Source organism: Rhizobium sp. FG113 (assembly GCF_057809895.1).
In genome coordinates, this window is the sequence record NZ_JBMDKV010000023.1 from 1 (window position 1) to 56137 (window position 56137).

Consider the following 56137-nt stretch of genomic DNA (forward strand, 5'->3'; position numbering starts at 1 on the left):
AAGTGGCACGCTTAGCAGATACTCGGGACGAGCCCGAGTATGACGCCGAGAGTGGAGTGACGGTGCACCCAGACATCGGGTGCCAGCCACCAACCGCTTGTTCCCGCAGCGAAAACCCCATTCGCGACGTCATCCTCGGGCTCGTCCGGAGGATCTAAGCACGTCGCCGAGAGTGCAACGGTGCGGCTTTGACTCGGTGCCCGCGAACACCCGCAGCGCCGTCTTTCCTCGTGTCCATTCCCGTCGAGCAAGTGGCACGCTTAGCAGATACTCGGGACGAGCCCGAGTATGACGCCGAGAGTGGGGCAGCGACGGTGCCCAGACATCTGGTGACGGCCACCAACCACTTGTTCCCGCAGCGAAAACCCCACGCGCGGCGTCATCCTCGGCCAAGGTGCCGAGGATCTAAGCACGTCACCGAGAGTGCAACGGTGCGGCTGTGGGTGGACGGCTGCGAGCATCCGCAGCCCCGCCTTTCCTCGTGTCCATCCCCGTCGGCATCACGCCGGGCCTCAATCCCCATGCGTCTCGTGGAAGTCGGCCTGGCCGCGCTTCCAGTAGCCGGCGGCCTTGATCCAGGGTTTGGGGTGCCCGCGCTCCTCGACCATGACGACACGCAGGCGCTTGGCGAGCACGGTTTCGCAGGCGATCCAGACGTAGCCGTCGCCTTCGGGCAACATGATATCGCGCAGCACCTGTTCGAGATCGTCCGTGGTGCCCGCCGGCTGCGCGCCGCGGTGCAGCCAGGTGACCGAGAGCTCAGCCTTGCTGGCAAAGGCCTGCTCCTCCTCGGGGCCGGCGACTTCGGCGATGACGATCGCCTTCCCGCCTTCGGGCAGTTCCTCGAGGCGGCGGCCGATGGCGGGGAGCGCTGTTTCGTCGCCGACCAGCAGGTACCAGTCGAAATCGGTGGAGACGACGAAGGAGCCGCGTGGGCCGCCGAGGCCGAGCCTGTCGCCGGGCTTGGCGTTGAGCGCCCATTCGGTGGCGGGGCCGGCCTCGTGCAGGGCGAAGTCGATGTCGAGTTCTCCGGCCACGGGATCATAGCGGCGGGGCGTGTAGTCGCGCAGCGACGGGCGGTTTTCCGGGTCGATCAAAAGCTTGCCCTCGGGGCCCATCTCCGGAAAGGCCGGCTCCTCGCCGGGGCGGGGCACGAGGATCTTGACGTGGTCGTCATGGCCGAGGCTGACGAAGCCTTCGAGATCGGCACCCTCAAGCGTGACGCGCAGCATTTGAGGGGTGACGTGTTCGACGCGGCGGACGGTGAGCACGCGGCGCTTGAGCTCGTGGCGGACGCGTTCGATCAGGTGGCGCTTTTCGGTGGGGGATGGCGTGGTGTTGGCCGTCATCTTTGGTTCCTTATAGAGAACCGGGACGCTCATGACGCAGGCACGCCGCGCCGCTCGCACCCCGGCTTCGGGTTCGATCAGCGCGTTGGTTGACGTTAACGCTTACGTGCGGCGCCGCTCTCAAGGAGCGGATGCGGCAGATGTGTTTCTTACCTAGCCGGGGCCGAGAGGACTGGCAAGATTAAAACATGATTTTTTAGTGAAGCTTTTGTAATCTTCGGCCGCTCTTGCTGTTTCGCGCGATTTCTGCCTTGCTTCGATCAGCCGTTCAACCGAAAGTCAGAGCCATGCCCGAGCCGGATCCGGAAGAGAAGATCGACGCCACCTTCCGCAACGGCTCGCTGACCGCCGCCGGCATCATCCTCGGCTTCTGTCTCACCTTCATCAGCCGCTGGGTCTCCAATCCGAACGACTGGAGCCCCATCGACATCCTGCCGATGCTGCTGCTCATCGTCGGCATCGCACTTCAGGTGAAGGTCTTCGCCGATCTCCTCGCGCGGGATTCACTGATCGCAGCCAAATACGACCGCTCGCGGCGGCTGTTTCTGATCGGGCTCACGATCGTGGCTGTTGGGATTGGGCTGGCGCTGCTCAACGATATATTGGGGCTGGGGTCGATGCCGATCTTGGGGTGAGGGCTACCCAGTGTATCGGCTCGTCAATTTTAACTTTAAATTGTATTGGTGTTTTTCTGATCAGTCATTTTTTGATATTGCTGCCCGTAGTCTCAGTATTGGTCTGGAGTAATACCTTGAGGGCAGAGCCGAGCGGTCGACGACTTGACGAATTTGATGCAGCCTTGGTCAAAGGCATGGGCGCGCGGTACGATCGCCATCACGATATAGCTGCTTGGTTTGGTGTAAACCAGGGCCGGGTTGCAGATATTCTCTCCGGGAAGAAATTCGACTGGGTTCCTGCCGCATCCATGGAGACACTACCGCCTCCGGGGCCGTATTCCTCGGGCCGAGCGGCCCATCATTCGTTGAAGGCTTTGCAAGACGCGAAAGCTGCGCTTGAGATGGCTCTTGAAAACATCGATCTCGCTCTCGCGGAAGTAAGCAAGCTTCGATAGACGAATAGAGGTGATGAGCGGGCTCGCACCCGCTCACCCTATTCATTCAGCTGATCACGTCCCGACGATCTTGTTGCAAGCGAGCGCGATCGCCGGGTTGCCGACGATGGCCAGTGCAAGGGACATTGCGATCAGGGATAGCGAGTAGCGTTTCATGGCATCCTCCTATTTAGGCCCGTGACTATGGTGCGGGCGCGGGGAGTATGCGGTAGGTGGGGCTATATGCGAAGTCACGAAAGGGTGACGGCGGCTTTGGGCCGCCGTGTCTTCTCTAGCCAACGGCCTCGACAAACCCGTCCAGCACCCGCTTCTCGCCGGCCTTGTCGAAGTCGATCGTCAGCTTGTTGCCCTCGATCATCTTGATGTTGCCGTTGCCGAACTTCATGTGGAAGACGCGGTCGCCGACGGTGAATTTCGAGGGCTGGGTCGCTGTCGATTTGGCGACGAGTTCGCCGTCGATGGTGCGGGTCTTCGGGCCGCTTTCGCCGTAGCCGATGCGCTCGACCGAGTGGCCGGAGCGGGAGCCCCAGTTGTCGCGGGTGGCGTCGTTGCGGTTTTGCTGGGCGCGTTTCCAGCCGGGCGTGGAATAGCTGTTGGCGAAGGGCTCGGCCTTGTCGAAGCGCGACTGGCCGTAGCCGCCGCGGCCGTAACCGCCGTAGCTCTGCTCGACCTCGGCGACCTCGACATGGGTGTCGGGCAGTTCGTCGAGGAAGCGCGAAGGGATGGTCGATTGCCACAGGCCGTGGATGCGGCGGTTGGAGACGAACCAGATGTGGCAGCGGCGCTTGGCGCGGGTCAGCCCCACATAGGCCAGGCGACGTTCTTCCTCGAGGCCGGCGCGGCCGGTCTCGTCGAGCGAGCGCTGGTGCGGGAAGAGGCCTTCCTCCCAGCCGGGCAGGAAGACGGTCTCGAATTCGAGGCCCTTGGCCGAGTGCAGCGTCATGATCGAGACGGCATCGAGGTTCTCGTTCTGCTCGGCGTCCATGACCAGCGAGACGTGTTCAAGGAAGCCGCGCATCGACTCGAAGCTCTCCATCGAGCGGATGAGTTCCTTCAGGTTGTCGAGGCGGGCGGGGGCGTCGGCGGTCTTGTCGGCCTTCCACATGTCGGTATAGCCGGACTCTTCGAGGATCTGCTCGGCGAGCTCGGTATGTGATGTGTTTTCAAGCCTTTCCTGCCATCTGCGGAAAGATTGAATCACGTCGAACAGCGCCTTGCGCGCCTTCGGCTTCAGCTCGTCCGTCTCGATCATGTCGGCGGCTGCCGCCAGCATCGGGATGTCGCGGGCACGGGCATAATCGTGCAGCGCGCGCACGGTGGTGTCGCCGAGGCCGCGCTTGGGGGTGTTGATGATGCGCTCGAAGGCGAGGTCGTCGGCCGGCTGGGCGACGAGGCGGAAATAGGCCATGGCATCGCGGATTTCGAGGCGCTCGTAGAAGCGCGGGCCGCCGATGACGCGGTAGTTGAGGCCGAGCGTCACGAAGCGATCTTCGAACTCGCGCATCTGGAAGGAGGCGCGCACGAGGATCGCGATATCGTTCAGCTTGTGCTGATTGCGCTGCAGCTGCTCGATCTCGTCGCCGATTGCGCGGGCTTCTTCTTCACTGTCCCAGGAGGCGTGGACCTGCACCTTGATATCATCAGGGTCGCGGCGGTCGGTGAATAGCGTCTTGCCGAGGCGGCCTTCATTATGAGTGATCAGGTGCGCGGCGGCACCCAGAATATGGGCGGTCGAGCGGTAGTTGCGCTCGAGCTTGATCACCTTGGCGCCGGGGAAATCCTTCTCGAAGCGCAGGATGTTGTCCACTTCGGCGCCGCGCCAGCCATAGATCGACTGGTCGTCGTCGCCGACGCAGCAGACGTTCTGCGGCTCGCCCTTGGGTCGCTGGGCGAGCAGCCGCAGCCACATATACTGCGCGGTGTTGGTGTCCTGATACTCGTCGACGAGGATATAGCGGAAGCGCTGGTGGTATTCCTTGAGCAGATCGGGCGTCTTCCGGAAGATCGCGATCGGATGCATCAGGAGGTCACCGAAATCGCAGGCGTTGAGCGTCGAGAGGCGCTGCTGGTAGGCGAAGTAGAGTTCGCGGCCTTTGCCGTTGGCGAAAGCGCGCGCGTCGCCCTCGGGGATGTCGGCGGGGCCCAGCCCCTTGTTCTTCCAGGTGTCGATCATGCCGGCGAACTGCTTGGCCGGCCAGCGCTTGTCGTCGAGGCCTTCGGCCTGGATCAGCTGCTTGACGAGGCGCACGACGTCGTCGGTGTCGAGAATGGTGAAATCGGAGCGCAGGTTGACGAGCTCGGCGTGGCGGCGCAGCAGCTTGACGCCGATCGAGTGGAAGGTGCCGAGCCAGGGCATGCCCTCGACCGCGCCACCGACCAGATGCGCGATACGCTCCTTCATCTCGCGGGCGGCCTTGTTGGTGAAGGTCACCGCCAGGATCTGCGAGGGGAAGGCGCGGTTGGTGTTCAATATATGGGCGATGCGCGTGGTCAGCACGCGCGTCTTGCCGGTGCCGGCGCCGGCAAGCACGAGGACCGGGCCCTCCAGCGTTTCGACGGCTTCGGTCTGCTCGGGATTGAGGCCATCGAGATAATCCGGCCGCTCTCGAGCACCGCCACGAGCGGCCATGGCGCGGGCGGCGAGACCTCCTGATGTCGGGGCGCCGCGGGCTGGGGCTGCGGGGGCTTGCGGCTTGCGCGGCGCTTCGCCCGGCTCCTCGTCGAAGAAGGGCATATCGTCGAAACTGTTGCTCATGGCGCGTAATGTAGTGATTCGGATCGGAAAGACCAGAAAAGATGTTCTGCTTTCATTCCCGGTCCACGGGATGTTGCGTGTTGCGGTCGGGAGTGAGTGATGCGCTGGTTGCGCCTCGTGTCCATTCACGTCGAGCAAGCGGGACCGTGGTTAGATCCTCGGGACGAGCCCGAGGATGACGGCGGCGGGTGGGGGTCGCGTCTGTAACTTATTGAAGTAGAATAGCTTTCCTCTCGCTCGGCGTCATCCTCGGCCTTGTGCCGAGGATCTAAGCACGTCTCCGCGAGTTCAACGGTGCGGTGCCGCGCCAAGTGTCCATTCACGTCGAGCAAAACGAGGGCTTAGCAGATCCTCGGGACGAGCCCGAGGATGACGGCTGAGAATGAGGGGCGCGTCTGTAACCTATTGAGGTGGAAGATTTTTCCTCTCGCTCGGCGTCATCCTCGGCCTTGTGCCGAGGATCTAAGCACGTTTCCTCGAATCCAACGGTGCGGGTGAACCTCAAGCGTCCAACATGCGACGGCGCGGCGGGCCGATCACCCCTTGATGAACGCAAGCACATCCGCGTTGAAGCGTTCCGGTTCGACCTGCGCGAGGCCGTGGCTGGAGCCCTCATAGACCTTGAGCACGGCACCCTTTACGATCTTCGAGGACTTCAGGGCGGCCGCGACGATGGGGACGATCTGGTCGTCGTCGCCGTGGATGAATAGGGTCGGCTTGTCGATCTTGCGGAGGTCGTCGGTGTAGTCGACCTCGGAGAATTCGTGGATGCAGTCGTATTCGCCCTTGATACCGCCGGCCATGCCCATCAGCCAGAAGGTTTCGCGCAGGCCTTCGTTGACCTTGGCGCCGTCGCGGTTGAAGCCGTAGAAGGGCATGGAGAGATCGCGGAAGAATTGCGAGCGGTCGAGCGCGGTGCCCTTGCGGATGCCGTCGAAGACGTTGAGCGGCAGGCCCTCGGGGTTGGCGTCGGTTTTCAGCATCAGCGGCGGAACGGCGCCGACCAGCACCACCTTGGCGACGCGCTTGGTGCCGTGGCGGCCGAGATAATGGGCGACTTCGCCGCCGCCGGTGGAATGGCCGATCATGATCAGGTTCTTGAGGTCGAGATGCTCGATCAGTTCGGCCAGGTCGTCGGCATACTGGTCCATGTTGTTGCCGTCCCAGGTCTGGGAGGACTTGCCGTGGCTGCGGCGGTCGTGGGCGATGACGCGGTAGCCGTTCTGGCCGAAATAGAGCATCTGCGCTTCCCAGGCGTCGCCCGAAAGCGGCCAACCATGCGAGAAGAGGATCGGCTGGCCGGTGCCCCAATCCTTGTAGAAAATCTTCGTTCCGTCCTTGGTGGTGATCTTCGGCATGCTCGTCATCCTCTTTGCGTTCGCGTTTGAATGAATGGAGCGGCGGGCGCTCTTGCGGTCCATTGCGCGACGGCAGAGAACATCGGAATGATCAGAAACGAAAGCACTATTTCCTGATTTCGCCGACATTGTTGCTGTTGGGCGGGCCCGTTCCCGCTGCCCGCAACGTCAGCGCGCAAAGACCGACATTCGCCGGTCATCATCAGTTGACATTACAATCCTGTAATGGGTGGGCAATTCTCTTGCCGCTGACCCGTAAACGGACAATAATTCCGGCGTTGCGCGGCGATTTGCCACGTATGCGCCTCTGTCGATCGACCCTGGACAACCTCGAGTCCCTCTGGAGACGTGAATGTCATTTTGGAAGCAGTTTGCGATCTGTCTCATCGTTATCGCCGCTGGCGTTACCGGATGGGCTGTCTTTGTGCCCGGCGCGCGCGATACGCTGCGCAATGCCGGCGTTCCCGAAGCGCTGGTCGGTAAGGCGATCGATCCCGACAAAGCAAGCGCCGCGGCGCCTACAGCAGGTGGCGAGCAGGCGGGCAATCGTCGCCAGGGTGGTGGCAATGGCGGCGGTGGCGGCCGCAACGGCGCGGTGCTTGTCGTCACGCAGGCCGTCGTGCCTGGCGTTGTCAACGACCGGCTGGGTGCGATCGGCACGGGGGATGCGATCCGCTCGGTGGTGGTGACGCCGCAGGCGAGCGGTCTCATCCGCGAAATCCTCGTCAAGTCCGGCGACCGGGTCAAGCAGGGGCAGATCATCGCCAAGCTCGACAGCGAGGAGCAGGTGATCGTCAAGGGGCAGGCCGAAGTCGCGCTGAAATCGGCGGTCGAGAAGTCCAGCCTGTACAACAATATCAAGTCCAGCGTGTCGCGCATGGACGTGTTCGATCAGGAGATCGCCGAGCAGAACGCGCGGCTGCAATTGCAGGCGGCGCAGCTCAGCCTCGATCGCCGCAACATCCTGGCGCCGATCGACGGTATCGTCGGAATCATGCCTGTCAATATCGGCGACAACGTCTCGACGACGACGCCGATCGTGACGCTCGACGATCGCACGGAAATCCTCGTCGACTATTGGGTGCCGGAGCGCTTCGCCAATACGGTCAAGGTCGGCCAGGCAGTCGAGGCGACGTCGGTGGCGCGGCCGGGGCAGGTGTTTTCGGGCGCGGTCGAGGCGATCGACAACCGCGTCGATCCGGCAAGCCGTACGCTCCGGATGCGGGCGCGGATCAACAACGCGGCCGACGAGCTGCGCGCCGGCATGTCGTTCAGCGTCGGCATGCGGTTCGATGGCGACCAGTATCCGGCGGTCGATCCGCAGTCGGTTCAGTGGGATTCGCAAGGCTCCTTCGTCTGGCGCGTGGCCGAGCAGAAGTCGCACAAGGTGCGCGTCAGCATCGTCCAGCGCAATCCCGACTATGTGCTGGTCAAGGGCAACCTTGATAATGGCGACCTGATCGTCACGCAGGGCCTGCAGCGCGTGCGCGAGGGCGGGCCGGTGCGCTCCGAAGGGGGCGAACTGGCCGCCAAGGAGCCCGTCACCTGATGAGCGACAGCGGCACCCACAATAATACGCCTTCGGGCAAGCAGACGTTCACGGCTCTCTTCGTGCGCCGGCCGATCCTGGCCTTGGTGTTCAACACGCTGATGATCGTTGCGGGTCTCGCCGCCTATGTCGGCATCGAGGTGCGCGAGCTGCCTGACGTCGATCGGCCGGTCGTGACCGTGCGCACCACATTCGACGGCGCGTCGCCGCAGACGATCGACCAGGAGGTGACCAAGGTCATCGAGGGCGCATCGGCGCGCGTCAGCGGGCTGAAGTCGATCTCGTCGAGCTCGCAGTTCGGCCAGAGCCGGGTGACGCTGGAGTTCTCCGATACGGTGGATCTGGCGGTCGCCGCCAACGACGTGCGCGACGCGATCGGACGGATTACCGACCGGCTGCCTGACGACGCCGACGCGCCGCAGATCGTCAAGGCGGATTCGGATTCGCAGCCGATCATGCGTCTTGCCGTCACCTCCACCAAGCTCAACATGGACGACCTGACGCTGCTCGTCGACAATGAGGTGATCGACCGGCTGGCCTCCGTCGATGGCGTGGCCGATGTCGAAAGCTATGGCGATCAGGAGAAGGTGTTTCGGGTCGATGTCGATCAGTCGGAGCTCGCGAGCCGCGGGCTAACGATCGGCGATCTCACCAATGCGCTGTCGAATGCAGCACTCGACGTGCCGGCCGGTTCGCTGAAGAGCCCGACGCAGAATATCGTCGTGCGCGCCACCGCCAGCCTGCAGAAGCCCGAGGATTTCGCCAACGTCATGCTGCTCGACCGCGTGCGTCTCGGCGATGTGGCGACCGTGACGCTTGGTCCGCGCGATGGGCAGACGGCGTTGCGCTCGAACGGGGTGCCCGGCATCGGTCTCGGCGTCATCCGCCAGGCGCAGTCGAATACGCTCAATATCTCCAATGGTATCAAGGCTGCGGTCGAGCAGTTGTCGAAGACGCTGCCCGAGGGCACCAGGATCGCGATTACCAGCGATGATGCGGTGTTCATCCAGGGCGCCATCCACGAAGTGGTGCTGGCGCTGGTACTGGCCGCCGTCATCGTCACGGCCGTCATCTATCTCTTCCTGCGCGACTGGCGGGCGACGATCATTCCGGCGGTGAGCATGCCGGTGGCGCTGATCGGCACGCTGGCGGCGATCTACATGGTCGGTTTCTCGATCAATATCCTGACGCTGCTGGCGATCGTGCTCGCGACCGGTCTCGTGGTCGACGATGCAATCGTGGTGCTCGAGAATATCGTGCGCCGCCGCGCGCAGGGCATGGGGCCGCGCGCGGCCGCCGTGCTTGGCACGCGCGAGGTGTTCTTCGCTGTTATCGCGACGACAGCGACGCTGGCCGCCGTGTTCATTCCGCTGTCGTTCCTGCCGGGGCAGGTCGGCGGCCTGTTCCGCGAGTTCGGCTTCGTGCTCGCATTCTCCGTCGGCCTGTCGTCGCTGGTGGCGCTGACGCTTTGCCCGATGATGGCATCGCGGATGCTGACCCGGGAGATGAAAGAGGATCACGGGATGCTCGGCCGCTTCGGCGACCGGTTTTCCAGCGCTTATGAATGGTGCCTTCAGCGCTGCCTGAATGCGCCCTTCGTCGTCATCGTGTTCTCGGTGATCTTCGCCGGTGCAGCTGTGCTTGCCTTTACCGGCGTGAAGAGCGAGCTGACGCCCAACGAGGATCGGGCGATGGTGATGATGCGGCTGACGACGCCGCAGGGATCGAGCCTCGAATATACGCGCGACAAGCTGCAGCTGGTCGAGGAATATCTGCAGCCGCTGGTCGATAGCGGTGATATCCGCAATGTCTTTTCGGTCTCCGGCCAGAACGGGCAAGCCAATAGCGGCTTCATGGTGCTGACGCTGGCCCCCTGGGGCGAGCGCGAGCGCACGCAGAACGAAATCGTCGCCGATATCAATCGCGCCGCGCTGAAGGTGCCGGCGCTGCGCGGCAATGCCATCCAGTCCAACAGCCTGCGCATTCGCGGCGCCGGCAACGGGTTGCAGATGGCGCTGATCGGCAGCGATTACGATGCGCTCACGCAATCGGCGCTGAAGCTGGTGCAGGCGCTCGACGCGACCGGACGATACGACACGCCGCGTCTCGCCAACGAGCCGACGCAGGCGCAGGTGTCGATCTCGATCGACCGCGAGCGGGCGTCGGATCTCGGCATCAACATCACCGGCCTGTCGACCGCCATTCAGTCGCTGCTGGAAGGGCGCTCGGTTGTCGACGTGTTCGTCAAGGGCGATGCCTATCCGGTGCTTTTGACCTCGAACACGCGGCCGCTCGACGATCCGACCGATCTGGAGAACGTGTTCCTGAAAACCGGCGACGGCAAGATCGTGCCGATGTCGGTCATCGCCTCGCTGCAAGAAGGCGCCGTGGCGCCGCAGCTCAATCGCGAACAGCAGCTGGCGTCGGTGGCGATCACCGCTGGCTTGAAGGACGGCGTGTCGCTTGGCGATGCGGTGAAAGAGGCCGTGACGCTGGCCGGGCCTCTGCTGCCTTCCGGTGCACGGTTGATGCCGCTTGCGGAAGCGGCGACGCTGGAAGAAAACGCCAACGGCATGGCGCTGACCTTCGGTTTCGCCATCATCATCATCTTCCTGGTGTTGGCGGCGCAGTTCGAGAGCATGCTGTCGTCCGTGATCATCATGTCGACGGTGCCGCTGGGGCTTGCCTGCGCGGTCTTCGCGCTTGTGATCACCGGCTCCAGCCTCAACATCTACAGCCAGATCGGCCTGGTGTTGCTTGTCGGCGTCATGGCCAAGAACGGCATCCTGATCGTCGAGTTCGCCAACCAGTTGCGCGACCAGGGCGAGGAGGTCAGGGCGTCGATCGAGAAGGCGTGCGCGCTGCGTCTGCGTCCCGTGATGATGACGATGATCGCCACCATCCTCGGCGGCGTGCCGCTGGTCTTCGCGCATGGCGCGGGTGCCGAGGCGCGCGTGGCGCTCGGATGGGTGATCGTCGGCGGACTTGGTTTCGCGACGCTGGTGACGCTGTTCATCACGCCCGTCGCCTATCTGCTGATCGCCCGCTTCGCCAAGCCGCATGCGCATGAAGAGGCACGGTTGCATCAGGAGATGGAACATGCCGAGCGGCCGAAAATCGCCGCCGCGCGGGATCAGCTCGAAGCTGCTGAATGACAATCGCCGCCCTGCAATCGTGCCTTCGGGGCGGTTCGGGCGGTGTTTTCGTATAGTTTCCGAATGGTTGCATAACAGGCTAAATTAATTGCGACTTTTAGCTGTTTTTTAAGCATAGTCCGTAATCATTGGCATCGATACCGATGGTCTTCCAGCGTTTCGGGAGGCTGCACGGCGCCGCTGTTTTGGCGCCCCCGGACATGAGTGTTCGCGGCACCGGTTCATTTGTACCTGTTGCGTATGTTGTGTTCGGAGTTCTGTATCCGTGAGTATTTATCGGCGCACTTCGGTGGATGCCGCGCTTTATGTATTGCGCGACATCGGGAATAAACTGACGACGACCCAGAGGCAGGTCTCCACCGGCCTCCGGGTCGAACGCGCCTCGGATAACGGCGCCTATTGGGCGATCAGCTCGACCTTGAAGAGCGACCAGAGAGCGCAGTCGGCGGTGCGCGACGCGCTGGGACTGGCCGCCGCGACGATGGATACGGCCTATACCGCCGTCGGCGAATCGACCGAGCTCGTCAGCCAGATCAAGGCCAAGCTCGTGGCCGCCACCGAGGATGGCGTCGACAAGGACAAGATCAATCTCGATATCACCCACCTGAAGCAGCAGCTGCGGGCCGTCTCCGGCGCCGCCAGCTTCAACAACGACAATTGGGTGGCGATCGACGATGCCGACGATCCGGCGAGACCGCGCGAGATCCCGGCGTCTTTCACAAGGCATCCCGACGGAAGCGTCGAAATCGGAACGTTGAGCTACGAGGTCGATATCGCGCCGGTTGGATCGACAACCTCCAAGGACGCGCGCTATCTGATCGACGATCGGACCACGGGATCGGGTGAATATGGGGCGTTGACCTCGCAATATTTCGCGACCGAGCTTGGCGCCTCGCAGAACTATGTGATGCTCGCCAGCGCCGGCAATACGGCAGGGCAGGTCGAGATCGGGGTGTCGTCGAGCACGACCACAGCGGAGGTGAAGGAGATGGTCTCGGTCGTCGACAAGATGCTCGGGCAGATGACGACGATCGGCTCGTCCTTCGGCGCGCTGGAAAAGCGCATCAGCCTGCAGAGCGACTTCGCGCAGACGCTGGGCGACGCATTCGCACGCGGGATGAGCAGATTGATCGATGCCGACATGGAGGAGCAATCGAGCCGGCTCGCGGCACTGCAGACGCAAGAGCAACTGGGCCTGCAATCGCTCAACATTGCGAACGCCACCTATGACACGGTGCGGCAGCTGTTCCAGAACTTCTGACGCGTCATCGTTTGCATCGGCCGCTATTGGCGGCCGGCGTCGCCGACGCCGGTGACTTTTTCAGGAGTTCCGGCTCTAAGGCTGTGCAATCCATCGATTTTCCAGTATTCAGGGCGCGCGCTTCATCTTCTTGCCGCATTCCTTAATACTGCTCGCATCACCATCGAATTGGAGATACGCCTGTCCATGATCAAGAAATTCATCCTTCTCGCCGTTGCCGCGACCTACCTCAGCGCCTGCACGACGACGGATCCGTATACGGGCCAGCAGAAGATGTCGAACACATCGGGCGGCGCGCTGCTCGGCGCCGGCGTCGGCGCGCTCGCGGGTCTGGCCGTGGGCGGTTCGCCGGTTGGTCGGCGTAACGCGGCGCTGATCGGCGCCGGTGTCGGCGCTCTCGCCGGCGGCGCGATCGGCAACTACATGGACCAGCAGGAATCGGAACTGCGCGCGCAGCTGCAGGGCACCGGTATCTCCGTTACCCGCAACGGCGACAACATCATCCTGAACATGCCGTCGAACATCACCTTCGACGTCGACCAGGACGCCGTGAAGCCTGGCTTCTACCCGACGCTGAACTCGGTGGCGATTGTGCTGCGCAAGTTCAACCGCACGCTGATCGACGTCAACGGCCACACCGATTCGACCGGCAGCCTGCAGCACAACCAGGATCTGTCGCAGCGCCGTGCCGAGTCTGTCGCAGGCTATCTCGGCGGTCAGGGCATCGACCAGCGCCGCATGTCGGCCGTCGGCTTCGGCCCGTCGCAGCCGGTGGCTTCCAACGCCTCGGAAGCCGGACGCGCGCAGAACCGCCGCGTCGAAATCCAGATCGCGCCGATCACCCAGAGCTGATCGGGCTCGATCGAGAGTTGAAGCGGCCGGGCAGATGCCCGGCCGTTTTGCGTTAGAGTAGTTTGAATTACGCAATTCCGGACGGAAAACCGCTTCACACTTTTCCTGGCATTGCTTCAAGGGTGCATGACAGCGCCCTTGGTGATCTTGTCGACGATCTTCTTGTCGGCGCGGATGGCGATGCCGACCACCTTGGCGTCATCTGGCGCGTATTGCGCAAAGACGGCGCGGTTGGCGGCGTCGTGGCCGGTCGCAAACATCTCCTCGATGAAGAGCGACGCGGTGATGCCGCGCTCCAGCGTGCGGCGGTGGATGGTGGACATGGTCTCCTCGGGTGCTGCCAGAACGATGATCGGCTGGATCGAGAGCGGGTTGTAGAGATTGCCCGAGCGGTCCTTGTAGGCGTCTCCAATGATCTCGGGGTTCTGGCCGGTGATCCCGCTCATCAGGAAGGCGGTGACATTCAGCGTCTGCCAGGATGGAAGATTGTTTCGCAGCACGATCGCAATTTTGGTATCAAACATTCCAGTCTCTTTTCATGCGGGTTTCGACGTCGGTTGGATGAGGATCTAAGCCATCACGCCCTTGAGGGTCTTGAACGTTTGTGCACGGAGCCTGGCACGAACGGGCGTGCCATTGCACCGGGGATCGTCACCGCGCCGGCCTTTCCTGGCATCGAGCGCATCGAGGCGCAGTTCGCGGGAAACGCGTTTGAGCCGCATCGTCACGATACTTATGCGCTTGGGGTGACGATCAAGGGCGTGCAGACCTTTTCCTATCGTGGAGAGCGGCGTTTCAGCTTGCCGGGGCAGGTGATCGTGCTGCATCCCGACGAGGAGCACGATGGCGGGGCGGGGACGGATCACGGGCTGCAATACCGCATGCTCTATCTGGAACCCTCGCTGCTTTTCGACTGTCTGGAGGCGGCGCGCATCGGCTTGCCCTTCGTCGATCAGCCTGTCTTCAACGATCCCGTGCTGGCCGGCACGCTTCTGGCGGCGCTCGGTGAACTGGACCGGGAGCTGGACGAACTCTTCGTCGACGACTTCCTGTCACGGGTGGCGGATGGTCTGGCGCGGCATGCGGGCGCTCCGCCTAGGCCGCTCGGCAGCATTGCCTGGCAGCGCGCGAGGCTGGCGCGGGATTATCTCGAGGCGCATGCGACGCGGCCGGTGGCATCGGGCGAGCTGGAGGTGGTGACGGGGCTCGACCGGTTTCAGCTGGCGCGGCATTTCCGCGCCGCATTCGCGACCAGCCCGCATCGTTATCTCCTGATGCGGCGGCTGCAGCAGGCCCGCGCGATGATTGGGGCCGGAGAAGCGCTCGCCGAGGCGGCGTTCGCCACAGGCTTTGCCGACCAGAGCCATTTCAACCGGCATTTCAAGAAGGCCTATGGCATGACGCCCGGCCAATGGGCGGGATTGAGGCGCGAGGGCTTCAGACAGGATTCTCCGCAAGGCCGGAGCGCTTGGCGATGAAGCGCGCGAGCATCGGGCCGGTCAAGAGGATGATGAGCAGGCGGCCGATCTGCATGGCCATCACGAAGGGCACGTCGACATTGCTGGAGGCGGCGATGATGGCGACGGAATCGGCGCCACCCGGGCTGGTGGCGAGATAGGCGGTCAGCGGATCGACGCCGGCGAAGACATGCAGCGCATAGGCCATGCAGCCGCAGAGCGACATCAGGATCAGGATCGAGGCGGTGACGCGCGGCAGTGCGCGGGCGGCATGGGCGATGATCCCGCGCGTGAACCGCAGGCCGATGCTCCAGCCGATCAAGGCATAGCTGATCGCCAGGAGCCACATGGGGAGTTCGATCTTCAGGAGGCCGAGGCCCTGCAGCAGCGAGCCCGTGAACAGCGAGACGATGATGGTGCCGCCGGGAATGCGGAAGCGCGTGGCGCAATAGGCCGAGAGACAGGTGAGCGCGACGGTTGCGGCTAGTGCCGGCCAGTCGATCGGCGGAAACAGGATGAGCGGTGGCGGCTCGCCGCCATCGGCTGCCACCCACAGGCGGGCGACGACGGAGGCGGCGACGGCCACGAAGACGACGCGCAGATATTGCATGAAGGCGACGAGGCGCGCATCGGCGCCATAGGCCTCAGACATGACGACCATGGCCGCCGCAGCACCCGGCGATGAGCCCCAGACCGCCGTCGTGCCCGGCAGCACCTGCCAGCGGGTCAAGAGCCAGCCGAGCAGGCCGGCTGCGGCGATGACGGCGAAGATCATGGAGAGGAAGAGTGGGGCGTCGCTCGCCATCGTCTGCAGGATATCGACGGTGATGGCACGGGCCATCATGAAGCCGACCAGCGCCTGGCCGAACAGCAGCGGCCAGCGCGGGACACGCAGCGAGCCCTTGCCGACCGAGACGGCGAGGAGGATCGCGGCGACCATCGGGCCGATCAGCAGCGAGGCGGGCAGGCCGAGCATTTCCAGGCCAACGACAAGAATGGTGGAGAGGGCGAGCAGCAAAGCCCAGCGCGGCAGGCTGGCGGTTCGGAACTGGCGGCTGGCGTCTTTCAACGGCTTATCCGATGCATGTCTTGCCAATGCTGATGAAGGGTCGATGCGACGTCTGGGGGAGCGGCAGAGGCTTTGCTGGAAAATCGGCGGGCGCCGATGGCGTGCCGTGGGTATAGGCGCCGTCTGCACATGGGGTCAATTGCGAATTCTTGGGGTCCTACATCCTGACATTGGCGGCGAGGAAATCGAGGAGCGCGCGGACCCGCGCCGGCAGCGGGCCGCCCTGACCGATATAGACGGCGTGGAATTCCTCGGTGTCTCCAGGGTTGAGGTCTTCGAGAAGCGGGATCAGGCGGCCGGCCTTGATATCGGCGCGGACTGTGAAGCGGGCGAGGCGGCCGAGGCCGGCACCCGACAAGGCCATGTGCCGCATCGCCTCGCCATCGGCGACCTGGATGCCCGGTATGAGAGGCAGCCGGATGACGTCGCCGCCATCGCGCATGGGCCATCCCTCGACGCTGCGAGCATAGGAGAGGCCGATGCGGCGGTGATGTTCGAGATCGGACACGGTGGCGGGTGTACCGTGTATTTCGAGGTAAGCGGGCGAGGCGACGATGACCATGTCCGTCGCGCCGAGCTTGCGGGCGATCAGCGTTGAGCTCTTCAGCGGTCCGGCGCGGATGGCGACGTCGGCGCGGTCGTCGAGCAGGTCGACGACCTTGTCTGTGTAGGAGATATCGAGCGTGATCCTGGGGTGCAGCGCGAGGAAGCCCGAGACGAGCGGCGCGAGGATGTGATTGCCGAAGGAGGCGCTGGTGTTGATGCGGACCGGGCCGGCGGCAAGTTCTCCCGATGATGCGGAACGCTCGGCTTCGGCGATATCGGCGAGAATGGTGACGCTGCGCTCGTAAAAGGCGCAGCCCTCGGGCGTCAGTTGCAGCTTGCGGGTGGAGCGGTTGACGAGGCGGGCGCCGAGCCGTGCTTCGAGCCGGGCGACGAGCTTGCTGACGGCCGATGGCGTCATGCGGCAGGCATGGGCGGCGGCGGTGAAGCCGCCCAGTTCGACGGCGCGGACGAAGACTTCCATCTCTCCGGAGCGGTTGATGTCTGGTCTGCTCATGATGACTTAAATTCATGAATTGTGTTCCTGGCGGCAATCTATTTCATCGCGTGTGGAGTGTCTATCTCTGTTGGAACAACAGGAGACTGACGATGGAATACAGACAGCTTGGTGCATCCGGCCTTCGCGTGCCGGTGTTGAGTTTCGGCGCGGGCACGTTCGGCGGCTCGGGGCCGCTGTTCGGTGCCTGGGGCAACACGACGGGCGCCGAGGCGTCGCGGATGGTGGATATCGCAATCGAGGCGGGGGTAACGCTGTTCGATACTGCTGACGTCTATTCGGCGGGCGCGTCGGAGGAGGTGCTTGGCCACGCGATCAGGGGTAGGCGCGATCAGGTGTTGATCTCGACGAAGATGGCGCTTCCTGTTGGAGACGGGCCCGGCGATTGGGGTGCGTCGCGCGCGAGATTGCTGCGCGCGACGGATGCGGCGTTGACGCGGCTTGGCACCGATTATATCGACCTGCTGCAACTGCACGCCTTCGACGCATCGACGCCGATCGAGGAGGTGCTTTCGACGCTGGACCAGCTGATTGATGCCGGGAAGATCCGCTATATCGGCGTTTCCAACTTCTCCGGATGGCAGCTGATGAAGTCGCTTAGCGTATCCGCTCAGCATGGCTATTCGCGCTATGTGGCGCATCAGGTCTATTACTCGCTGGCCGGCCGCGACTATGAGTGGGAGCTGATGCCGCTTGGCGCCGACCAGGGTGTCGGAGCGCTGGTGTGGAGTCCGCTCGCCTGGGGGCGGTTGACCGGAAAGATCAGGCGCGGACAGCCTTTGCCGGAGGGAAGCCGGCTGCATCAGACGGCGGAATACGGGCCTCCCGTCGATGACGAGAAGCTCTACGATATCGTCGACGCGCTCGATATCGTCGCCGAGGAGACCGGCAAGACCGTGCCGCAGATCGCGCTCAACTGGCTGATCAGCCGCCCGACGGTGTCGAGCGTGATCATCGGCGCGCGCAACGAGGAGCAGCTGCGGCAGAACCTGGGGGCTGTCGGCTGGTCGCTGTCGAAGGAGCAGGTCGAGCGGCTCGACAAGGCAAGTGCGATCAGCGCGCCCTATCCGTATTTTCCGTATCAGCGGCAGGAGGGTTTCGCGCGATTGAACCCGCCGCTCGTCTGAGCTCGGTGATGGCCGTACTGCTGCGGCCATTCTGCCACTGGACAGCCGCCATCTCTTGTCTCATACCAACGTGCCCTCGGGCAACGACGGTAAGGAGATCAAAGAGATGGCGCTCAAAGACGCAAAGGCCGGCACACGCAACGAGGCGGGTATCGCCAGCGTTCTCGGTATCCTGAAACAGAGCTTCGGCGAGCGCTTCCAGACCGGTCAGTCGTTTCGCGAGCAACACGCGCATACAACCACCTACATTCCCTCGCAGCTGCCTGACGGCGTTCTCTTCACCGAGAGCGCCGATGATGTAAAGGCTGTCGTCAAGGTTTGCGCAGAGCACAAGGTGCCCGTCATCGGCTTTGGTACCGGTTCGTCGCTGGAAGGGCAGGTCAATGCACCGAATGGCGGTATTTCGATCGATTTCAGCCGGATGAACCGCGTGCTCGAGGTCAATATGGAAGACCTCGACTGCACCGTCGAGCCGGGCGTGACCCGCGAGGACCTCAACACCTATCTGCGCGATACCGGCCTGTTTTTCCCGATCGATCCGGGCGCCAACGCCTCGATCGGCGGCATGACGGCGACGCGGGCCTCCGGCACCAACGCCGTGCGCTACGGCACGATGAAGGACAACGTGCTTTCGGTCACCGCCGTTACCGCCAATGGCGAGGAAATCCGCACGGCGCGGCGCGCCCGCAAATCCTCCGCCGGCTACGACTTGACGCGGCTTTTCGTCGGCTCCGAGGGTACGCTTGGCATCCTGACGTCGGTGACGCTGCGGCTGCAGGGCATTCCGCAGAAGATCGGCGGCGGCGTCTGTGCGTTTCCGACGGTGCGTGCCGCTTGCGACGCGGTGATCATGACGATCCAGATGGGCGTGCCCGTCGCGCGCATCGAGCTTCTCGACGCCCTGCAGATCCGCGCCTGCAACGCCTATTCGAAACTGAACTACGACGAGAAGCCGACGCTGTTCGTCGAGTTTCACGGCACCGACGAAACGGTCGCGCTGCAATCGGCGCAGTTCGGCGAGATCGCGGCTGAATGCGGGGGCGGTGAGTTCGCATGGACCGTCAACGCCGAGGAACGCAGCAAGCTCTGGAAAGCACGCCATGACGCCTATTGGGCTTCGCGCGCACTGGCTCCGGAGATGGCGGCGCTGTCGACCGACGTCTGCGTGCCGATCTCGCGCCTGGCCGATTGCATCGGCGAGACGCAGGCCGATATCGAGGAGCATGGCTTGCTGGCGATGATCGTCGGTCATGCCGGCGACGGGAACTTTCACGTGCTGCTCTTGTTCGACGACAAGACGGAGGAGGGGATCGCCGTTGCCGAGGGCTTCGTGGCGCGGCTCAACGAGCGGGCGCTTGAAATGGACGGCACCTGCACTGGCGAACACGGTATCGGCCAGGGCAAGATGGCGTTTCTCGAAGAGGAGCTTGGGGGCGCTGTCGACATGATGCGCCAGGTCAAGCATGCGCTAGACCCGGATAACATCTTCAATCCGGGCAAGATTTTCCATTCTGCCTGAAAATCAACACTCTGTTTTGATCTTGGCTTGCTTGCGGCATGAATGCCGATAGGGATTGAGAACAGCGTAGCGAATCGGAGCGCCGCCGGGAAAGCGTGGGCGTAACAAGGAATTGCGCGGTTTGTTGCCTGAAAGCGGCTTCACACGCTTCGGGTTGATGATCTAGGGTCAAAACTCGATCGGGTTTCCTGATCGAGTTTGGCCTTGTGTCCGCGGTGTAGCCCGAATGGAGAATGATTGACTTGGTAGGCCGGTTTCTCGTCGTACTGGGTGGTGTGGTTGTCGTGGCGCTGTTCGTGGCGCTGTTCGCGCCTATGTTCATCGATTGGACCGGCTTCCGTCAGAATTTCGAGGATCAGGCCAGCCGCATCATCGGCAAGAAAGTCGTGGTCCACGGCGCGGTCGATGCGCGCCTTTTGCCGTTTCCCTCGGTGACGATGCATGACGTGCGCGTCGGCCAGGAGCAGGACGGCTCGCCGATCGTGCAGGTCGAGCAGTTTTCCATGGATGCGGAACTGGCGCCGTTCCTCTCGGGCGAGGCGCTGATCTTCGACATGCGCGTGGTCAACCCCAAGGTCAAGCTGCGGCTCTTGAAGGACGGCACGCTCGACTGGACGCGCGGCAGCCAGCCGGAAATTCCCGCCAAGACGGTGGTTCTCGAGAACGTGCATGTCAGCGGCGGCGATGTTCAGTTCATCGACGATCAATCCGGCCGCACACGCCTCGTGACCGGGATCAACGCCGAGATGTCGGCGAAATCGCTGGCCGGGCCGTGGCGCATCGAAGGTGACGCGGCGCTCGACGGCGAGCACGGCAATTTCCTCATCTCCAGCAACCAGCTGGACGAGAACGGCGTTCTCCGGATGCGCACCCGGCTGCAGCCGGACAAGCATCCTGTGTCGGTCGATCTCGATGGCGAGCTGAAGCTTGTGGACCGCAAGCCCAATTACCAGGGCACGATGTCGGCGCAGATCGAGCGCACGGGCACGAACCAGGCCAAGGGCACCGACAAGAGCCAGCCGCCGCGGCTGAAGGGCAAGTTCGAGCTCACCAACGAGAGCATTCGCATTCCCGAATACCGTCTCGAGATCGGCGCGGTGGAAGACCCCTATGTGGTGACCGGCGAGGCGACGCTCGATACCGGCGTGAAGCCGCAGTTCCTGCTCACCGCCGATGGCCAGCAGATCGACGTCAATCGCATCGGCAACCAGGGCTCCGGCGGCAAGACCTCGCGCGATCCGAGCCTTTCCGCCAAGCAGCGGTTGAATGCGCTGATCCAGATCGTCTCGCAGATCCCGGTGCCGCAGGTACCCGGCAAGGCGAGTGTCAGGCTACCGGCGATCGTGGCGGGGGATACCACCATTCGCGACGTGCAGCTCGATCTGGAACCGGCCGGCAGTGGCTGGACGATCGACCATGCCTTCGGCACGCTGCCGGGGCGCACCCTCGTCGAGGGTAACGGTCAGCTGACGCTGCAGGGGCAGCCATCCTTCAAGGGTGCGATCACCGTCGCCTCCAAGCAGCCGACGGGGCTTGCCTCGTGGCTCTCGGGTGATGTCGATCCGGCCATTCGGTCGCTGCAGCAGGCCGGTTTTTCGGCGAATGTGAACCTCACGCATGAGCGGCAGACGTTCGATGATCTCGAGATCGCGGTCGGCCCGGCGACGCTGAAGGGCAGGCTCGACCGCCAGGCGATGCCGAACCAGGCGCCGACGCTCGATGTCGCGCTTGCCGGCGATGCGCTCGATCTCGATGCGCTCCGAGCGCTGACGGGCCTGTTTACCGGGCAGGATGCGGGTAACAATGTTCTCGACCACAAGATCAAGGCGCAGCTGAAGGCCGACAAGTTCACCGCCTTCGGCGTCGAAGCGGGCGATGTCGAGACGAGCTTCACGATCGCCGACGGCGCGCTCGGCGTGGACAAGCTTTCGGTGAAGAACCTGGCGGGCGCCGAGTTCACGGCGACCGGCCGCGCCGAGGGCTCGCTGCTCGACTACAAGGGTTCCGGCGAAATCACCTTCAAGGCGGCCGATCCCGGTCCGTTCTTCACGATGCTGAAGCAGAAATTGCCGCAGCACCCCGTCATGGACCGGTTGGTGCGCAACGCCGCCTGGTACACGAACACGGCGCTGCGTGGGGCGGTGACGCTCGGTAGCGATCAGGATAACGGGCTCTCGGTGACGCTGGCCGGTGTCGCCAATGGCAGCCGCGTGAATCTCGATTACCGCATGTCCGACCTTCTGGCGCTGACCGGCAAGGGAACGACGAGCCTCGAGGCGACGCTCGAGAACAATGTGACCTCGGTGCTGTTCGGGCAGGCGGGGCTCGATCCGTTGCCTGTCGATGCGGATGCGAACGGCCGCATGACGCTGAAGGTGCAGGCGGAGGGGACCGATCCCGCCGATGCCAACCTGACATTCGCCACGGACCGCACCTCGTTTACCGCCGCCGGCAAGGTCGATATCCGGCCGCAGAGCTTCATGAACGGGCAGCTGGCGCTGTCGCTGGAGAGCGCCGATCTCGACCCTTATCTCGTCATGAACGGCATCGGTGTGCCGCAGATGGGCACCGGGCTGCCGTTCAAGCTGACGACGACGGCGGCGATCGATGGCGACAAGGTGGCCTTCGGCAACATTGCCGGCCATGCGGCGGACAACGAATTCACCGGCGCCATGACGCTGGATCGCAAGGCCGAGCGGACGACGGCTTCGGGCGAACTCGCCCTGACGAAGGCCGATGCCACCTGGCTTGGCGAGGCGGTCTATGGGCCGATGACCGATCCCGCGAACGGCAATCTGCTTGCGGCGCCGCTCGGCATTCCCGTGTTCAAGGACATGGATGTCAACCTGAAGCTTAACGCCAAGCAGTTCTGGCTCGGCTGGTCGAACCCGATCACCGACTTCACCTCCAACGTCGCCTACAAGGGTGACGAGCTGCAGCTCAACGACATGAAGGGCAACTGGGACGGCGGCACTGTTGATGCCAATGTGAAGTTCACCAATGCTGATGGAACCGGCTTCCTGCAGACCAAGCTTGCGCTTGCCGATGCCGATCTCGGCGGTGTCGTGTGGCAGCGGGACGGCGGTTCGCCTGTCGCCAGCGGCAAGTTCGGGCTGGCGCTGTCGATGGAAGCATCGGGCAAGTCGATGAAGGATATTGCAAGCTCGCTCAACGGCTCCGGCGAGATGAAGCTCGGCGATACCAGCGTGCGCGGTCTCAATCTCGGCATGCTGGCGCCGCTTCTGTCGGCGACCGACCCGATGCAGGACCAGCTGAACGCCGGCAAGGTGCATCCGATCGTCGAGACGCTGCTCAACAATGGCGAGGCGAAGCTACCGGCGACGGCGGTGCCGTTCAACGTGACGGACGGTGTGTTGAGGGTCCAGAACGTGACTGTCGCCACCGACCAGGCGACGCTGACGGGCAATGCGCAGATCGACCTGCCGCAGGAGCGTATCAACGCGTCGCTCGACATCAACCTCAATCCGATGGGCGAGGCGCTGACCGGCGCCGACCCGTCGATCCGGCTCGATTTCTCCGGTGTTCTCGGGTCGCCGGGCCGGGTGATGGATGTCACCGATATCACCGGGTACCTGTCGTTGCGCGCCTTCGAGCGCGAACGCCGGCGGGTCGAGAAGCTGCAGTCGAACGTTCTCGAACAGCAGCGTCTGCGCCGCGAAGTGTCGCTCGCCAAGTTCAATGATCAGGAGCGCGAGAAGGCCGCCGCCATCGAGGCGCAGCGCAAGGCGGAGGAGGAGCGGTTGAGGCTGCTCGCGACCCAGCAGGCCGAGCGCGACCAGGCGGCAGCAGCGGCCAAGGCCGAAGCTGAAGCCAAGGCGCAGGCGGACGCCGCCGCCAAGGCCAAGGCGGAAGCGGATGCCAAGGCTGCGGCCGAGGCGGCGCGCCGGGCGCAGGAGCAACTGATTACACCGCCGCAGAACTCGTTGAACTTCAACACCGTGCCGGGGTCGCCGGGCGTGCAGGTTCCGCAATAGCGTTTTGCCTGACAGCGCCGGCGCTCTGCTGTGGGCGACGTCTCAGCGCTTGCTGGCGCGGGCGACGATATCGTTGACGAAGGCGGCCTTGGCGGCGGTGTAGCCGTCGCCGTCATATTCGAAGGCTTCAGCCAGCTTGAGCTTCAGCGCCTGATAGTCGGCGGCGGCTTGCGGGTGGGTTCTCAGATAATCGCGAAACTGCATGCGCCGGTGGTGTGTGTCGTGGCCTTCGGGGCATAGATATACCCTCTGCCTGGGTGCGGCGGTGCGCTTCATGAAGGCGAAGATGTCGGCGTCGTAGCGATTGCCGCGCGGCTCGTAGCCGGCGGCTTCCATCAGCGGGCAGGCGTCGATGACGTCGGCTGCTGTCGGCATTATCACATCGATATCGATCAGCGGCTTAGCGGCGATGCCCGGGATCGAGGTGCTGCCGATGTGGTGGATATCGAGCACGCGACCGCCCAGCAGGGTTTTCAGGGCGGCGGCGAGTTCGCGGAAGTGCGCCGGCCATGCCGCGTCATAGGGGACGATCTCAACGCGCTCCGGCATCCGCCGCTTCCCCGTTGTCGGGCTGGTTACCCTGTGATGTGGCTTTCCCGGATTTCAGCCAGTCGAGCACGTGCAGACGCAGCGCCGAGGAGAGGTTGCTGTCGGCGTCCCGGTTGTCGTCGATCTCGGAAATCAGGCCGGCGAGCGGGATGGCGCGGGCGGTGGCGATGGCGGTGAGTTCGGTCCAGAACTCGTCTTCCAGCGACAGGCTGGTGCGGTGGCCATGGAGCGTGATGGAGTGCTTGCGGATCATTGCGCGGATTGTTCGGAAAATGATTCCGCAAACGCGCGCAAAGGCTTGATCGCTGAGTCTTTTTCGCGGTCGCGCGCGGTCATTCGGCGTCGTCGTTCTTGTCGATGCGGCCCTGGTCGTGCGCGCGCTCGGCCTTGTCGTTCAAAGCCTTGGTGAGCTGCTTTTCCTGCTTGGTGCGGCCGAAGGAAATCCGGTTCTGCTCGGCCTGCCTCTCCTTGTCGGAGCGGGCCTGCTTCTTCTTGAACTGGCGGAGATTGACGATTTCGGCGCTCACGGGACACCTACAATATAAAAACAGGCGATATGAAAAAGGGAAGCGATTGCTTCCCTTTGGTTCTTACTGCTTCTTGCGGAAGGCGTCGAGAGAGACGACCGATCCGGCTTTTTTCACGTCGCCGTCGGCAGGCTTGGCCGCCGCGTCTTCGGTCTTTTCCGCCTTTTCAGGGGCGACCGGGTAGGCGGTGATCTCGGCTTCCGGCAGTTCGTCGCTATCGGCGAGCGGCACGTCGAATTCGAGTTCGAAATTGACCGACGGATCGTAGAAGCCGCGGATGGCGTTGAAGGGGATGAAGAGCTTTTCCGGAACGTCGGAGAAGGAGAGGCCGATCTCGAAGCTCGATTCGGTGACCTTCATTTCCCAGAACTGGTGCTGGATGACGATGGTCATCTGCTCGGGATACTTGGACTTCAGGGCCTGCGAGATGCGAACGCCGGGAGCGCCGGTCAGAAAGGTGATGAAAAAGTGATGCTCGCCCGGCAGGCGGCCGGTTGCCGCAACTTCCGACAATACCTTGCGGATGACGCCGCGAAGCGCGTCCTGTGCCAGAATGTCGTACCGGATATGATCCTGCCCCATGCTTTCCCTGTCTTTCTTTCGTCCGTACGTCTGTTCCAAGCCTATATGCCATGCTCAAGCGGCTTGGAAAAGCCCGCAGCCGAGTCATGCTTTCGCAAATCATACATGATTTGAGCTTGGGGGAGAAGGTGAAGGCTTCTGTTGCCAGGTGCCTTCGGACCCCGCCTTAAGGTGCGAACCTTCAGGACTTAATTTGAAGTGTCACACCGCGATTAAGCAGCGAGACGAGCTTCCGCATAGTTGTCGTTTGCAACTACAATTTTAGCCCGATAACGGCGGTACAATGCCGAGCAAAAAGACGATCTTTACACCCTTGTCGATCCTGTTTCGCCCCCATCAAAAGCCGGCCATCTCTTTGTAAGGCCGCCGGTTTTTGGTGGAGGCGCCGGGTACCGCCCCCGGGTCCAATAGGCTTATTACACCGCTCATTTATCGCCATAGCCAATCCGAAGACTGGCAAGCGTGATATAGTGTTTTCCTGAGCGCATGGGAAGAGCCATCGTCACAAAAGCATCGTGGTCTTTCAAGGAATCACCGGGAAAAACACGGGGGCGTGATTGGTTTTGCCGGTCGATGGGCTTAAATATGGGAAAAATGGAATCGGCGGCGGGCGATGAAGCAATATCTCGATCTCTTGAACCACGTGATGGAAACCGGAACCGACCGCGGCGACCGGACCGGGACCGGCACGCGTTCGGTGTTCGGCTACCAGATGCGCTTCGATCTGCAGGAGGGGTTTCCCGTCCTCACGACCAAGAAGCTGCACCTGCGCTCGATCATCCATGAGCTCCTGTGGTTCCTGAAGGGCGATACCAACATCGCCTATCTCAAGGAGCATGGTGTCTCGATCTGGGACGAATGGGCCGACGAGAAGGGCGATCTCGGCCCTGTCTATGGCGCGCAGTGGCGCTCCTGGCCGGCGCCCGATGGCGGACATATCGACCAGATCGCCAATCTGGTGTCCGGCCTGATCAAGAACCCGAATTCGCGCCGCCACATCGTTTCCGCCTGGAACCCCGCCGAAGTCGACAACATGGCGCTGCCGCCGTGCCACTGCCTGTTCCAGTTCTATGTCGCCGACGGAAAGCTGTCGTGCCAGCTTTATCAGCGCTCGGCGGACGTGTTTTTGGGCGTGCCGTTTAACATTGCTTCGTATGCGCTGCTGACGATGATGATCGCGCAGGTGACCGGTCTGAAGCTTGGCGATTTCGTGCATACGCTCGGCGATACGCACATCTATCATAACCACTTCGAGCAGGCGAAGCTGCAGCTGACGCGCAAGCCGAAGCCGATGCCGTTCATGCGCATCAATTCCGAGGTGAAGGATATCTTCGGCTTCAAGTTCGAGGATTTCGAGCTGGTCGGCTACGAGGCCGATGCGAGCATCAAGGCGCCGATCGCGGTCTGATTAAGGGGTCTCATGTCCGATATCCGCAAGACGATCGTGGTTGCCGCTGCGCGCAACGGCATCATCGGCCGTGACGGCGACATGCCGTGGCGGCTCTCGACCGATCTCAAGCGGTTCAAGGCGCTGACAACAGGCAAACCCGTGATCATGGGCCGCAAGACTTATGATTCGATCGGTCGCCCGCTGCCGGGACGGCCGAATGTGGTGATCTCGCGTTCGACGGTCATCGACCATCCTGATGTCAGAACCGTCGGCTCGCTCGACGAGGCGGTGACGGTGGCCGAGAGGCTGGCGGTGGAAACCGGTGCGGACGAGATCTGCATTATCGGCGGCGGGCAGATCTACGCCCAGGCGATCGATATCGCCGATCGTCTGTGCGTGACGCATGTGGAGACCGATGTGGATGGCGATACGTCGTTTCCCGCGATCGATCCCGCCATCTGGCGTGCCGGCGAGACCCTTAGCGTGCCCGAGGGCGAGAAGGATACCTATCCGACCCGCTACGTCGTTTATGACAGGCGCTAAGCGGCGAAAAGAAACTATTTTCCAATAAACATTGCCAAGTTCCTCATGCTGCGTTGAAAGCCGATGCAGCGATACCTATAACGGTTTCGAGCGCGAATATCCGTCGCCCCCGTGGGTTAAGCGATCGCAGAGTGTAACGAACAACGAGGTTTTGATGCCCTGGAGCAATCAGAATGGCGGCGGCGGCCCTTGGGGCGGCGGCGGCGGTGGAGGAAATAATCAGGGACCATGGGGGCAGGGGCCGAACCGTCCACGCGGCGGTGGTGGCGGCGGAAAGGGCGGACCTCCCGATCTGGAAGACATGATCCGTCGTGGTCAGGACCGGCTGCGCGGCGTCGTGCCCGGCGGGTTCAACACCGGCGTTCTCTTGATCGTCGCGGCTGTCATCGTGGCTTTCTGGCTTTTCCAGTGCATTTACATCGTCCAGCCGGACGAGCGTGGCGTGGAGCTGCGTTTCGGTAATCCGAAGCAGGAAGTGGCCGCACCGGGCCTGCATTTCCACCTGTGGCCGATGGAAACGGTCGAAATCGTCAAGGTCACGGTTCAGCAGCAGAATATCGGCGCGACGTCGTCGTCGTCGTCGAACGGCCTGATGCTGTCGGGTGACCAGAACATCCTCAACGTCCAGTTCTCGGTGTTCTTCACCGTGACGGACCCGAAGGCCTATCTCTTCAACGTCGAGAACCCGGCAGAGACGCTGCAGCAGGTGGCCGAAAGCGCCATGCGCGAAGTCGTCGGCCGTCGTCCTGCCCAGGACGCGTTCCGCGACAATCGTCAGCCGATCGAAACCGAAGTGGCCGCCATCGTGCAGGGCACCATGGATCGCTACAAGAGCGGTATCTCGATCAATGCGATCACCATCCAGGACGTCGCGCCGCCGCGTGAAGTCGCCGATGCCTTCGAAGAAGTGCAGCGTGCCGACCAGGACAAGCAGCGTCTCGTCGAAGAGGCGAACCAGTATGCCAACCAGAAGCTCGGTCAGGCCCGCGGTGACGCGGCGCAGATCCGCGAAGCGGCTGCCGCATACAAGGATCGCGTCGTGAAGGAAGCGGAAGGTGAGGCGCAGCGCTTCAGTTCCGTCAACGACGAATACACGAAGGCTCCCGAAGTGACCCGCAAGCGTTTGTTCCTGGAAACCATGGAACAGGTGCTGAAGAACTCCAAGAAGGTCATCATCGATGAGAAGCAGGGGGTCGTGCCCTATCTGCCGCTCAACGAAATCGGCAAACCGGCGCAGCAGGGAGGTTGATCCATGACGTCGAATAAACTTCCCATCTTTCTCGTCGTCTTCGCCGTGGTTCTCATGGTGCTCTACTCGTCGATCTTCGTGGTCAACGCGCGCGAGCAGGCGATCGTCGTTCGCTTCGGTCAGATCCAGTCGGTGAAGACCGAGCCCGGCATCTACTTCAAGCTGCCGTTCACCTTCATGGATGCCGATCGCGTCCAGATCGTCGAGAAGCAGGCGCTTCGCTTCGACCTCGACAACATCCGCGTGCAGGTTCGCGGCGGCGCGACATTCGATGTCGATGCCTTCGTGATCTACGACATCCGCGACGTTCGCCGTTTCCGCGAAACGGTATCGGGTGACCGCGAATCCGCCGAGGCACGTCTTCGCACGCAGCTCGATTCGTCGCTGCGCCGCGTCTACGGTCTGCGTGATTTCGATGCCGCTCTTTCCGAAGAGCGCGTGGCGATGATGCTCGAGGTGCGCGACGACCTGCACAAGGATGCCGAGGCGCTTGGCCTCAACATCCAGGACGTGCGCATTCGCCGTACGGATCTGACGCGCGAAGTCGCGCCGAAGACCTATGACCGCATGCGTGCCGAGCGTCTTGCCGAAGCCGAACTCCTGCGTGCGCAGGGTGGCGAAGAAGGTCAGCGCCGTCGCGCCATCGCCGACAGACAGGTTGTCGAAATCACCGCCGAGGCGCAGCGTGATTCCGAAATCCTGCGCGGTGAAGGCGAAGCGGAACGCAGCAGGCTGTTTGCCGACGCGTTCAACAAGAATCCCGCGTTCTTCGAGTTCTACCGCTCGATGGCGGCCTACACCACGGCCATGTCCTCGCAGGACACGACGCTGGTGCTTTCGCCGGACACGGATTTCTTCCGCTACTTCAACAGCGCGACCGGCCAGCCCGGCCAGGTTCCGGCGGCAGCACCAAGCCTGCCTCCGGTTCCGGCAGCACCGGCGAACTGATCGCGATCATCTGAATTCTATCGGGGCCGGCATCTTGCCGGCCCCTTTATTTTATGGGGATTTTGCCGCGGTTCCCTGAGTTCACGAACACCCCACGCAGATTGCACGGGATTTCGCGAAAAGGTGATTTCACCCTCCATCATTACGCCTTATGCTCATGATCAGAGTGCGTTTTTGACACACATGAGGATGCTTGATGGCCCCCACGATCCGCCCGACCTTCAGACGATCGCTCGCGCTTCTGGCCGGGGCAGCAATGCTGGCTAATGTCGGCTTTGCCGGGGTTGTTCATGCACAGGCCACGCCGCCGACCAACGGCCCGGCGTCGGTTGCCGATCTCGCCGAAGGACTGCTCGACGCGGTCGTGAACATCTCGACATCGCAGAACGTCAAGGACGACGAGGGTGCCGGCCCCGCACCGCGCGCGCCCGATGGTTCGCCGTTTCAGGAGTTCTTCAACGACTTCTTCAACAAGCAGAAGGGGCGGCCCGGCGGCAACCACAATGTCAGCTCGCTCGGCTCCGGCTTCGTCATCGATCCGCAGGGCTTCATCGTCACCAACAACCACGTGATCGAAGGCGCCGACGATATCGAGGTCAATTTCGCCGACGGCAGCAAGCTCAAGGCGAAGCTGATCGGTACCGACACCAAGACCGACCTCTCTGTCCTGAAGGTCGAGCCGAAGGCGCCGCTGAAGTCAGTCAAGTTCGGCGATTCCAGCGGCATGCGCATCGGCGATTGGGTGATGGCGATCGGCAACCCGTTCGGCTTCGGCGGTTCGGTCACCGTCGGCATCATCTCGGGACGCGGACGCAACATCAACGCCGGCCCCTACGACAACTTCATCCAGACGGACGCTGCGATCAACAAGGGCAATTCCGGCGGCCCGCTCTTCAACATGAAGGGTGAGGTTATCGGGATCAACACGGCGATCATCTCGCCGAGCGGCGGCTCGATCGGCATCGGCTTCTCGGTGCCTTCGGAACTCGCGGCCGGCGTCGTGCAGCAGCTGCGCGACTTCGGCGAGACGCGTCGCGGCTGGCTCGGCGTTCGCATCCAGCCCGTCACCGACGACGTGGCTGACAGCCTCGGCCTCTCCAGCGCGAGAGGCGCTCTGGTCGCGGGTGTCATCAAGGGCGGCCCTGTCGACGACGGCTCGATCAAGGCCGGCGACGTCATCCTGAAATTCGACGGCAAGGCCGTCAACGAGATGCGCGACCTGCCGCGCGTGGTGGCTGAAAGCCCCGTGGGCAAGGCAGTCGATGTCGTGGTGCTGCGCGATGGCAAGGAGCAGACCGTGAAGGTCACGCTCGGCCGGCTCGAAGACAGCGATCAGGCGGCTGCGGACAGCTCTGACAGCAACGGCGGCGTGATCAACCCGGATCCGCAGGAAAACCAGGACATGGATGAGCCCGACAGCGATCAGGCCCAGCCTATGCCCGACGGCAAGGGCAAGCCAGCGCAGCCGGCGCCCGATGTCGGTGATGCAAAGAACGTGCTCGGCCTGTCGCTATCGGCGCTCAATGCTGACAATCGCAAGAGCTTCGGGATTGCGGAGAGCGTCGACGGCGTGCTCGTCTCCGAGGTCAAGCCGGGCTCGCTTGCGGCCGAAAAGGGCCTGAAGGCCGGCGACGTAATCGTCGAAGTGGCGCAGGAATTCATGCGCTCGCCGGAGACCGTCGTCGCCAAGGTTCAGTCGCTGAAGCAGGAAGGCCGCCGCAACGCGCAGATGATGATCGCCTCGGCGAATGGCGACCTGCGGTTTGTCGCCGTGCCGATGGAGTAGGGTGGGGCGGTCAGTCAATCCATGGATATCTGAAAGCCGGACCCCAGTGGTCCGGTTTCTGTTTTATACCGTCACGAAATCCGTCTTGCGGTAGCCCTGGATGTAGAGAAGGGCACTGAGGTCGGCGTGGTTGATCTGAATTTTTGCTTCGGCCGCGACGGCGGGTTTGGCGTGGAGGGCGACGCCGGCGCCGGCGAGGTGCAGCATGCCGAGATCGTTGGCGCCGTCGCCGACGGCCATGGCCTCTTCAGGGGAGATGCCGAGTTTCTTCGAGATATCCTCGAGCGCATCGACCTTCGCCTGCTTGCCGAGGATCGGCTCGGCGACGAAGCCGGTGAGGTGGCCGTTTTCCTCGAGCAGTATGTTGGCGCGGTTTTCGTCGAAGCCGAGGGTGGCTGCGATGCGGCTGGTGAAGACGGTGAAGCCGCCGGAGACCAGCGCCGTGTAATAGCCCTTCGCCTTCATCGTCGCGATCAGTTCCATGCCGCCTGGCGTCAACGTGATGCGCTTGGCGATCACCTCATCGACGACCGAGATCGGCAGGCCCTTCAAAAGCGCCACGCGCTCGCGGAGGGCGGGCTCGAAAGCGATCTCGCCGTTCATGGCGCGGGCGGTGATCGTAGCCACCTTGTCCTTGAGGCCGACTTCGGCCGCCAGTTCGTCGATGCATTCCTGGCCGATCATGGTCGAATCCATGTCGGCGATCAAAAGCTTCTTGCGGCGGGTGTCCTGATCCTGGATGACGAGATCGATTGGGGCGCCGGCGATGACTGCCGTTATCGCGGCGTGCGCGGCTGTCGCATCGGTGCCGTCGCGCAGCGCGATATCGCAGGCTACGCCGTCGGCCAGCCAGTAGAGACCGGATGCCTTGGCGGCGTCGGCGGCCTTCTCGGCGATGGCGGCTGTCAGAACAGGATTTGACGGATTGGCAACAAGCGTGGCAACGAGAGCCATGATGGAAAACCTTCTGAACGCAATGGATGCGATCCTGATAACCGGGCCGACGGCCAGCGGCAAGTCCGCGCTGGCCGTTGAGCTTGCGAAACGTCACGATGGCGTCGTGATCAATGCCGATAGCATGCAGGTCTACGACACGCTGCGGGTGCTGACGGCGCGTCCCTCGGACGAGGATATGCAGGGCGTGCCGCATTATCTCTACGGCCACGTGCCCGCCGCGACCGCCTATTCGACCGGCGCCTGGCTGCGCGATGTGACGGCGCTGCTGCCGCAACTTCGGGCGGATGGTCGTCTGCCTGTCTTCGTCGGCGGGACGGGGCTCTATTTCAAGGCGCTGACCGGTGGTCTCTCCGACATGCCCGCGATCCCCGAGGAAGTCCGCACGCGGCTCAGGGCGCGGCTGATCGAGGAAGGCGGCGCGGTGCTTCATGCGGAGCTCGCGGCGCGCGATGCCGATGTGGCGGCGGTGCTCAATCCGCAGGATGGCCAGCGGATCGTCCGAGCGCTTGAGGTGCTGGAGGTGACGGGACGATCGATCGCCGAGCTGCAGGGGCGGTCCGGCCCTGTCGTCATCGATCCGGACAGGGCGCGAAAGATCGTGGTGCTGCCGGAGCGCGCGGTGCTGCACGACCGCATCAACCGGCGTTTCGAGCTTATGCTGGCTGAGGGTGCCGCCGACGAGGTGAGGGCGCTTCTGGCGTTGTCGCCGGCACCGGAGATGCCGGTCATGAAGGCTATCGGTGTTTCGCAGATCGCTGCCATGCTTGATGGTGCGATGTCGCGCGAGGATGTGCTCGAAAAGGGTGCTGCAGCGACGCGGCAATATGCCAAGCGGCAGATGACGTGGTTTCGGAACCAGATGGATGAGAAGTGGGAGCGGCGGAGCTAACTCGGTCCCGCCTACTCAATCCTTGTCGTAAAGGCTGCTCAGCGGCTTCTTCAGGATGCTTTCGCGCAGCGATACGCCGGGTTCGCGACGAATGCTTGTCGGCTGCGCTTGTGGGTCGGCGGGACGAGGGGGCGGATTTTGTTCGCCGCGCATTTCGCGTCGCAGCGCTTCCAAGCGGCTGTCGATCGATGTGTCGGCGGCGACGCCGAAGGATTCGCGCGATGATCTCGGCGGTGCTGCCGGTTCGCGCGATGCTGGGGCTGACGGCAGCATGTCGCGGCGGTAGGGTTCGATCGGGGCGAGCGGCGGGGTGACCGGGATCGGCGCCGGGATGATCGGCGGATAGACGTCGGCCGCGAAGACCTGATTGTAGTCCGCGTCTTCCTCTTCCCCGAGGTCGAGGCTCGCGTTCTTGACGCTTTGCTGGAAGGCCGAGATGTCGGGGCCGCTCACTGCGCGCATGCGGGTGACGATCTTGCGCAGGTCGACGTTATCTGGATCTTCCTCGGTGAATTTCGGTGTGGCGCCATTGGCCTTCGGCAGCAGGTCTTCGCTGACGCGCGAGAAGCGCATGCGCATCGGCACGCTGATCGCCTCGCCGAAGGCAATCGCTTCGCCGTTGCCGATCGAGGAGATGAAGCTTGTCGTCGAGATCGAGGAATTCGGGATGGCTGAGCGGATGATTTCCTGGTCGCGGTCGTTGGCAAGGCGCATGGCAAACAGCGTCGAGCACTGCGACAGGATGGTCTGGTCGAGTTCGCCTGGGCGCTGCGTGATGATGCCGAGCGAGACGCCGTATTTGCGGCCTTCCTTGGCGATGCGGGCAATCGCCTGGCGTGTCGGGAAGAAGCCGAGCGTGGGGTCAGACGGAATGTAGCGGTGCGCTTCTTCGCAGACGACGAGCATGTGGATGGCGCCATCGCTCCACAGCGCGATTTCGAATGCCATGCGGCACAGCACCGAGGCCACGGAATTCACGACCTCGGAGGGGATGCCCGAGAGCTGGAAGGTGCAGATCGGCTTGTTGTCGCCGGGCACGCGGAAGATTTCGGCCACGGTCTCCATGATCGTATCTGAGATCGTGTTGTTGGAGAACATGAAGTGGTAGCGCGGGTCGTTGATCGCCGCGATGATGCGCATCTTCAGCGAGCGCAGGAACGGCTTTTCGCCGCGCCCTTCCAGGCGGCCGATGCGCTCGTCGATCAGCGCCAGCAGGTCGGCCATGCGATAAGGAACCGGCGTGTCGGCGGTGATCGAGCTCTTCTCGGTGGTGCGGCGAACCAGCGAATTGTCGCTGCCGCGGAAGGCGCGCTTGGCTTCCGGCAGGATGTCGCGCAGCATGTCGAGCTCTTCCGGCACCGGCGTGCGGCCGCGGAACACGACTTCGGCGAATTCTTCCAGGCGCATCAGCCAGAAGGGCAGGTCGAGCGTATCGGTGTCGACGACGACGGAATGCTTGGGGAAGGCGGCGGCGAATTCATTGTGCGGGTCGAGGATCAGGACGCGCAGCTTGGGGTCGGCCTCGATCGCCTTGTGGAGCAGCAGCGATACGGCGGTCGACTTGCCGACGCCGGTGGAGCCGACGATGGCGAAGTGTTTCGACAGCATGGAGGGGACGTGGATCGATGCATCGATGCTTTCGTCCTGGGTTAGCTTGCCGATGACGGCGGTGGTTCCCGTGCCCGCGTCATAGATGCGCATCAGGTCGGCTGAGCGGATGCGGTGCGCGACGGCGCCGAGATAGGGGTAGCGCGAGATGCCGGTCGAGAATTGCTCGGTGCCGTCCTCGTCGACGCGGACTTCGCCGAGCAGCTCGGTCTCAATCTTGAAATAGTTGTCCTCGCCTTCGCCCCAGGCATGCGTGCCGGTGTTCATGGAATAGACGAGCGCCACGACACGGTTGCGACCGACGGTGATCGAGATCAGGCGGCCGACGGACCAGAGTTCGGTGAGGTCTGTGCCGCCTGCTTCGGCGACGGCTGCGATGGTGGCGCGGGACCCGCTGCACGCGACAACGCGGCCGAGGAAACGGTTTCCCGGCGCTAGCACATCGCGGCGGTCATGCTCGCCCGCGCTGCCTGACGTCTGCAAGTCGTTGTTCTGCAAAGGGCTACTCCCTGAGATTGCAGGGCAGGATATAAGCGAACGTTTAATAAACCCTTTGCCGCAAGGGCTTCTGCGGCCATGTTTATTACCGACACTGCATGCTTGGCTTTTTATTGCTTTAAGCGTTGACGCTGCGAAATTTTCTGTCTATCACTTCCGGCCATGAAGATAGCAGCAATTCTTATTGTGGTGGGACAGCGCATGGGCAGGATGGTGTAACCATCCGGCGATAGCCACCCATGCGCTAGATAACAGGCTCCCCAAGGGGCCTTTTTTTATGCCTGAAATTCAGGCTCGCCGCCAAGACCTTCAAATCCCAGCAGTCAAAATGGAACAAAAACATGACGGGCACGGACAAGCAGACGGACGAAAATCGGATGACAGGCGCGGAAATCGTTATCCGCGCGCTCAAGGACAATGGTGTCGAACACCTGTTCGGCTATCCCGGCGGCGCCGTGCTTCCGATCTATGACGAAATCTTCCAGCAGGACGACATCAAGCACATCCTCGTTCGCCACGAGCAGGGCGCCGGCCACGCGGCCGAAGGCTATGCCCGCTCCACCGGCAAGGTCGGCGTCATGCTCGTCACGTCAGGTCCCGGCGCCACGAACGCCGTCACACCGCTGCAGGACGCGCTGATGGATTCGATCCCGCTCGTCTGCCTCTCCGGCCAGGTTCCGACCTCGCTGATCGGCTCCGACGCCTTTCAGGAAGCCGATACCGTCGGCATCACGCGCCCCTGCACCAAGCACAACTGGCTGGTCAAGGACGTCAACGATCTGGCGGCGATCATCCATGAAGCCTTCCGCATCGCGCAGTCGGGCCGTCCGGGGCCGGTTCTCGTCGACATTCCGAAGGACGTACAGTTCGCCACCGGCACCTACACGCCGCCGGCCGCCCACGCGATCCAGAAGAGCTACCAGCCGAAGGTTCAGGGCGATCTGAACCAGATCCAGGCTGCGATCGAGCTGATGTCGAAGGCGCGTCGTCCGATCATCTATTCCGGCGGCGGCGTCATCAACTCCGGGCCCGAGGCTTCCAAGCTGCTGCGCGAGCTGATCGAGCTCACCGATTTCCCGATCACCTCGACGCTGATGGGTCTCGGCGCCTATCCGGCATCCGGCAAGAACTGGCTGAAGATGCTGGGCATGCACGGCTCCTACGAGGCGAACATGGCGATGCATGACTGCGACGTCATGGTCTGCATCGGCGCCCGCTTCGACGACCGTATCACCGGCCGTCTCAATGCGTTCTCGCCGAACTCGAAGAAGATCCACATCGACATCGACCCGTCGTCGATCAACAAGAATGTGCGCGTCGATGTTCCGATCCGCGGCGACGTCGGCAATATTCTTGAAGACATGGTTCGCCTGTGGCGTGCTCTGCCGAAGAAGCCGGAGAAGAGCCAGATCGCGGATTGGTGGGCCGATATCACCCGTTGGCGCGCGCGCAACTCGTTTGCCTACACGCACAGCAACGACGTGATCATGCCGCAATATGCGCTGGAGCGCCTCTATGCGCTGACCAAGGATCGCGACACCTTCATCACGACGGAAGTCGGTCAGCATCAGATGTGGGCGGCGCAGTTCTACGGCTTCGAGAAGCCGAACCGCTGGATGACCTCGGGTGGTCTCGGAACGATGGGTTACGGCTTGCCGGCCGCACTCGGCGTGCAGATCGCGCATCCGGAGAGCCTCGTTATCGACATCGCCGGCGATGCGTCGATCCAGATGTGCATCCAGGAGATGTCGGCTGCGATCCAGTATGAAGCGCCGATCAAGATCTTCATCATGAACAACCAGTACATGGGCATGGTTCGCCAGTGGCAGCAGCTGTTGCACGGCAACCGCCTGTCGAACTCCTACACCGAGGCGATGCCCGATTTCGTCAAGCTGGCGGAAGCCTATGGCGCCGTCGGCCTGCGCTGCGAAAAGCCTGCTGATCTCGACGCGACCATCCAGGAGATGATCGACGTCAAGAAGCCCGTCATCTTCGATTGCCGCGTCGCCAATCTCGCCAATTGCTTCCCGATGATCCCGTCGGGCAAGGCACATAACGAGATGCTTTTGCCGGATGAAGCCACCGACGAGGCCGTCGCCAACGCCATCGACGCCAAGGGGCGTGCGCTGGTTTGATCGAAGCGAGGGGACGCGCTAGATTGATCGCGTCCCTTCCTTGAGGAGCAGGTGCCATGGCCAGAGTGAGGATTTCGGAGAACGGAAGCGTACCACTGCCGCAGGCGGTTCGTGATGCGCATGGCTGGAAGCCGGGTGCCGAGCTCGAGATCGTCGATGGCGGGCGCGGGGTGGTGTTGCAGCCGGTGGAGGCGGAGCGACAGGATGTCTTCCCTAAGGTGATGACGGCCCAGGAATTCCTGGACAGTCTTCCGAAATACGGCGGGCCGCCTGTCGACCTTTCTCCGGAGGCGATACGAAAGGCGATCGACGAACTGGCAATTGCGGATTGGGAGCGGTTGGAGCGCCAGTGGAATGAAGACAAGGACGATTGACACCAATATCCTTGTCCGTCTGCTGGCTCGGGACGACAGCGCTCAATGGGCACAGGCAGCTCGACTGACGACGACGTTTCGCTTGGTCGTACTGCCGACTGTTTTGCTTGAAACCGAATGGGTTCTGAGGAGCAGGTTGAAGCTGGATCGCAGTCAGATTGTTGCGCTGCTTCGGCAAGTTCTCGGTACCGACGCCATTATTGTTGTCGAACGAGAGCAGATCCTGAAAGCCCTTGACGGTTTCGAAGCCGGCATGGATTTCGCCGACGCCCTGCACGTCAGCCTCACGGCGGCGGGCGAGACCTTCCTCACCTTCGACAAGGGTCTCGTCAAGCTTGCTCAAAAACACATGAATTCCGTCAGCGTCGAGCTGGCGTCCTGACATAATCTGAGGAAACGGACCAAGACATGAACGCACACCTACAGCCGACGGGCTCCGCCTACTTCATTTCGCCGGAAACGGCGGCCATCGAGAACCACACGCTTTCGGTTCTCGTCGATAACGAGCCGGGCGTTCTTGCCCGTGTCATCGGCCTGTTTTCCGGCCGCGGCTACAACATCGAGAGCCTGACGGTGTCGGAGACCGAGCACCAAGCGCATCTGTCGCGCATCACCATCGTGACGCGCGGGACGCCGCAGGTGCTGGAGCAGATCAAGGCGCAGCTCGAGCGCATCATTCCAGTGCATCGCGTTGTCGATCTCACGGTTCGGGCCCGCGAGCTTGGGCAGGAACGGCCGATCGAGCGTGAAGTGGCGCTGATCAAGGTGGCCGGCGATGGCGAGACGCGCGCCGAGACGCTGCGCCTGGCCGATGCCTTCCATGCCAAGGTCGTCGATGCGACCGTCGAGCATTTCATTCTCGAACTGACCGGCAAGTCCTCGAAGATCGACCAGTTCGTGGCGATCGTGAAGCCGCTCGGCCTGATCGAGGTCTGCCGCACCGGGATCGCGGCGATGAACCGTGGTCCGCAGGGCATGTGAGTCCTGACACCAAAGTCCGTTGAACAGGAAGCCGCTGGAGGTCAGAGCATCTCCAGCGGCTTTTTTCTTGATGGTGGTGGGAAGGTGGCGTCGAGGGCGGCGAGGTCCTCGTCGCTGAGGTCGAGCGAGACGGCGTCGCGGTTTTCTGCGACGCGGGCTGCATTCGAGGTCTTGGGGATGGCGATGACGCCGTCGCGCTCCAGGAGGAAGGCCAGCGCCAGCTGCGCGGGGGTCGCCTGGTTGGCCTTGGCGATGCGGATGATCTCGGGGTGGTGGATGATGCGGCCCTGCTCGATCGGCGAGTAGGCCATGACGGGTATGTTGTGCTCCTGGCACCAGGGCAGGAGATCGAACTCGATGCCGCGACGGCCGAGATTGTAGAGCACCTGGTTGGCCGCGACATTGGCGCCTGCGGGAACGCTAAGCAATTCTTCCATGTCGTCGGTATCGAAATTGGAAACGCCCCATTGGCCGATCTTGCCTTGAGCCTTCAAAGTCTCGAAGGCCTCGACGGTCTCGGCCAGCGGGTGGTTGCCGCGCCAGTGCAGGAGGTAGAGATCGATGCGGTCGGTACGCAAGCGCGACAGGCTGTTTTCGCAGGTCTCAATCGTGCCCTTGCGGCTGGCATTCCAGGGATAGACCTTGCTCACCAGATAGACCTCGTCGCGGCGGCCACGGATCGCTTCGCCGACAATCTTCTCGGCGCCGCCCTCGGCATACATCTCGGCGGTGTCGATCAGCGTCATGCCGAGATCGAGGCCGGCGCGCAGGCTCTCGATCTCGCGCTTGGCCTCGGAAGCCTTTTCGCCCATGTTCCAGGTGCCCTGGCCGAGCACTGGCACTTCCTTGCCATCGCGCATGGTCAGCGTTGGGATGGGGTCGTCTTGCATGGTGGGCCTCGTCGTGTTGTCGGTGTCTCCGGCAAGTGATATACATTGGATATCAGGGGCTAGATATGACCAAGGTGACGATTTCCAAGTGGGGTAACAGCATCGCGATCCGCCTGCCCAAGGCGGTGACGGACGAGCTGCACCTGCGCGCCGGCGATATCGTCAACCTCGACGTTCGCGACGGCAAGGCGACGTTGGAAAAGCCGAAGCAGCAGCTGGCGCCTCCACTTGCGGAATTGGTGGCGGAGATGGACAGGCTGGGGTGGGAGAACGAGCCGGAAACCGTGGATTGGGGGCGTGATGTCGGTTCCGAGCGCTTCTACGATGATGAGTGATGCATCGCCTTTCGCCGGCGCTCTATATATGGCCAATCTCGATCCAATCCTTGGCAGCGAACAAGCTGGAATTCGACCTGTCATCATCCTGTCGGTCGATATGATGAACTTGCGGTCGCGCCGGGTGATCGTCTGTCCGATCACGAGCAACATGCAGCCATGGATGACCAAGATCGCATTGCCAGATGGGTTGAAAACGCGGGGGATGGTGTTGGCAGACCAGATTCGGTCGATCGACAAGGCTGCAAGGCTCTTGCGCTTCATCGAGCCGACGCCCGCAAATTTCGTCACGCTGGTCAGAAGCTACGTCGGCAGGCTGCTCGACCTCGAAGCGGCCGGTACTTACGGCTGACAATCCTGTCACCATGACAATAGGCAGATGGAAACTCCGATTTAGGTCAATTATGCTGACCTAAATTAACAAGGCCCGTGGCGCAGATCGCGGGCCATGGAGGTCACCCATGCCGCTGGATACATTTCTGGCACTGCTTCTCTTTGCCTTCACCACATCGATCACGCCGGGTCCGAACAACATGATGCTGTTCACCTCGGGCGTGAATTTCGGCTTTCGCCGGACGATCCCGCACATGATCGGGATTGGCGCCGGGTTCTTCTCGCTGCTGATCGGCGTCGGGTTCGGGCTCGGCGCGGTGCTGCATACAGTGCCTGCGGTCTATACGGCGCTGAAGTTTGCGGGCGGCGCCTATCTGGTTTGGATCGCCTGGAAGATCGCGACGTCGCGGTCGCTCAGCGAAGGCAAGGGCGCGGTGAAGCCGATGTCTTTCCTGTCTGCGGCGGCGTTTCAGTGGGTCAATCCGAAGGCCTGGGTGATGGCGGTGACGGCGATGGCGACCTATACGATCCAGGATATCTACTTCGTCAGCGTCATGATCGTCGGCTTGGCCTTTGCCGCCGTCAACGTGCCGAGCGTGTCCACCTGGGCCGGGTTCGGTTCGGCGCTTCGCGACTGGCTGTCGGATCCGGTGCGGCTGAAGTGGTTCAACATCACCATGGCGGTGCTTCTGGTGCTCAGCCTGTGGCCGATGCTGAAATAGGCCGATCGCGTCAGACGGGACTTGGCGTCCGCTTCGCGAGTGCCTAATGATATCGGGACACTGGCGGAGGATAGTCTCTTGCACGACGACCACGATCACCATGATCACGATCATCATCATGATCATCACCACGACAACCATTATTCCGACATGCAGGCTCGCGTGAAGGCGCTGGAGACGGTGCTGACAGAGAAGGGGCTGATTGATCCCGCGGCGATCGATGCGATCGTCGACACCTACCAGACCAAGGTTGGGCCGAGGAACGGCGCGCGGGTGGTCGCCAAGGCGTGGAGCGATCCGGATTTCGCCGAATGGCTGAAGCGCGACGCGACGGCTGCGATCGCCAGCCTTGGCTACACAGGACGCCAGGGCGAGCACATGCGCGCGGTGTTCAACACCGAGGAGACGCACAATCTCGTCGTCTGTACGCTCTGCTCCTGCTATCCGTGGTCGGTGCTGGGGCTGCCGCCCACATGGTACAAGGCGCCGGCCTATCGATCGCGGGCGGTGATCGATCCGCGCGGTGTGCTCAGCGAATTCGGCGTGAGCCTACCCGAGGGGCAGAAGATCCGCGTCTGGGATTCGACGGCGGAGCTGCGCTATCTCGTCATCCCGCAGCGGCCCGAGGATACGGAGGGCTTTAGCGAGGAGCAGCTTGCCGATCTCGTCAGCCGTGACGCGATGATCGGCGCCGGTCTTGCCGCAGCGCCGGGAGCGGCGGCATGAACGGGCCGCACGATCTCGGCGGGCAGATGGGCTTCGGTGCCATCGCGCCGGAGAAGGACGAACCCTATTTCCACGCGGAGTGGGAAAAGCGGGCGCTGGGGCTGACGCTCTCCTGCGGCGCCTTCGGCGCCTGGAACATCGACGAGAGCCGGCACGCACGCGAAAGCATCCCGCCGGCCAGCTATCTCTCGGCCAGCTATTACGAGATCTGGACGCGGGCGCTGGAGGTGCTGCTCGAGCGCCACGGCTTTACGAGCGCGGACGAGATCGAAAGCGGCCACAGGCAGTTCGACGGCGCTGCCCCGAAGCGGGTACTGAAGGCCGATATGGTATCAGGTGTTCTCGCCAAGGGCGGCCCCTGTGATCGTCCGCTGGATCAGCCGGCGCGGTTTGCCGTCGGCGACCGCGTGAAGACGCGCAATTTCAATCCGACGACGCATACGCGGCTGCCGCGCTATGCGCGCGCCAAGGTCGGCGTCATCGAGGCGGTTCAGGGCTCCTTCGTGTTTCCTGATGACAACGCCCATGGCAAGGGCGAGAACCCGCAATGGGTCTACACCGTCGTGTTCGATGGCGGCGAGATCTAGGGCGAGGGGGCTGATCCGTCGTTGATGGTGTCGATCGATGCGTGGGAGAGCTATCTGGTTCCTGCTGGCGGTTGAGTTCGCGAATAACCTCGGCTCAAACAAAGATGCCGGAACAGGGAAGCTACTGGCGATTGCCGGGCTGGGGCTCCCATCTTTTTGACAAGCGTTGGACCGTCGTTATATTTGCAAGCATGGCCAAGAAAAGCATCAGAATGGGTACTCAGGCGCAATCTGCGCGTGGAAATGATGCGGTAAGGTCCACGCTTGTGATTAAGCCCGTCCCGCTCGAACCTAACGCATTCATGGATTACCTGTTAGAAGAAGACGCTGTCATCCTGGAGCATCTTGCAAAGTGATTGATGAGCCCGTCTGGACGACCATGTTTTACGCGATCGATGCTCGGGAGAGCTATCTTGAGCCAATGTGATACTCGCTCGCCGCTTGCTCAATCGCCGCAACTGCCGCGCTCCCAGGACGGCGAACCGATGTTTCCGGAGCCTTGGGCGGCGGAGGCGTTTGCGATGACGGTGCATCTGCATGAGCGCGGGTTGTTTGCCTGGACCGACTGGGCCGAGGCGTTGTCCGGGGAGCTGCACAAGCCGGGTCGCGCCGAGGATGGCAGCGATTATTTTGATTGCTGGGTGGCGGCGTTGTCTTCGATCCTCGTCGATCGCGGTGTGGCCGATGCGGAGACGATCATGGGCCTGCAGCAGAGCTGGCAGCGGGCGGCGGAGGCGACGCCGCATGGGAAGCCGATTGAGCTTGCCAATGATCCTCAGCGCTAGTTGTGCGATTCGTCTCCTGGTGGTGACATCACGGCGGAAACTGGCGGTAGCATTCCTCGGCAACCTTTCTCAACTCTTCGCGTGAGATCTCGCCGGTGACGGCGTAGCCGAGTTCGCCGTCGATCCAGTAGAAGGTCTCGATGTTATCTGATGAGGCGAAGCGGAAGCTGGTGGTCTTGTTCGCCGTGTTGCGGCCGACGAGGACGGTGAGGCGTTCGCCGGTCTGATTCTCGTACATGAACATCGCACCCGGCTTGCCGTCGACGGGCAGCAGGCGGCCGCCGACGAGGCGGTAGTTCAGGCTCGTGAGGTCAGGGACCTTGAGGTTCGCGATCGCCAAGCGCTTGCCGAGCCAGGTGGCGAGGTGGGCTTCCTCGTTGGCGAACACCTCGACGGGGTGGCGGACTTCGCTGGCGTAGATGAGGAAGGCGTTCTGGGCTTCCTTCGGGAAGGTTTCCTGGGCTGTCAGCTGCAGTTGGGGGCGTTCGAAGAGAGCGGGGCCGTAGTGGCCGGCGAGCGTGCCGGCGGCGAAGACGGCGATGGTTGCGGCGACCGCGGCGAGGCGCTTCGACCAGGGCGAGAGTGTCGGTGGTTTGCCGATCATGTCGGCGTCGCCGGGTCTGCTTTTTTCGTAGCCCGAGAACATCGCCTTGATGCTGGCGTTTTGGGCCTGCCATTCGGCTATTCTTACGGCATCGTCGGGATTGTCGCGCAGCCATGCCTCGATGCGCTCCCGGTCGGCATCGGCGAGCAGGCCGTCGGTATAGGCATGGAGGTCCGCTTCGGTCACGGGTTGGTCGGCGGCGTTCATTTCGGTCTCCGAAGCGTAATGACGTTGTCTGATTTCATGTGTTCGGCCAGTTGCTGGCGGGCGCGCGACAGGCGCGACATGACGGTGCCTGAGGGTATGTCGAGTATGTCGGCCACTTCCTGGTAGGTGTAGCCCTCCATGACGACAAGCATCAGCACGGCGCGGTGATCCTCTGAGAGGCCGTTCAGCGCGTCTTCCAGGCGGGATCGCTCGAGCGGGTCGGCGGATGTCTCGGGGGCGGCCACGTCGATTGCGCCGTCGATATCGACCGTGTTGCCGCGCAGGATGGTGCGGCGCTGGTTGCGGTAGAGGTTGGTCATGATCGTCAGCACCCAGCCGCGTAGGTTCAGCCCGCGCCACTGCGCGCGGCGGGCGAGCACCTTCTCGACGCAATCCTGCAGCAGATCCTCGCCATCGCTGTCGGAGCGCGTCAGGCTGCGGGAATAGCGCCTGAGCGACGGGAGGAGGGCCAGGATCTGGCCCTCGAAGGTTTCGGGTGCAGGTGGCTTCATGCGATCAAGCCCGTCCAGCGCTTATGGCTTTGCGACATCCCATACATCCTTGACGCCGTCACCGGTGATATCGCCCATCTTCTTGTCCTTGACCCAGAAGTAGAGTGGCATGCCGTCCTTCGCCCATTGCTTCATGCCGTCCTTGCGGTCCACGATCGAGTATGCCCCTTCCGGCTTGGCATTGCCATCGGCCATCAGCGGCGGCCAGTTCTTGGCGCAATCGTCGTAGCAATTGGAAACGTCCTTCGTGTCCTTCTTGAAGGTGTAGAGCGACATGCCGTTTTCGCCGGCGAGAACCTTGCCCTTGGCGGAATCGACCGTCTTGACGGGCGGCGCGGCGAAGGCGGCGGTGGCGGCTGCGGATGCGACGGTAAGAGCGATCAGGAATTTCGCGGATTTCATCGGGTGTCTCCTCGGGTTGGGCGTACGCGGTTTGCGTTGCCTGACATGAGACAAAACGAGGGGCGATTTTATTCCATGATGTCGTCAGATTTTTTCGATCAGGCGGGAAGGCTGGCCGCCTCGCGGCATTTTGCGGTTGCCTATCGCTGACGAATCCTGCCAAGTCGATGGATCATGCAATTTGCTCCGCAACAAGACGAAGCCCTGAAAGCCGTTGCCAAATGGCTGAAGGAGGGCAAGGCCCCGATTTTTCGCCTGTTCGGCTATGCCGGCACGGGCAAGACGACGCTTGCGCGGCATTTCGCCGAGCATGTCGATGGCGAGGTGCTGTTTGCGGCATTCACGGGCAAGGCGGCGCAGGTGTTGCGTACGCGCGGCGCCAGCAATGCGCGCACGCTGCATTCGCTGATCTACCGGCCGCGCGGCGAAGAGGCCGTCGAGGACGAAGAGACCGGCAAGACCTCGATCGCGCCGATGTTCACCATCAATCGCCAGAGCCCCGTCGCCAAGGCGGCGCTGATCATCGTCGACGAATGCTCGATGGTGGATGAGGCGCTGGGCAAGGACCTAATGAGCTTCGGCACGCCGATCCTTGTTCTCGGCGATCCCGGCCAGCTACCGCCCGTCTCCGGCGGCGGTTTCTTCACCAACCAGGAGCCCGACTATCTCTTGACCGATATCCACCGGCAGGCGCGTGACAACCCGATCATCGGGCTTGCCATGCAGGTGCGCGAGGGCAAGGAGATCATGTATGGCGATTACGGCGCGGCGCAGGTGATCTCGAAGAACGAGGTCAACCAGTCGCTGGTGCTCGACGCCGACCAGGTGCTCGTCGGCACCAACCGCACGCGGCGGCGCTATAACCAGCGGCTGCGCGAGCTGAAGGGTTTCACGGCCGATTATCCGCAAACGGGCGACAAGCTGGTCTGCCTGCGCAACGATCCCGCCAAGGGGTTGCTCAATGGCTCTCTCTGGCAGGTGATGACGTCGTCGAAGGAGACGACCAAGCCAGGGATCAACCTGCTGATCCGGCCCGAGGATGACGATATCGATCGCGGGGCGGCGAAGATCAAGCTGCTGAAGCAGGCCTTCGAGGATGTCGAGGGCGAGATTCCCTGGAATACCCGCAAGCGCTACGACGAGTTCGATTTCGGCTATGCGCTGACCGTGCACAAGGCGCAGGGTTCGCAGTGGAACAATGTCGTGCTGTTCGATGAAAGCTGGGCGTTTCGCGATACGAGGGAGCGCTGGCTCTACACGGCGATCACGCGCGCGGCGGAAACGCTGACGATCGTTCGCTGATTTTAAATTTGCACGATGCCGAGCAGGACCGCCTTGGCGATCGCCTGGAATCGGTTGTTGGTGTCGAGCTTTTTGATAATCGCGGCCTCGATCGATTTCGCGTCGTCCTCCTTGAGATCGAGCGTGCGGGCGATGCGTTGGGTCGATAATCCCTCGGTCATCAGCACGAGGCAGCGATATTCCTGTTCGGTCAGCGAGCGCTCATGCTGGTTGTCGTTGAGTGGCGGTTCGTCGCCGGGGGCGGTGTTTTCGAGCAGTTCGGTCACCTGCTGAAGCTGGCGGTGCAGCGTCGACATTTCGGCCGTCAGTTCGCGCTTTCGCGAGGCAAGGGCGGCGGCGAAGACGGCGTCGGCGTCCGGCTGGGAGTTGGATCTGCAGAGATCGGCCATCAGTTCCTGGATGACGGCGACCGGCATGCCCGCCTCGCGGCAGACGTTGATAACAGCCATGCGCCTGATGTCGGCATGCTCGTAGACACGCATCAGCCCGATGCGGCTCGAGGCGATCAGCCCCTTCTCCTCGTAGAAATGCAGGGTTCGGTGGGTGACGCCGAAGGCGTTGGCCATGTCGGCAATCGCGACCTTGCCGCCGGGCAGGCTTGCCGGGCGCGCGACGCGCGGCAGGAACCTGAAATCCGGAGGCGCCTGGGGCGGTGCGTTTGGTCTTGCAGCCTGCTTATGTCGTTCGGACATGAGCCCTCCTGTTCTACGCATGATCAAGTGCGCGCATGACACGGATACGGGCGCGGTCGAGCGGTTTTGACGATGCATTCCCGGTCGGCATGCAAAGCAACGGATCCTCGATCTGGTGATCCATTGCGATCAGACTATGCGTTAAACGACTGATTTGTTATCCTTAAAAATAGTCACTTGTAAATAATAGTCGAATGTACATACGGCTGCACTGCAACTTCTGAACGAATCATCAGGCGCGTTTCTGTCCCGGATGCTTAATCGTTTTTCTGATACGTCTTGCCGTTGGCGTTACTTTGCTTGCGGCGATGTGGCGGCGGCGGGCCATCAATCAGAAATTCACATGCAATCATGCACGAATCTCGTTGGCCGCGACGGCGTCCTTGGCTTAAAAGCGGGGCAGCTTCTTTCATTGAATGGAAACTCGCCATGCCCACCACGCTTTCCGTCAATCTCAACGCCATCGCCATGCTGCGCAATCGCCGCGACCTGCCCTGGCCAAGCGTCGAGGCGCTGGGGCGCATCGCGCTCAAATCGGGCGCGAGCGGGCTGACGGTTCATCCGCGCCCCGATGAGCGGCACATCCGGTTTTCCGATCTGCCAGTCATCCGCAACCTGATCGACGACGAGTTTCCGGAAGCGGAGTTCAACATCGAGGGCTATCCGACGGACGAGTTCCTCGAGCTCTGCGTAAAGGCGGCGCCCGAGCAGGTGACGCTGGTGCCGGATCATCCCTCGCAGGCGACCTCCGATCACGGTTGGGACTTCCGCAAGGACCGTGAACTGCTCACGGATGTGATCGCGCGGCTGAAGAAAATGGGCACCCGCGTATCGCTGTTTGCCGATGGGGACGGGGATGAGGAGGCGGTGGCGATTGCCAAGGCGGTCGGCGCCGATCGGATCGAGCTCTACACCGGCCCATACGGCGGCTGTTACGACACGCCGGAGCGCGTGGGGCCGATCCTCGAGGCGCTCGGCAAGACGGCCGATGCGGCGCTGGCGATCGGGCTCGGCGTCAATGCCGGACATGATCTGACCGTCGCCAACCTGCCGCCGCTGGTCAAGCGCATCCCGAAGCTTGCGGAAGTCTCGATCGGCCACGGGCTTACGGCGGATGCGCTGGAGTTTGGCATGGCGGAGACGGTGCGCCGCTTCTGCCGGGCCTGCGGCCAGAAGATCTAAGCCTAGCCGAATAAAACAAAAACCCGCCCCGGTGGTGCGGAGCGGGTTGTGGCTTCAGGGAGAGCGCTGTCAGGCGACGAGCGCTGCCTTGTTGGCCACGAAGTAGTCCTTCAGCGACTGCGGCTGCTTGCCGGTCAGTTTGGTGAAGTCCTCGGTCACGTGATCGAAATTGCCGGCGCGGACATTGGCGTCGGCCGAAACCAGCATGTCAGCGACAAAATCAGGAAGACCGGCGCCGAGCAGGCCTTGGCGCAGCTGGTCGTCGGTCACCTTCACGGCGGCGAGCGGCTTGCCGGCGGCCTGCGAGATGGCGGCGGCGATCTCGTCGGCGGAGAGCGACTGCGCGCCTGTCAGCGTGTAGGTGGCGCTGTCCTTGGTGCCGGATGCGAGGGCTGCGGCGGCTGCAAGCGCGCAATCGTCACGCGAGATGTTCGGGACCTTGCCGTCGCCCGATGCCGTGTACCAGCTGCCGCCCTGCAGATTGTGGGGCATGGAATGCATGTAGTTGTCGAGATACCAGGCGTTGCGGATGATCGTGTAGGGCAGGCCGCTTGCCTTGACGGCGTTTTCGGTGCCGAGATGGTCCGGCGCGAAGGTGACGAGCGATTTGTCGGGCGATGGCATCGACGTGTAGGCGATGTGCTTGACGCCGGCCTTGACGGCGGCTGCAACAGCGGTCGTGTGTTGCTTTAGGCGCTGGCCGGGAACGGCAAGCGCGTCGGTGCTGATGATGAGCACGCGATCGGCGCCCTTGAAGGCCGCTTCCAGCGAGGCGGCGTCATCGAAATCGGCCTTGCGGGTCTGGACGCCCTTGGCTGCAAGGTCAGCCAGCTTGGAGGTGTCGCGGCTGGCGGCGATCAGGTTGGCCGCGGGAACCTTGTAGGTCTCGAGCAGGTGATGGATGACGCGCTGGCCGAGCTGTCCGGCGGCACCGGTGATGAGGATCGTTTCGCTCATGTCTGTAAACCTCTAGGTTCGATTGCTGGTCTCGAAAAGAGACTAGGGCTAAAATAGGGATTGACCGACCGCTGTAAAGGAGGCAGTTTTTGCGCCGTAAGTTACCAAAAGGGAACCAGCAGAATGGCCGGCACCGTCGTCAACCTGAAGAGCAAGGCCGAGCCGCGCGTGCGGAACGAGGTCGATCTCTCCAAGCTCGATTTCAACAATTGCCCGGTGCGGGACATGATGCAGCAGATCGGCGGCAAGTGGTCGACGCTGATGCTGGAGGCGCTGTCGCAGCAGCCTTATCGTTTCGGCGAACTTCGCCGGATGATCCCGGATATTTCGCAGCGCATGCTGACGCAGACGCTGCGCGACCTGCAGCGCGACGGCTATATCGAGCGCGAGGTGTTTCCGACCAAGCCGCCGAGCGTCGAATACCGGATGACGGATCTCGGAAACTCGCTCTACCAGACGCTGGCACTGCTTTTGAACTGGGCGGAGAACAACCATGAGGCCGTTCGCTCCGCCCGGGTCAAGTTCGACGCATCGGGTGCGTGACGCTTGCGTGCCTTGCGGCGCGAGTGACGCGTCACGCCGTTCCCGATACTGATCAGCGCTTCCGCAGCCCTTCGGTGAGGAACAGCAGGAAGGCGAGGCTGGGGAAGCAGAGGCCGATCCAGGCAGTCAGCGTCCAGCCGCCGGTGGCGAACGCCCAGCCGCCGATGGCAGAGCCGAGCGCGCCGCCGGCGAAGAAGGTTGCCATGAACAGGCCGTTGAGGCGGCTGCGGTGTTCCGGGCTGATCGCGTAGATCGCCCTCTGGCCGACCACCAGATTGGTCGTTACCCCGAAATCCAGAATGATCGCGGCCGCCGTGAGCAGTGTCAGCGCGAGTGCGGAGCCGTCGGTCGCGAAGTGGCTGATCAGGAAGGCGGTGATGCCGCAAAGCATGGCGATGGTCGACGCGATCCTGGTGAGGCCGCGGTCGGCGAGGCGGCCGGCGATGGGCGAGGCGATAGCGCCGGCGGCACCGGCAAGCGCGAAGAGCGCGATGCCGTTCTGCGTCAGGCCGAAGGCGGGGCTGGCGAGCAGGAGCGGCGTCGTCGTCCAGAACAGGCTGAAGGCGCCGAACATGCCGGCCTGATAAAGCGCGCGGCGCTGCAGCACGCGGGAGTGCAGGGCGAGGTGCGCCATGGAGGCGAGCAGCGCGCCGTAACTCAGCCGGGTGTGCGGGGTGCGAACCGGCAGCTGGACGCGCAGGATGGCGGCAAGCAGGATCATGACAACGGCGGACGCATAGTAGACGACATGCCAGGAAGTGGCTTCCGCAAGGAAGCTTGCGACCGGGCGGGCGAGCATGATGCCGCAGAGCAGACCACTCATGACATTGCCGACGACGCGGCCGCGCGAGGCATCGGGCGCCATGTTGGCGGCGAAGGGGACGAGGACCTGAACGGCGACCGAGCCCAGGCCGATACAGAGCGAGGCGGTCAGGAACATCGTCGGCGTCGTCGACAGCGCGGCGCCGATCAGCGACACGGCCGAGGCGACGACCAGGGTCAGCACCAGCTTGCGGTTTTCCATGAGGTCGCCGAGCGGCACGATCAAAAGCAGGCCGAGGCCATAGCCGATCTGCGTCAGCGTGACGATCAGGCCGGTGGCGGCCGGGCTGAAGCCGAGCGCGGCGCTGATCGGGCCGGCCAGCGGCTGGCCGTAATAGAGATTGGCGGCCACGAGCCCGCAGGCGGCGGCGAAAAGAAATGTCATCAAAGGCGAGATCGTTGGCGCGGCAACGGTCTCAGGTGTGGTGGACGAAAGGCTCATGCTGGGCTCCGGTGGGGCAAACGGATAGTACAGGTGGTCGAGGGCGCGGTTTTGCGCGCTCATGGGAAAACGTCAGGTCAGAAGCTTCATCGCCTCACGGGCGACGGCGTCCATATCGGGCGCGGTGCGGCCGGTCTTGCCGACGATGCGCATGCCGGCGGTCAGGCAAAGCAGGGTGCGTGCGGTGGCGTCGACATCGAGCGCGGCGGAAATGGAGCCATCGCTCTGGCCGACGCGGATGAGTTCGACCAGGTGCGCCTCGTTGGCGTCGAAGGCGTCCGAGACACGTTGCGCGGCTTCCTCGTCGAAGATCGCGAGCTCGTTGGCGCTGCCGACCACGAGGCATCCTCGCGTGCCGGACGCACCATGCGAAGACGATGCATAGGAGCTCAGAAGCTCGCGGACCTTGTCGCGGCCTGTGGCGGCTTCTTGAAGGCGGGCGTCGAGCAGGGCGCGGCGGATGCGCCTATAGCGGTCGAAGGCAGCGAGGAAGATGCCGCGCTTGTCCTTGAACGCCTTGTAGACGCTGCCCGAGGTCAGCTGCATCGCCTCGGTCAGCTCGCTGATCGAGGCGGCGTGATAGCCGCGCTCGGAGAAGACGTCGAGCGCCTTGCCAAGCGCTGCGTCCATATCGAATTCACGCGGGCGTCCGCGCGCTCGGCCGGTGTCGATGAGTGCGTGTGTGGTCATGGATCGATTGATTAGGAAATGATCGTTTCCAAATCAAGCCGAAAACTTGCGGTTTCGCAATTTAGTCTAAAGATCGAGAACCCAGGTCTGCCCGTTGAGCTCGGGGCCGAACATGCGGTGCTTCTCCTCGGATACGAGCTGGAAGCCAGCCTTCATGTAGATGATGCGCGCCGTAGACAGGATATCGTTGGTCCAGAGCGAGATCTGCCGGTATCCCTTGGCTCTGGCGAAGCGGATGCATTCGTCGACCAATGTCTTTCCAAGGCCGAGCCCGCGCGCCGACTTGTCGATGTAGAGGAGCCGCAGCTTGGCGATGCCGTCGCCGCCGTTGGTCATCAGGACGGAGCCGATGTTGATGCCGCCGCGCTCGGCGATCCAACCGTATTCCATGGCCGGATCGAAATTGGTGAGGAAGCGGCCCGCAACTTCGGCGACAAGGCCCTCGAAGCGCATATCCCAGCCATATTCCTCGCTGTAGAACTTTGCCTGGCTCTGCACGATCCAGCCGATATCGCCGGAGCGGTGAGGGCGGATGACCAGAAGCGGCAGCGTCGCTTCGGGATCCAGCAGGGACCGGATCGTCTTCATCGCCGCGACGACATTCTGCGGTTCGCCTGCCGCCAGTTTGTCGAAGCGTCCGGCGATCTGGGCGTTGGAGCGTCTCACGAGGTCCTGGAACTGTTGACGTCCCTGGTCGGTGACAGAGATGATCTGGCTTCGCCGATCGTCGGGATCGGGCGTTGTCTCCATCAAGCCTTCGGCCTTGAAACGCTTCAGGATGCGGCTGAGATAGGCCGGGTCCAGGTGAAGGTCGCGGACCAGCGCCACGGCGCTGACGCGTTCCTGCGAGCCGACTTCGAAGAGCACGCGGGCGTCTGTCAGCGTGAACTGCGTGTCGAGATAGGCCTTGTTCAGGACTCCCAGGAAGTTGGTGTAGAAGCGATTGAAGTCGCGTGCGGCGTCGATGAGGGCGGAATCAGACATGGATCAGGTCTCCTGTTGACAGACCCTGTCCTTCAATTGGTTGACTGAGTCAACTAAATTGTGGCGGCTAGACTATCGACTTGGTTTTGGCCCCGGCCCGCGCGCTGATTGGTCGCAGCCTCGTCAACGCAGGTTAGCTATGCTGAAACGGTGGTTGAAACGGGGGTATGTTAGATGACATTGATCAATTCTTATGCAAATTACCAAAAGGGTAACTTATGGCTGATCATCACGTCGTCGTTGTTGGAGGAGGCTTCGGAGGGCTGCAACTCGTAAACGACCTTAAAGGCGCTGGTGTCCGTATTACGCTCGTCGATCGGCGCAATCACCATCTGTTCCAGCCCCTGCTATACCAAGTCGCCACAACGATTTTGTCGACCTCCGAGATCGCCTGGCCGATCCGCCATCTCTATAGCGACCGCCCCGAAGTGACGACGCTGCTGGGCGATGTCTCGGGCGTCGATACCGGCACGAAGTCGGTCACGCTGCGAGACGGCAACGTCCTGAAATACGATACGCTGGTGCTCGCCACGGGCGCGACCCATGCATATTTCGGGCGCGACGACTGGGCGCCGGTGGCGCAGGGCCTGAAGACGCTCGAGGATGCGACGACGATCCGCCGCCGCGTGCTCCTGGCCTTCGAGAGAGCCGAGACCGCACGCGATCCGGCCGAGCGCGATGCATGCCTGACGTTCATTATCATCGGCGCCGGCCCGACCGGCGTGGAGCTTGCGGGCATCATCGCCGAACTCGCGCACAAGACGCTGCCGAGAGAGTTCCGCAATATCGACACGCGCAAGGCCAAGGTCATCCTCGTGGAGGCCGGACCGCGCGTCCTGCCGACCTTCGTGCCCGAACTGTCCGAATACGCCTTGAAGGCGCTCAACGATCTTGGCGTCGAGGTACGACTTGGAAAGCCGGTTACCGAGTGCACAGCCGAGGGTGTGCAGATCGGCGAGGAGTTCATCCCGAGCCGGACGATCAGCTGGGCCGCCGGCGTTCAGGCGTCGCCGGCCGCGAAGTGGCTGGGCATCCCGGCGGACCGCGCAGGGCGCGCGATCGTCGAGCAGGATCTGACGGCGCCGGGCATGCCCGATGTCTTCGTCATCGGCGATACCGCTTCGGTGATGCAGGAGAGCGGCGCGCCGGTGCCGGGTGTCGCACCCGCCGCCAAGCAGCAGGGCGCCTTCGTCGCCAAGGTCATTCACGCCCGGATGAAGGGCAAGACGCCGCCGGCCTTCAAGTACAAGCACCAGGGCAGCCTGGCGACGATCGGCCGGAGTGCGGCAATCGCCGATTTTGGCAGGATCAAGCTCAAGGGTGGGCTCGCCTGGTGGATCTGGGGCATCGCCCACATCTACTTCCTGATCGGCACCCGCTCACGCTTTTCGGTCGCCTGGAGCTGGCTGTGGATCTTCCTCAGCGGCCAGCACAGCGCCCGCCTGATCACGCAGCGTGAGACCATCGCTGACGAGAAATAAGTCTCGTTGGACCATCGCGACGACCAATCGAAAGCCTCCGGTGTGAACCGGGGGCTTTTCTGTTTCTGGAGTAGGCAACGAAAAAGCCCCCGCCAGGTGACGGGGGCTTCGGTGTTCTGGTGATAAAGCGGGTGGACCCGCTATCCGTCGGATCAGGCCGCCAGCGAGGCGATGTCGATGACGAAGCGGTAGCGAACATCGCTCTTCAGAACGCGTTCGTAGGCTTCGTTGACGTCCTGGATGTTGATCTTCTCGATTTCCGAGACGATGTTGTGCTTGCCGCAGAAATCCAGCATTTCCTGGGTTTCCTTGATCGAGCCGATCATCGAGCCGGACAGGCTCTTGCGGCCTGGGATCAGCGAGAAGGCGTGAACCGGGATGGCATGCTCGGGCGCACCGACGATGACCATCGAGCCGTCAACCTTCAGCAGGTTGAGATAGGCATTCCAGTCGATGGCGACGCCTGCCGTGCAGATGATCAGGTCGAAGGTACCGGCGAGCTTTTCGAAGGTCGATGCGTCCGAGGTCGCATAGTATTCCTTGGCGCCGAGGCGCAGGCCGTCTTCCTTCTTGGAAAGCGTCTGCGAGAGAACGGTGATGTCGGCACCCATGGCCGCACCGATCTTCACGCCCATGTGGCCGAGGCCGCCCATGCCGACGATCGCGACCTTCTTGCCGGGACCGGCCTTCCAGTGTGCGAGCGGCGAGTAGAGCGTGATGCCGGCGCACAGCAGCGGTGCGGAAGCGTCGAGCGGCAGGTTATCCGGGATCGACAGGACGTAGCCTTCCTTGACGACGATCGAGTCGGAATAGCCGCCCTGGGTCGCCGTCTTGCCGTCGGCTTCGACGCTGTTGTAGGTCTGGACGAGGCCCGGCATGTAGTGCTCGTTGTCGACGTCGCGGGTGGCGCAACCGACGCAGCTGTCAACGAAGCAGCCAACGCCGACGCGGTCGCCGACCTTGAACTTGGTGACATTGGCGCCAACGGCCGAAACGATGCCGGCGATCTCGTGGCCCGGTACGATCGGGTAAACGGCATTCTGCCATTCGTTGCGAACGGTGTGAATGTCGGAGTGGCAGATGCCTGCAAACTTGATGTCGATGACGACGTCGTCCGCGTTCGGTTCCCGACGCTCGAAGGTGAACGGCGTCAGCGGCTTGGAGGCGTCTGTAGCAGCATAGCCTTTTGCGATAGCCATGGGAAAACTCCATATATTTAGAGGGGTGGTTCGGACGAGGGCATTTATGCCGCAACGCAGTAAGAAGCGTTAGAGCGATCCTCTCTGGTTTTTGCACGATCCTGCAAAAGTCGCTTGGCCTGCAAAAGTCGCCGGGCGATCTATTTGCGAAGCGGCAATTCCATTCTACATAAGCCGTCAACACGGCGACGACGCCGTTCCCACCGGAAAGTGCGACTGATGAGCTTGCTGTTTAACCGCTACCAGGAGATCGCGTCGATCGCGGGCCGTTTCGCGCTTGCCGAAGGCGAGGTGCAGACGGGGATCGACGGGCTCGGGATCAGCCGCCGCACTACACCGAGCGCGCCTTGCCACAGCAGCTACCGGCCGTGTTTCGCCATGGTCATCCAGGGGGCGAAAAGCCTGCAGCTGGGTGGGGATACCATCAACTACGGAGCGGGCGACTATCTTCTGACTTCGGTCGATCTGCCGGTCACGTGGCGGGTGGTGGAGGCGAGCGCCGAGGTGCCGCATCTTTGCATCACGCTTGCGATCAATAGCGAGAAACTGCTGCATCTGCTCAGCCGCTCGACGATACAGCGCAGCGCGACGCCTCCATCCGGCCAGCGCGGCATCGTCGTCAATGCCGCGACGCCGGAGCTTCTCGATGCGGCCGTGCGGCTGCTGCGCTTGCTTGATAGTCCAGCGGATATCGCGGCGATGGCGCCGCTGATCGAGCAGGAAATCCTCTATCGTATCCTCACGGGACCTGCGGGCGACCAGCTGATCGATATCGCGATCGCCGACAGCCAGGGCAACCGGATTGCCCGAGCGATTGGCTGGCTGCGCGAGAATTTCGCGCGGACGCTGCGCATCGAGGAACTGGCCGAGCACGTCAACATGAGCGTCTCGTCGTTCCATCATCATTTCAAGTCGATCACGGCTATGACGCCGGTGCAGTATCAGAAGCAGATCCGTCTGCACGAGGCACGGCGGCTGATGCTGATCGAGCGGCTGGATGCCGGCACCGCCGGGCACCGCGTCGGATATCAGAGCCCGTCACAGTTCAGCCGCGAATATAGCCGTCTATACGGGATGTCGCCGGCGCGCGATGTGGATGCCGTGCTGAACGCTGCCGAATAAACAAGCGCGGCACGCCGAAAATTT

The 56137-nt window shown here is 62.7% G+C and carries 52 protein-coding genes, 1 other RNA gene and 1 pseudogene; 31 read left to right on the forward strand and 23 right to left on the reverse strand.

The features are described from left to right. Positions 1-512: 512 nt before the first annotated feature. A complete protein-coding gene (locus ACODTZ_RS31540; RefSeq protein WP_489030670.1) occupies positions 513-1349 on the reverse strand; it encodes a siderophore-interacting protein in 837 nt (278 codons plus the stop codon). Between the two features lie 287 nt (positions 1350-1636). Here ACODTZ_RS31540 and ACODTZ_RS31545 point away from each other — a divergent pair, with 287 nt between their 5' ends. Both ACODTZ_RS31545 and ACODTZ_RS31550 read left to right on the forward strand, forming a co-directional pair. Next, positions 1637-1984, forward strand: a complete 348-nt coding sequence (locus tag ACODTZ_RS31545) for a hypothetical protein (protein WP_489030672.1) — start codon at positions 1637-1639, stop codon at positions 1982-1984. A gap of 116 nt (positions 1985-2100) precedes the next feature. Continuing rightward, positions 2101-2421, forward strand: a complete 321-nt coding sequence (locus ACODTZ_RS31550; RefSeq protein WP_489030674.1) for a hypothetical protein — start codon at positions 2101-2103, stop codon at positions 2419-2421. A gap of 271 nt (positions 2422-2692) precedes the next feature. Here ACODTZ_RS31550 and ACODTZ_RS31555 read toward each other — a convergent pair whose 3' ends face one another. Then, a complete protein-coding gene (locus ACODTZ_RS31555; protein WP_489030676.1) occupies positions 2693-5176 on the reverse strand; it encodes an ATP-dependent helicase in 2484 nt (827 codons plus the stop codon). A 536-nt stretch (positions 5177-5712) separates the two neighbouring features. After that, entirely contained in the window at positions 5713-6534 is an 822-nt protein-coding gene (locus ACODTZ_RS31560; RefSeq protein ID WP_489030678.1) for an alpha/beta fold hydrolase, read from the reverse strand. A 352-nt stretch (positions 6535-6886) separates the two neighbouring features. Between ACODTZ_RS31560 and ACODTZ_RS31565 the strand changes: the two genes are divergently transcribed. The 4 genes from ACODTZ_RS31565 (at position 6887) to ACODTZ_RS31580 (ending at position 13351) form a co-directional block, all read left to right on the forward strand. Continuing rightward, entirely contained in the window at positions 6887-8083 is a 1197-nt protein-coding gene (locus ACODTZ_RS31565) for an efflux RND transporter periplasmic adaptor subunit (protein WP_489030680.1), read from the forward strand. Further along, positions 8083-11238: an efflux RND transporter permease subunit gene (locus ACODTZ_RS31570; protein WP_489030682.1), complete on the forward strand. Its 3156-nt coding sequence runs from the start codon at positions 8083-8085 to the stop codon at positions 11236-11238. Before ACODTZ_RS31565 ends, ACODTZ_RS31570 begins: the two co-directional genes overlap by 1 nt. 265 nt (positions 11239-11503) lie before the next feature. After that, positions 11504-12499, forward strand: coding sequence for a flagellin N-terminal helical domain-containing protein (locus ACODTZ_RS31575; protein WP_413397322.1), 996 nt, complete (start codon positions 11504-11506; stop codon positions 12497-12499). A 186-nt stretch (positions 12500-12685) separates the two neighbouring features. Next, positions 12686-13351, forward strand: coding sequence for a YiaD family glycine zipper/OmpA-like lipoprotein (locus ACODTZ_RS31580; RefSeq protein ID WP_047505753.1), 666 nt, complete (start codon positions 12686-12688; stop codon positions 13349-13351). Between the two features lie 116 nt (positions 13352-13467). Here the strand turns inward: ACODTZ_RS31580 and ACODTZ_RS31585 are convergent, their stop codons facing one another. Then, a complete protein-coding gene (locus tag ACODTZ_RS31585) occupies positions 13468-13875 on the reverse strand; it encodes a DUF2000 family protein (RefSeq protein ID WP_112982604.1) in 408 nt (135 codons plus the stop codon). A gap of 33 nt (positions 13876-13908) precedes the next feature. Here ACODTZ_RS31585 and ACODTZ_RS31590 point away from each other — a divergent pair, with 33 nt between their 5' ends. Then, the gene (locus tag ACODTZ_RS31590) at positions 13909-14829 is read left to right on the forward strand and encodes an AraC family transcriptional regulator (protein ID WP_489030685.1); all 921 of its coding nucleotides are present in this window, start codon (positions 13909-13911) and stop codon (positions 14827-14829) included. Here the strand turns inward: ACODTZ_RS31590 and ACODTZ_RS31595 are convergent. Next, positions 14789-15877, reverse strand: a complete 1089-nt coding sequence (locus tag ACODTZ_RS31595) for an AbrB family transcriptional regulator (protein ID WP_047505749.1) — start codon at positions 15875-15877, stop codon at positions 14789-14791. The two genes, ACODTZ_RS31590 and ACODTZ_RS31595, sit on opposite strands and share 41 nt — an antisense overlap. A gap of 157 nt (positions 15878-16034) precedes the next feature. Next, a complete protein-coding gene (locus ACODTZ_RS31600) occupies positions 16035-16937 on the reverse strand; it encodes a LysR family transcriptional regulator (RefSeq protein ID WP_489030688.1) in 903 nt (300 codons plus the stop codon). A gap of 92 nt (positions 16938-17029) precedes the next feature. Between ACODTZ_RS31600 and ACODTZ_RS31605 the strand changes: the two genes are divergently transcribed. The 3 genes from ACODTZ_RS31605 (at position 17030) to ACODTZ_RS31615 (ending at position 23578) form a co-directional block, all read left to right on the forward strand. Beyond that, positions 17030-18064, forward strand: a complete 1035-nt coding sequence (locus ACODTZ_RS31605) for an aldo/keto reductase (protein ID WP_489030690.1) — start codon at positions 17030-17032, stop codon at positions 18062-18064. 106 nt (positions 18065-18170) lie between these two features. Beyond that, the gene (locus tag ACODTZ_RS31610; RefSeq protein ID WP_489030692.1) at positions 18171-19583 is read left to right on the forward strand and encodes an FAD-binding oxidoreductase; all 1413 of its coding nucleotides are present in this window, start codon (positions 18171-18173) and stop codon (positions 19581-19583) included. 242 nt (positions 19584-19825) lie between these two features. Then, entirely contained in the window at positions 19826-23578 is a 3753-nt protein-coding gene (locus ACODTZ_RS31615) for an AsmA family protein (protein WP_489030785.1), read from the forward strand. Positions 23579-23620: 42 nt separating this feature from the next. Here the strand turns inward: ACODTZ_RS31615 and ACODTZ_RS31620 are convergent, their stop codons facing one another. The 5 genes from ACODTZ_RS31620 to ssrA all read right to left on the reverse strand — a co-directional run bounded on the left by ACODTZ_RS31620 (position 23621) and on the right by ssrA (position 25733). Continuing rightward, positions 23621-24127, reverse strand: coding sequence for a GrpB family protein (locus ACODTZ_RS31620; protein ID WP_489030694.1), 507 nt, complete (start codon positions 24125-24127; stop codon positions 23621-23623). Continuing rightward, the gene (locus ACODTZ_RS31625) at positions 24111-24380 is read right to left on the reverse strand and encodes a ribbon-helix-helix domain-containing protein (protein WP_489030696.1); all 270 of its coding nucleotides are present in this window, start codon (positions 24378-24380) and stop codon (positions 24111-24113) included. The genes ACODTZ_RS31620 and ACODTZ_RS31625 overlap by 17 nt, the downstream gene beginning before the upstream one ends. Positions 24381-24459: 79 nt before the next feature. Beyond that, a complete protein-coding gene (locus ACODTZ_RS31630; RefSeq protein ID WP_489030698.1) occupies positions 24460-24654 on the reverse strand; it encodes a DUF4169 family protein in 195 nt (64 codons plus the stop codon). Between the two features lie 63 nt (positions 24655-24717). After that, positions 24718-25236 (reverse strand): SspB family protein, encoded by a 519-nt coding sequence (locus ACODTZ_RS31635; RefSeq protein WP_489030700.1) that lies wholly within the window; start codon positions 25234-25236, stop codon positions 24718-24720. 127 nt (positions 25237-25363) lie between these two features. Next, positions 25364-25733, reverse strand: a transfer-messenger RNA (tmRNA) gene (ssrA, locus tag ACODTZ_RS31640). Between the two features lie 116 nt (positions 25734-25849). On the opposite strand from ssrA, the gene ACODTZ_RS31645 reads away from it, so the two are divergent. The 5 genes from ACODTZ_RS31645 to ACODTZ_RS31665 all read left to right on the forward strand — a co-directional run bounded on the left by ACODTZ_RS31645 (position 25850) and on the right by ACODTZ_RS31665 (position 31152). After that, positions 25850-26644 (forward strand): thymidylate synthase, encoded by a 795-nt coding sequence (locus ACODTZ_RS31645; protein WP_489030702.1) that lies wholly within the window; start codon positions 25850-25852, stop codon positions 26642-26644. Positions 26645-26656: 12 nt separating this feature from the next. Continuing rightward, a complete protein-coding gene (locus tag ACODTZ_RS31650) occupies positions 26657-27169 on the forward strand; it encodes a dihydrofolate reductase (RefSeq protein ID WP_489030704.1) in 513 nt (170 codons plus the stop codon). Between the two features lie 154 nt (positions 27170-27323). Next, complete coding sequence (gene hflK, locus ACODTZ_RS31655; protein ID WP_047505628.1) at positions 27324-28418, forward strand: FtsH protease activity modulator HflK; 1095 nt, start codon at positions 27324-27326, stop codon at positions 28416-28418. Positions 28419-28421: 3 nt separating this feature from the next. Further along, on the forward strand, positions 28422-29366 hold the full coding sequence (gene hflC, locus ACODTZ_RS31660) for a protease modulator HflC (RefSeq protein ID WP_489030707.1): 945 nt from the start codon (positions 28422-28424) through the stop codon (positions 29364-29366). A gap of 196 nt (positions 29367-29562) precedes the next feature. Further along, on the forward strand, positions 29563-31152 hold the full coding sequence (locus ACODTZ_RS31665; RefSeq protein ID WP_489030709.1) for a DegQ family serine endoprotease: 1590 nt from the start codon (positions 29563-29565) through the stop codon (positions 31150-31152). 63 nt (positions 31153-31215) lie between these two features. Here ACODTZ_RS31665 and serB read toward each other — a convergent pair whose 3' ends face one another. After that, positions 31216-32106, reverse strand: coding sequence for a phosphoserine phosphatase SerB (serB, locus tag ACODTZ_RS31670; protein ID WP_489030711.1), 891 nt, complete (start codon positions 32104-32106; stop codon positions 31216-31218). Between serB and miaA the strand changes: the two genes are divergently transcribed. Further along, positions 32105-32998, forward strand: a complete 894-nt coding sequence (miaA, locus tag ACODTZ_RS31675) for a tRNA (adenosine(37)-N6)-dimethylallyltransferase MiaA (protein ID WP_489030787.1) — start codon at positions 32105-32107, stop codon at positions 32996-32998. The genes serB and miaA overlap by 2 nt on opposite strands. A 15-nt stretch (positions 32999-33013) precedes the next feature. On the opposite strand, the gene ACODTZ_RS31680 is transcribed toward miaA, so the two are convergent. Then, on the reverse strand, positions 33014-35104 hold the full coding sequence (locus ACODTZ_RS31680; protein ID WP_489030713.1) for an ATP-binding protein: 2091 nt from the start codon (positions 35102-35104) through the stop codon (positions 33014-33016). Positions 35105-35445: 341 nt separating this feature from the next. Between ACODTZ_RS31680 and ACODTZ_RS31685 the strand changes: the two genes are divergently transcribed. The 4 genes from ACODTZ_RS31685 to ilvN are packed head-to-tail and all read left to right on the forward strand — an operon-like array spanning position 35446 to position 38594. Next, positions 35446-37239, forward strand: a complete 1794-nt coding sequence (locus tag ACODTZ_RS31685; RefSeq protein WP_489030715.1) for an acetolactate synthase 3 large subunit — start codon at positions 35446-35448, stop codon at positions 37237-37239. A gap of 56 nt (positions 37240-37295) precedes the next feature. Continuing rightward, positions 37296-37613, forward strand: coding sequence for an AbrB/MazE/SpoVT family DNA-binding domain-containing protein (locus ACODTZ_RS31690; RefSeq protein ID WP_489030717.1), 318 nt, complete (start codon positions 37296-37298; stop codon positions 37611-37613). Beyond that, entirely contained in the window at positions 37594-37995 is a 402-nt protein-coding gene (locus tag ACODTZ_RS31695; RefSeq protein ID WP_489030719.1) for a type II toxin-antitoxin system VapC family toxin, read from the forward strand. Before ACODTZ_RS31690 ends, ACODTZ_RS31695 begins: the two co-directional genes overlap by 20 nt. A gap of 26 nt (positions 37996-38021) precedes the next feature. Continuing rightward, positions 38022-38594, forward strand: a complete 573-nt coding sequence (ilvN, locus tag ACODTZ_RS31700) for an acetolactate synthase small subunit (protein ID WP_018900306.1) — start codon at positions 38022-38024, stop codon at positions 38592-38594. Between the two features lie 41 nt (positions 38595-38635). On the opposite strand, the gene ACODTZ_RS31705 is transcribed toward ilvN, so the two are convergent. After that, positions 38636-39484 (reverse strand): aldo/keto reductase, encoded by an 849-nt coding sequence (locus tag ACODTZ_RS31705; RefSeq protein WP_489030721.1) that lies wholly within the window; start codon positions 39482-39484, stop codon positions 38636-38638. Between the two features lie 65 nt (positions 39485-39549). On the opposite strand from ACODTZ_RS31705, the gene ACODTZ_RS31710 reads away from it, so the two are divergent. The 6 genes and pseudogenes from ACODTZ_RS31710 (at position 39550) to ACODTZ_RS31735 (ending at position 42972) form a co-directional block, all read left to right on the forward strand. Then, entirely contained in the window at positions 39550-39819 is a 270-nt protein-coding gene (locus ACODTZ_RS31710) for an AbrB/MazE/SpoVT family DNA-binding domain-containing protein (RefSeq protein WP_489030723.1), read from the forward strand. A 28-nt stretch (positions 39820-39847) separates the two neighbouring features. Further along, the gene (locus ACODTZ_RS31715; RefSeq protein ID WP_247750179.1) at positions 39848-40171 is read left to right on the forward strand and encodes a type II toxin-antitoxin system PemK/MazF family toxin; all 324 of its coding nucleotides are present in this window, start codon (positions 39848-39850) and stop codon (positions 40169-40171) included. 109 nt (positions 40172-40280) lie between these two features. Then, positions 40281-40874, forward strand: a complete 594-nt coding sequence (locus ACODTZ_RS31720) for a LysE family translocator (protein WP_018900312.1) — start codon at positions 40281-40283, stop codon at positions 40872-40874. Positions 40875-40952: 78 nt separating this feature from the next. Next, positions 40953-41600, forward strand: coding sequence for a nitrile hydratase subunit alpha (gene nthA, locus ACODTZ_RS31725; protein WP_489030726.1), 648 nt, complete (start codon positions 40953-40955; stop codon positions 41598-41600). Next, a pseudogene (gene nthB / locus ACODTZ_RS31730) lies at positions 41597-42184 on the forward strand (nitrile hydratase subunit beta); the annotation flags it as partial. The gene nthA and the pseudogene nthB, both read left to right, overlap by 4 nt. Before the next feature lie 416 nt (positions 42185-42600). After that, a complete protein-coding gene (locus ACODTZ_RS31735) occupies positions 42601-42972 on the forward strand; it encodes a nitrile hydratase accessory protein (protein WP_489030728.1) in 372 nt (123 codons plus the stop codon). Between the two features lie 28 nt (positions 42973-43000). Here ACODTZ_RS31735 and ACODTZ_RS31740 read toward each other — a convergent pair whose 3' ends face one another. From ACODTZ_RS31740 to ACODTZ_RS31750, 3 genes are read right to left on the reverse strand one after another with little or no spacing between them, the layout of a single operon-like run. Next, complete coding sequence (locus tag ACODTZ_RS31740; RefSeq protein WP_489030730.1) at positions 43001-43783, reverse strand: anti-sigma factor family protein; 783 nt, start codon at positions 43781-43783, stop codon at positions 43001-43003. Further along, entirely contained in the window at positions 43780-44295 is a 516-nt protein-coding gene (locus ACODTZ_RS31745; RefSeq protein ID WP_489030732.1) for an RNA polymerase sigma factor, read from the reverse strand. The genes ACODTZ_RS31740 and ACODTZ_RS31745 overlap by 4 nt, the downstream gene beginning before the upstream one ends. Positions 44296-44316: 21 nt before the next feature. Next, entirely contained in the window at positions 44317-44697 is a 381-nt protein-coding gene (locus ACODTZ_RS31750) for a COG4315 family predicted lipoprotein (RefSeq protein WP_018900320.1), read from the reverse strand. A 174-nt stretch (positions 44698-44871) separates the two neighbouring features. On the opposite strand from ACODTZ_RS31750, the gene ACODTZ_RS31755 reads away from it, so the two are divergent. After that, positions 44872-45999: an ATP-dependent DNA helicase gene (locus tag ACODTZ_RS31755; RefSeq protein WP_018900321.1), complete on the forward strand. Its 1128-nt coding sequence runs from the start codon at positions 44872-44874 to the stop codon at positions 45997-45999. 2 nt (positions 46000-46001) lie between these two features. Here ACODTZ_RS31755 and ACODTZ_RS31760 read toward each other — a convergent pair whose 3' ends face one another. Next, positions 46002-46691, reverse strand: coding sequence for a MerR family transcriptional regulator (locus ACODTZ_RS31760; RefSeq protein ID WP_489030735.1), 690 nt, complete (start codon positions 46689-46691; stop codon positions 46002-46004). 429 nt (positions 46692-47120) lie between these two features. Between ACODTZ_RS31760 and ACODTZ_RS31765 the strand changes: the two genes are divergently transcribed. Continuing rightward, a complete protein-coding gene (locus tag ACODTZ_RS31765) occupies positions 47121-47873 on the forward strand; it encodes a pyridoxine 5'-phosphate synthase (protein ID WP_489030737.1) in 753 nt (250 codons plus the stop codon). A 69-nt stretch (positions 47874-47942) separates the two neighbouring features. On the opposite strand, the gene ACODTZ_RS31770 is transcribed toward ACODTZ_RS31765, so the two are convergent. Next, on the reverse strand, positions 47943-48830 hold the full coding sequence (locus ACODTZ_RS31770; protein ID WP_289726742.1) for an SDR family oxidoreductase: 888 nt from the start codon (positions 48828-48830) through the stop codon (positions 47943-47945). Positions 48831-48953: 123 nt separating this feature from the next. Between ACODTZ_RS31770 and ACODTZ_RS31775 the strand changes: the two genes are divergently transcribed. After that, a complete protein-coding gene (locus ACODTZ_RS31775) occupies positions 48954-49373 on the forward strand; it encodes a winged helix-turn-helix transcriptional regulator (RefSeq protein ID WP_018900326.1) in 420 nt (139 codons plus the stop codon). A gap of 52 nt (positions 49374-49425) precedes the next feature. Here the strand turns inward: ACODTZ_RS31775 and ACODTZ_RS31780 are convergent, their stop codons facing one another. The 3 genes from ACODTZ_RS31780 to ACODTZ_RS31790 all read right to left on the reverse strand — a co-directional run bounded on the left by ACODTZ_RS31780 (position 49426) and on the right by ACODTZ_RS31790 (position 52311). Then, entirely contained in the window at positions 49426-50637 is a 1212-nt protein-coding gene (locus ACODTZ_RS31780; protein ID WP_489030740.1) for an MFS transporter, read from the reverse strand. 72 nt (positions 50638-50709) lie between these two features. Beyond that, a complete protein-coding gene (locus ACODTZ_RS31785) occupies positions 50710-51327 on the reverse strand; it encodes a TetR/AcrR family transcriptional regulator (protein ID WP_489030742.1) in 618 nt (205 codons plus the stop codon). 66 nt (positions 51328-51393) lie between these two features. After that, positions 51394-52311, reverse strand: coding sequence for a bifunctional helix-turn-helix transcriptional regulator/GNAT family N-acetyltransferase (locus ACODTZ_RS31790; protein WP_489030744.1), 918 nt, complete (start codon positions 52309-52311; stop codon positions 51394-51396). Positions 52312-52529: 218 nt separating this feature from the next. Between ACODTZ_RS31790 and ACODTZ_RS31795 the strand changes: the two genes are divergently transcribed. Next, a complete protein-coding gene (locus ACODTZ_RS31795) occupies positions 52530-53792 on the forward strand; it encodes an NAD(P)/FAD-dependent oxidoreductase (RefSeq protein ID WP_489030746.1) in 1263 nt (420 codons plus the stop codon). Positions 53793-53944: 152 nt separating this feature from the next. Here ACODTZ_RS31795 and ACODTZ_RS31800 read toward each other — a convergent pair whose 3' ends face one another. Continuing rightward, positions 53945-54991, reverse strand: a complete 1047-nt coding sequence (locus tag ACODTZ_RS31800) for an NAD(P)-dependent alcohol dehydrogenase (RefSeq protein ID WP_047505580.1) — start codon at positions 54989-54991, stop codon at positions 53945-53947. A 219-nt stretch (positions 54992-55210) separates the two neighbouring features. On the opposite strand from ACODTZ_RS31800, the gene ACODTZ_RS31805 reads away from it, so the two are divergent. Next, on the forward strand, positions 55211-56113 hold the full coding sequence (locus ACODTZ_RS31805) for an AraC family transcriptional regulator N-terminal domain-containing protein (RefSeq protein ID WP_489030748.1): 903 nt from the start codon (positions 55211-55213) through the stop codon (positions 56111-56113). Positions 56114-56137 lie beyond the last annotated feature (24 nt).

What these genes read in the sequence shown, in the direction of transcription:
- ACODTZ_RS31540 (WP_489030670.1), bottom strand. Translation starts at nt 1,349, where the DNA reads ATGACGGCCAACACCACGCCATCCCCCACCGAAAAGCGCCACCTGATC.
- ACODTZ_RS31545 (WP_489030672.1), top strand. Translation starts at nt 1,637, where the DNA reads ATGCCCGAGCCGGATCCGGAAGAGAAGATCGACGCCACCTTCCGCAAC.
- ACODTZ_RS31555 (WP_489030676.1), bottom strand. Translation starts at nt 5,176, where the DNA reads ATGAGCAACAGTTTCGACGATATGCCCTTCTTCGACGAGGAGCCGGGC.
- ACODTZ_RS31560 (WP_489030678.1), bottom strand. Translation starts at nt 6,534, where the DNA reads ATGCCGAAGATCACCACCAAGGACGGAACGAAGATTTTCTACAAGGAT.
- ACODTZ_RS31565 (WP_489030680.1), top strand. Translation starts at nt 6,887, where the DNA reads ATGTCATTTTGGAAGCAGTTTGCGATCTGTCTCATCGTTATCGCCGCT.
- ACODTZ_RS31570 (WP_489030682.1), top strand. Translation starts at nt 8,083, where the DNA reads ATGAGCGACAGCGGCACCCACAATAATACGCCTTCGGGCAAGCAGACG.
- ACODTZ_RS31580 (WP_047505753.1), top strand. Translation starts at nt 12,686, where the DNA reads ATGATCAAGAAATTCATCCTTCTCGCCGTTGCCGCGACCTACCTCAGC.
- ACODTZ_RS31585 (WP_112982604.1), bottom strand. Translation starts at nt 13,875, where the DNA reads ATGTTTGATACCAAAATTGCGATCGTGCTGCGAAACAATCTTCCATCC.
- ACODTZ_RS31600 (WP_489030688.1), bottom strand. Translation starts at nt 16,937, where the DNA reads ATGAGCAGACCAGACATCAACCGCTCCGGAGAGATGGAAGTCTTCGTC.
- ACODTZ_RS31605 (WP_489030690.1), top strand. Translation starts at nt 17,030, where the DNA reads ATGGAATACAGACAGCTTGGTGCATCCGGCCTTCGCGTGCCGGTGTTG.
- ACODTZ_RS31610 (WP_489030692.1), top strand. Translation starts at nt 18,171, where the DNA reads ATGGCGCTCAAAGACGCAAAGGCCGGCACACGCAACGAGGCGGGTATC.
- ACODTZ_RS31620 (WP_489030694.1), bottom strand. Translation starts at nt 24,127, where the DNA reads ATGCCGGAGCGCGTTGAGATCGTCCCCTATGACGCGGCATGGCCGGCG.
- ACODTZ_RS31625 (WP_489030696.1), bottom strand. Translation starts at nt 24,380, where the DNA reads ATGATCCGCAAGCACTCCATCACGCTCCATGGCCACCGCACCAGCCTG.
- ACODTZ_RS31635 (WP_489030700.1), bottom strand. Translation starts at nt 25,236, where the DNA reads ATGGGGCAGGATCATATCCGGTACGACATTCTGGCACAGGACGCGCTT.
- ACODTZ_RS31645 (WP_489030702.1), top strand. Translation starts at nt 25,850, where the DNA reads ATGAAGCAATATCTCGATCTCTTGAACCACGTGATGGAAACCGGAACC.
- ACODTZ_RS31650 (WP_489030704.1), top strand. Translation starts at nt 26,657, where the DNA reads ATGTCCGATATCCGCAAGACGATCGTGGTTGCCGCTGCGCGCAACGGC.
- hflK (WP_047505628.1), top strand. Translation starts at nt 27,324, where the DNA reads ATGCCCTGGAGCAATCAGAATGGCGGCGGCGGCCCTTGGGGCGGCGGC.
- hflC (WP_489030707.1), top strand. Translation starts at nt 28,422, where the DNA reads ATGACGTCGAATAAACTTCCCATCTTTCTCGTCGTCTTCGCCGTGGTT.
- ACODTZ_RS31665 (WP_489030709.1), top strand. Translation starts at nt 29,563, where the DNA reads ATGGCCCCCACGATCCGCCCGACCTTCAGACGATCGCTCGCGCTTCTG.
- miaA (WP_489030787.1), top strand. Translation starts at nt 32,105, where the DNA reads ATGATGGAAAACCTTCTGAACGCAATGGATGCGATCCTGATAACCGGG.
- serB (WP_489030711.1), bottom strand. Translation starts at nt 32,106, where the DNA reads ATGGCTCTCGTTGCCACGCTTGTTGCCAATCCGTCAAATCCTGTTCTG.
- ACODTZ_RS31685 (WP_489030715.1), top strand. Translation starts at nt 35,446, where the DNA reads ATGACGGGCACGGACAAGCAGACGGACGAAAATCGGATGACAGGCGCG.
- ACODTZ_RS31690 (WP_489030717.1), top strand. Translation starts at nt 37,296, where the DNA reads ATGGCCAGAGTGAGGATTTCGGAGAACGGAAGCGTACCACTGCCGCAG.
- ACODTZ_RS31695 (WP_489030719.1), top strand. Translation starts at nt 37,594, where the DNA reads ATGAAGACAAGGACGATTGACACCAATATCCTTGTCCGTCTGCTGGCT.
- ilvN (WP_018900306.1), top strand. Translation starts at nt 38,022, where the DNA reads ATGAACGCACACCTACAGCCGACGGGCTCCGCCTACTTCATTTCGCCG.
- ACODTZ_RS31705 (WP_489030721.1), bottom strand. Translation starts at nt 39,484, where the DNA reads ATGCAAGACGACCCCATCCCAACGCTGACCATGCGCGATGGCAAGGAA.
- ACODTZ_RS31710 (WP_489030723.1), top strand. Translation starts at nt 39,550, where the DNA reads ATGACCAAGGTGACGATTTCCAAGTGGGGTAACAGCATCGCGATCCGC.
- ACODTZ_RS31715 (WP_247750179.1), top strand. Translation starts at nt 39,848, where the DNA reads ATGGCCAATCTCGATCCAATCCTTGGCAGCGAACAAGCTGGAATTCGA.
- ACODTZ_RS31720 (WP_018900312.1), top strand. Translation starts at nt 40,281, where the DNA reads ATGCCGCTGGATACATTTCTGGCACTGCTTCTCTTTGCCTTCACCACA.
- ACODTZ_RS31740 (WP_489030730.1), bottom strand. Translation starts at nt 43,783, where the DNA reads ATGAACGCCGCCGACCAACCCGTGACCGAAGCGGACCTCCATGCCTAT.
- ACODTZ_RS31745 (WP_489030732.1), bottom strand. Translation starts at nt 44,295, where the DNA reads ATGAAGCCACCTGCACCCGAAACCTTCGAGGGCCAGATCCTGGCCCTC.
- ACODTZ_RS31750 (WP_018900320.1), bottom strand. Translation starts at nt 44,697, where the DNA reads ATGAAATCCGCGAAATTCCTGATCGCTCTTACCGTCGCATCCGCAGCC.
- ACODTZ_RS31755 (WP_018900321.1), top strand. Translation starts at nt 44,872, where the DNA reads ATGCAATTTGCTCCGCAACAAGACGAAGCCCTGAAAGCCGTTGCCAAA.
- ACODTZ_RS31760 (WP_489030735.1), bottom strand. Translation starts at nt 46,691, where the DNA reads ATGTCCGAACGACATAAGCAGGCTGCAAGACCAAACGCACCGCCCCAG.
- ACODTZ_RS31765 (WP_489030737.1), top strand. Translation starts at nt 47,121, where the DNA reads ATGCCCACCACGCTTTCCGTCAATCTCAACGCCATCGCCATGCTGCGC.
- ACODTZ_RS31770 (WP_289726742.1), bottom strand. Translation starts at nt 48,830, where the DNA reads ATGAGCGAAACGATCCTCATCACCGGTGCCGCCGGACAGCTCGGCCAG.
- ACODTZ_RS31775 (WP_018900326.1), top strand. Translation starts at nt 48,954, where the DNA reads ATGGCCGGCACCGTCGTCAACCTGAAGAGCAAGGCCGAGCCGCGCGTG.
- ACODTZ_RS31780 (WP_489030740.1), bottom strand. Translation starts at nt 50,637, where the DNA reads ATGAGCCTTTCGTCCACCACACCTGAGACCGTTGCCGCGCCAACGATC.
- ACODTZ_RS31785 (WP_489030742.1), bottom strand. Translation starts at nt 51,327, where the DNA reads ATGACCACACACGCACTCATCGACACCGGCCGAGCGCGCGGACGCCCG.
- ACODTZ_RS31790 (WP_489030744.1), bottom strand. Translation starts at nt 52,311, where the DNA reads ATGTCTGATTCCGCCCTCATCGACGCCGCACGCGACTTCAATCGCTTC.
- ACODTZ_RS31795 (WP_489030746.1), top strand. Translation starts at nt 52,530, where the DNA reads ATGGCTGATCATCACGTCGTCGTTGTTGGAGGAGGCTTCGGAGGGCTG.
- ACODTZ_RS31800 (WP_047505580.1), bottom strand. Translation starts at nt 54,991, where the DNA reads ATGGCTATCGCAAAAGGCTATGCTGCTACAGACGCCTCCAAGCCGCTG.
- ACODTZ_RS31805 (WP_489030748.1), top strand. Translation starts at nt 55,211, where the DNA reads ATGAGCTTGCTGTTTAACCGCTACCAGGAGATCGCGTCGATCGCGGGC.